The organism is Rothia sp. CCM 9417 (assembly GCF_048513575.1).
Classification (GTDB): Bacteria; Actinomycetota; Actinomycetes; order Actinomycetales; family Micrococcaceae; genus Rothia.
In genome coordinates this window covers 57,672-114,981 of the sequence record NZ_JBLXXT010000006.1, presented here as the reverse complement: position 1 = coordinate 114,981, position 57,310 = coordinate 57,672, and the positions used below count along the sequence as shown (strand labels likewise).

Sequence of the window (57,310 nt, the reverse complement as noted above, 5' to 3'; positions counted from 1 at the left end):
TCTCAGGGCCGGAAGCCCTAAAATTTAACCCCACCGACAGGCTAAGCCTTGGTATTGGCCTGGGCCCTGTCGGTGGGGTTCATTCTTACTTGGGGCTTGGCGCTGGTGCCTCGGTGTTGTCGCTGAAGACATCGGGGATGCCGTCGTGGTTGGCATCCAGGCTTTCTTTCTGCGCAATGAGCTTGTAGTTCTTATTGCGGATGGAAAGAATGATGGCTCCGAGAACAGCAGCAAGAAGCGAACCAATCATAATGCCAATTTTGGCGTCTTCCGTGTGCATGCTCCCCTCTTTAAAGGAGAGCTCGGCTACCAGCATAGAAACTGTAAAACCGATACCGCCGGTGACGGCTAGGCCTACAACATCAATCCATTTGATATCGGGGTCAAGATTGGCGCCGCGGAAGCGGGTAATTAACCAGGCTGTGCCTGTAATGCCTACGGTCTTTCCAAGAACAAGACCTAGCATGATGCCGATAGCTACAGAGTCAGCTAGTGCGGTGGTGAGCCCCTCCCAGCCGCCGATAGCGACACCAGCCGAGAAGAAGGCAAAGAGGGGTACACAGATGCCGGTGGATAGGGGGCGGAGGCGGTGTTCAAGGGTTTCAGCCAGGCTGGAATCTGCATCTACCTGATTGGCCTGAGCTGTCATCCGCACGGGTACGCAGAAACCGAGGATGACACCTGCGATGGTAGCGTGGATGCCTGATTCTAGGAAGAGAGCCCAGGTAATCAGACCCAGGGGGAGCAGAATTACCCAGGCCGCCCACCCTTTTTGGTGGAAAAGTTTCTCGTGCTTGTGGGTCAACCAGAAATATGCGCCAATAGGAATAATTGAGGCAATAAGGTACCAGGGGTGGAAATTGCTGGTGTAGAAGAGGGCGATAATAACGATGGCAATGAGATCATCAACGACAGCTAGGGTGAGCAAGAAGGTGCGCAGGGCGGCAGGAAGAAAAGTGCCTACCCCTGCAAGGACAGCTACCGCAAAAGCGATATCGGTAGCGGCGGGGATAGCCCAGCCACTTACTGCGCTTGGGCTGTTGTGATTGATAGCGAAGTAGATGATAGCCGGAGTCATGGCTCCACCGAAGGCTGCGGCTACGGGGACAATGGCCTTACCCGGATCACGCAGATCACCGACCACAAACTCTCTTTTAAGCTCCAAGCCGGTGAGGAAGAAGAAGACGGTGAGTAGCCCGTCTGCGGCCCAGAGATGGACGTTCATCATCAGGTGGCTAAAGCCCGGTATGGCTAGACCGATTTGGCTATCGCGGATGCTTTCATAGAAGTCGGCTGCTTGGGTATTAGCCAGCACGATAGCTAGAACAGTGGCGGCAAGCAGAATGAACCCGCCCACTGACTCCTTGCGTATGATCTCTGAGATGCGACTTGTTTCGGCGTAGGATCCGCGTGAAAAAAGAGGATCTGTCTGAGGCGTTTGGGACATGCCTCTCCTTCTGTCGGGTGGGTTTCTCGTCGGTTTAGTTTCCATTATGCTCCCTAAGGCTGTTTCCAGCCTGTAGCTAAGGTGCAGAACTGTAAAATAAGCCTACGAATTATCCCAGGGACTGAAAACCGCCCCCTGTGTCTTGTGGAGAGGGGGCGGTCGATGAAGAGGTGGGCCAGGCTTCTTGTTACTGGGAGTCTTGAACCCTGGCGCTGTCATCGCTAAAGACATCGGGGATGCCGTCCTGGTTTTCATCCAGGCTTTCCTTCACTTCAACCTGCTTGTAATGCTTATTACGGAGTGACAGGATGGTTGCCCCACCTAGGGCGGCACCTACGGAAGCGGTCAAGATAGCAACCTTGGCGGCATCGTTGTGGGGGGAGCCCAGGCCGAAGGACAACTCAGCAATAAGCAGGGAGACGGTAAAGCCGATCCCGGCCAGAGTTGCAACGCCTATAACGTCAATCCAGGCGATGTCTGGATCCAGATTGGCATGGCGTAGGCGGGTCACCAGCCAGGTGGAGGCGGTAATGCCGATCATCTTGCCTAAGATCAGGGCGGCAATGATGCCGTAGGCAATGGGTTCGCTGACTGCGTCCATAAAGCCCTGGACACCACCGATAGCTACACCTGCTGAGAAGAAGGCAAAGACGGGGACACAAAAGCCTGCGGAGAAGGGGCGGATACGGTGCTCCATGACCTCGGCTAGGCCGTGGTCGGCATCGGCGGCCTTGGTGCGCTTGTTATGGCGCACGGGAATCATAAAGGCTAGGATAACGCCGGCGATGGTGGCGTGAATACCAGAGTTGAGGAAGAGTACCCAGGTCACGAAACCGATGGGAAGTAGGATTAGCCAGCTTGCGGTAGGGGAGAGATGGAAGAGCTTTTCGCCCTTGCGAGCAATCAGGGCGTAGAGGGCAATCGGAATGATGGACAGTGCCAGGTAGCCGATTTGCAGGTCGCTGGTGTAGAAGATGGCAATAATCGTGATGGCAATGAGGTCATCGACTACGGCCAGTGTGAGCAGGAAAGTACGCAGCGCGCTGGGCAGGTGTGAGCCGATAACGGCGAGGACGGCTACTGCAAAGGCGATATCGGTTGCCGCAGGGATAGCCCAGCCCCCGATTGCCTCATCGCTACCTCGCAGGTTAATAACGGTGTAGATAATAGCGGGTAGAGCGACACCGCCGGCTGCGGCCACAATGGGGACGAGGGCTTTGCCGGGGTTGCGTAAATCGCCTTCGACAAACTCTTTTTTGAGTTCAAGGCCGACTAGGAAGAAGAAGACAGCTAGCAGGCCGTCGGCGGCCCAGTGTCCGATGGAAAGCTTAAGGTGCAGGCCCCAGAAGTCGGCACCCAGGTAGGTATCGCGCAGGCCAAAGTAGTGTTCGGCGGCAGCTGAGTTGGCAAAGATGAGGGCCGCAATAGTTGCGACCAGCAAAATGATGCCGCCGGTAGATTCCTTGGAAAGAATCTCGGAGACACGCTGAGACTCCCTGTAGGAGCCGCGCGATAGGACGGTGTTTTCTGAGGACATAGGGCTAACCTTTGGGGTCGATGACAGATATATCACCGCTGATTTCTACCTACCAAGGGGAGTGAAGCGATAGACAGCTTCGTCTTGTGAGCTCGCCTGGTGTTGAGAGAGTCAGCGAGCCGACCAGTCTTCCCGGCACACCTTTAGTGATTAAGCCTATCAAATGGTGGAGCGGGGTAAAAGCTTGGTGATGGCGGTGGTGCCGGTCATGCTCATGGGGTGAGCAACACATTGAGCACGGGTTGACTAGAGCGGGCCCATCTTTCAATGAAACTATAGACTTGTTGAATAGATGATTCTGCTGATTACCTTGAGGAACCATGAGCACAGAAAACTCCACGCCTGTTGGTGTTGATACCACCCGCTGGTTATCTGAAGAAGAACGTGAAGGCTGGCTGTTTATATCGTCCATGATGTTTAAATTGCCGGGGCAACTGGAAAGTCAGCTTCATAAGGACTCGGGGCTGAGCTTCGTGGAGTACATGGTCTTGGCCATGCTCTCAGAATCCAAGCAACATAAGCTCACTATGACCGAGCTGGCTTGCCAGACAAACACTCTTCTACCGCGCCTTTCTCGCGTGGTGACCCGCTTAGAAAAGTGGGGTTTTGTAGATCGCAGCATCTGGGAAAAGGATCGCCGCGTGTCTATCTGTCACCTTTTGCCTGCCGGTCTGGACAAGGTGCAGGAGGCCGCGCCGGGGCATGTTGAGGCCGTTCGGAGTATCATTTTTGACCGGCTCAATGCCCGCCAGGTCAAGTCACTTGCCAAGATCGGTGAGGCCGTTCTGGGTGATAAGCCCAGTGCCGTCATCAACGTAGCGAATATTTCTTCTCTTGATGAGGATGAATAGTCTCACCTGTCGGACATCATAGAGACTTTTTAAAATATAAAGAACCTGCCCCACCGCACACAGTGGTGGGGCAGGTTCTTTGTGCGTGTGAAGACTTATAGTTTTTATCCACAGGTCTTATCCACAGTGTTAATAAGTTCCAGGGGTGTGATTACAAGCTTGTTATTTTGAGGGATCGGGTTCAGTGCTTTTTGAACCGTGGCCCTCTGGTCCGTGCAGAATCAGGGGCACCTTGTGCTGCCCATGAGGTCACTCATGCGCCAGCCATAAGATCTTGGCCTGCCGCCTACCCCTTTTATCCCCACCTGTGGATAAGTCTGTGAACAATTTCCACTTAAGGTGGGGAAATCGCTAAAAGCCTGGGGGGAAAACCCTCTCTAGAGCCTTAATGACCATGCTTTTCGTGGCCTTTTAACGCTTTGTCCACAGGCTTTCTCCACAAGTGGAACCCCCAGGGACAGTCTAGCTCTTCGAATAACACCCTTGTATTTTCGAAGATTGAGGGCCTAATGCTTACCCCTGTGGGTGGTGTGGTATCGAATATCTTCGAAACTCACGCTCCTGTAATTCGAATATCCCCAGTTTTATCCCCACCTGTGGATAACTTTATATCCTGCCCGGTGGAGAATTGTGGATAACTGCTTCCACGGGGCTCACCTAGCATCAGCCCAGGAGCAATCCCGCAGACAGATAGGAGCCGCCCCGTGACCGCTTGGCCCCGAGTGTGTAGAGTTAAACCCAGAAAGACCCTAAGACAGGGCCTTTAACGAAAGGAACACACCATGGCAGAGAAGTACGCTCTTCCTGAACTCGACTATGACTATGCGGCGCTAGAACCCCACATCTCAGCACGCATCATGGAGCTACACCACTCCAAGCACCACGCCACCTACGTTGCTGGAGCCAATACCGCCATCGAGAAGATGGAAGAAGCCCGCGCAAACGGCGACTTCGCCAACATCGGCAAGCTCTCCAAGGACCTGGCCTTCAACCTGGGCGGCCACACCAACCACTCCATCTTCTGGAAGAACCTCTCACCCGAGGGTGGCGACAAGCCCACCGGCGAACTGGCCGCAGCAATCGACAACGACTTCGGTTCCTTCGACGGCTTCCGTGCCCACTTCGAGAACGTAGCCCTCACCATCCAGGGCTCTGGCTGGGCAATCCTGGCCTGGGACACCGTCGGTAAGCGCCTGGTCATCGAACAACTCTACGATCAGCAGGGCAACATCTCCGTAGCCCTCATCCCCGTCCTGCAGCTGGACATGTGGGAGCACGCCTTCTACCTGGACTACCAGAACGTCAAGGGCGACTATGTCAAGGCATTCTGGAACATCGTCAACTGGGCAGACGTTGCAGCACGCTTGGACCGCGCTGTATCCCAGACCAAGGGCCTCATCATCCCCGAAGCTTAAGCCCAAGAAACTAGGCTCAAGCAGGCACCCGCGCCCCTCCCTGACCGGGGAAGAGCGCGGGTGCCTTCGTCATCAGCGGGCCAGACAAGCCGGTCGCGGCACAAGAAGGACGGAACCGCCCCACCCGCTGGCTGCTATGGTCTTCAACCCTAAGGAGTAAAACCCATGCGCCCACACCGCTACACCACACCCATGACGGCTCTGGCCCTCGGTGCGCTCACTTTTACCGGCTGCGGTCTGCTGGGCGGTGGCCAGGAAGAACCAGCTGAAACCACCCCAACTGCCACCCCCACCGAAGACCTCACCAGCGCTCGCATTATCTCGGTAAAAGATGCAGATACCATTGTGGTGGACCGTGATGGCGCCACTGTAATCGTTGACCTGATGAACCTAGCCACCCCTCAGGCCAGGCACGACAACCCCGATATACACTGCCTGGCAGAAGAATCCACCGACTACCTCACCCGTATGCTGCCGGTGGGCTCACCTGTGGAACTAACCTACGATACCGCCCTAGGAACCGGCACCAGGCCCAGCCCCACCGAGTCAGCAGCTACCGAGCCACCGCCCACTGTCACAGCCGGGGTCACCCTACCTAACGGCAAACTGGTCAACGCTGAGATAGCCAGAGCGGGCTACGGGGTGGCAACCCATGACGGTGCTAGCCTCTACTACGATCAGGTCAGCCAAGCCCAAGACGAAGCTGACCAGAAACAAGCAGGCCTCTACAGCAGGGATATGGCCTGCACCCTGCCAGCTCAGCTCAAGACCGCGACCAATAACCTCACCGGGGCACAGGGGCTAGACCTCAAAGACCCTCTGGAAGAGGCAACCCAGCTCACTGGAACTCTCGCAGGCTACGAGAAAAACCCCGACCTGCCTCTGCTTGCCTCCATCGTTGAAACCCAGTCTGTCAAAACCCAAAGAGCGGCCCTCACCCGTGCCCACGAAAGCAAAAGGGTTGCTTACACTGTTGCCGAAGAGGCTGAACGGGAGCAGAAAGCTAAAGAAGCCAGCGCCTCCCCGCCCCCCTAGCGCTAGGGACCAGGGCAAAAAATCAGCCTCCGGTGAGCCCTCACCCAAAAAGTGAGGCCACCGGAGGCCAAGAAAAGTAGTAAAGCTGTAGGTTTTAGGAGCCGGGACGTGCCGGGGTGCTTTGCGCCCCGGACTTCTTCTGCTGGTTTACACTGGTGCCATTCTGTGGATAGAAATCATCACCGAGGGTCTGCTCCAAATCTGTCAGTTGCTTGGAGACAGAATCCAGAGTGACGATAGAGCCCACCCATTGGGCCGGTGACTTAACCTGATCCTTGAGTTCCCGGTAGAAAGCAGAGGCATCTTTGTAGATTTTTTGACGTTCTGCCTCCTTCTGCTGGTCCTCAGCAGAGGCGTCCTGGCCGGTATTGACCTCCCAGGTTTTGGCGTCGTCAACAGCCTTCTTCTGCTCCTGGATCAGCGCGGGGATAGCGCATTTAAGGTCGCGGGAATAAAGGCCCAGGCCCTCGTTGGCGGCATCCTGTTGGGCTTGAGAAATCTCGGGGTAGAACTTATCGCTGGCAGTGGAGAAAGTTGTGGCTACCATACCGGCTCGTGCCATATCCCGGTTGATGAAAGCGTCACCCGAGTAAACAGCGGCCTCAACATAGCCGGTCTTGCCGCGCTGGTTCTCATCAAATTTGAGCGTCACCTGGCTGTTGGCAGGTAGTTTCTCTGCAAGAAGGGCTTTTGACTCATCGACCAGGCAGTCACTAGAAAGTGCCAGCCCGTTGGGGGAAGGCGCAGCAAGATTAACTAGACGGACCTGCTTTTTAAGACCCTCGATCTCTGCGGTAAAGGTGTTCGCTGATTCAACGGAAACAACGGTAACGGTCATACCGTCCGTGTAACTGATCGTGGGAGAAGACGTCGCCGTGCTGTTGGCTTGATCGTTCTGGCCGCAACCGGTCAGAACAAGCAGTGCACTAGCGACTAGGGGGATAAGACGCTTCATGAAAGGGTGCCTTCCTGGGCTTTATAAGCGGCCTCGCGGTACATGCCCAAGGGGCCTTGATCCGCAAATGCGCGCGAATGGTTATAACGGTAAAGACGCGGCGGGCGGTGGCGGGTTCCCTCAACCCGCTTGCCGGTGTCAATGATTGATTTTGAGGCCGCAATCTGCCGGCGGAAGTTAGCCGGGTCTAGGGGGCGTCCCAGGATAGCTTCGTAGACCTCACGCAACTGGGCAAGAGTGAATTCTTCCCCCAGGAAAGAATGTGCGATACGGGAATACTCCACCTTATTCTGCAAACGGTAGAGGGCGTATTCAACAATCTCATTGTGGTCAAAAGCAAGAATGGGGAGCTCATCGATGGGGAACCACCGAATGTTCTCGTGGACGCGGGTGCGCTTGACCTCGGTCTGGGGGATAGAGGCCCAGTAGATGATAGAAACTACCCGCTCGTGGGCGTCCTCTTCGGCGGGTACGGGGAGTGACCCGCCCTCACGCATAATCTTGTAATCGGGGGTGCGGTGTACGTCGCCAAAGGCGTAGAGCTGTTCAAGATAGCCCGGTACCAGCCCCGTTGCGCGCTTGAGAGTGGACCCTGCGGCTTCTTCGAGCGAGAGCTCCGGGTGTAAGGGCCCACCGGGTAGAGCCCACTGGCCCTTGTAGGGTTCGCGTAGACGGCGTACAAGCGGTAACCAGAGGGAGTGGTGGCTTTGGCCCTCCTTGCGGCGCAAGGCCAAAATCACTGTAGAAACAGCAAGCGAAACCGAGGTGTGATCGGCATCGAGGTGCTCTTCATGGTGGCTCTGGGCAGCCGGCTCAGGCAAGGTCATAGGGTTCCCCACAGTTAGCGATGGTCTTGTCTCCTACATTCTAGTCAAGAAAAAGGGGCAGAGTTCGTGCGGGAACGGAAGAGCAACCTTTCGCGGGGCTTCTTCAAGCGCGGTGGGCCCTGCAAGCTACTGGTCTTGAATCGGTAGCTGGAGACATCATTAATTGGTTTCGGGGAAGAAATGTACTTATGGAAAGGCGCAATCGGAGGGCGAGTTCACTGCCAGCCGGGGAGCTACATCAGGGTTGTGTGAAGCAGATACATATAATTATTATTAATTTATAATCCGCATTGTTTTATCGTGGTGAATTTTCTGGGGAAGGTACTCCACAAAAATAATGGGGACAGGTATCAACAAAGAAGTTGAGAAATGATGAAAAAAATAAAATTATTTTCTTGTCTTTCAGCCATTGCCCTCCTGACTGGGTGTGGCCTGTTCTCACCGACCATGCCCCAGTATTCGCCTCAGGAACAACTGTCCGATGGGGCTTTCGCCGTGTATCTCGCGGGGCGGTATGATTCGCCGCTGTCGCAAAATCCTGGGAGCGGGATCCTCTTTTACCACCCCGAAAAACAGGAGTGGTCGCGGCTGGACCTTAAAGGTCTGGACGGTGGGGCCCTTAGTTTTGATGGTCAAGAGCTTCACTACAAAGATAAGGTGAACGACTACATCTTGAGCGCCGACGGGGTAAAAACCATAGAGCACCCCCAACAAGAAATGCTTACTATCTCTGAACAGATACCCCTACCCGGTGAAGGAACTGGATCTATCGCCCTTGTAAATTCAGGGAACCCCACCCAAATTATCACCGTACAGGGCCAAGAACGCACCCTCCACGAGGTACCTGATTCTCTTTCCATGATGGCGACCTGCCCCGACGGTACGGTGTGGGCTATGGGCCAAAGCGGGGAGATGAAGGCAGACCCCGTTGAGTCAGCGTACCCACCGGATCGGCTTTATAAGCTCTACCCAGAGTTCTCAGCTACCCCCGTCGCCGAATATAAGAGTGAGCAGCCGGCGAACACTACCCAGCATTTTGTCTGCTCTGACAATGTCATCTACTACATTATTGACAGCATCACCCCGCCTGCTGAGGGCCTGGCCTACGCTGGCCCCGAGCACTACACCGGGTCAAAGCTGGTCTCCTATGACACGCAGACCGGCGAGTATCGGGAGCAGGACATAAGCGGGGACCTGGCCACCCGCCTAAATGACCAGATGTGGAGCCCCACCCTCTCACCGCTCTACCTATACGATGGGCACCTGTGGTGGGTATCGGGGTACGGCAAAGTGGTGAAAACCGACCTGGCAACCGCCCAGAACACGGTAGCTTTCGACCTGGGCGACTTCGAGCCGAGTAAGGATATCGGCTACCTGGTGCAAGAAGATAAATACCTCTTCCGCTTTATATTAGACCTTTCGGGGGAGACCACCATCTACCGCTACAACCTAGAGACTGAGCAGCTAGAATCACGCGCTACCGGACCTGGTGTGGGTGATGCGACCCCCAGCGACCAGCACCCTTTTACCGTTGAGGTCCTGGACCTTGAAGCACTGCTTAAGCTGTGACGCCTGCGCTCAGTAATTTTCTGACGGAGCCAGGTCAAAAGGGGCGGCCACATGCGGTGGCCGCCCCTTGCCTGTGTTGGGGTGTGCTGGATTAGTCGATAGTGAGTTCGCCCATGCGGTCCCAATCATTGCCCTCAATGAGGCGGGAGATAATCTTGGGGGTCTCGGCCAGCCAGGGGCGCATACTCTCCATGCCCTTGGCGAAGTGCTCGGACTTAACGTGGGCTTCTGCTGCGTCGTCCTTGAAGGCTTCGACCAGGACTACCTCGTTGGGGTTCTCAACCCGAAAGAACACTATGACACCACAACCAAGCACCAACCTGGTGCGAGAGCTACCGGCCTAACTGGGTCGTAGCCAACCCTGCCAACGGTCACGCACATGCCCTGTGGCTCCTAGCTTCCCCCATTCCTCGCACCGAGTATGCCCACCGCAAGCCAATCGCCTACGCCCATGCCATTACCGAAGGCCTAAGAATCGCAGTAGACGGAGATAAAGGCTATGCCGGGCTTATCACTAAAAACCCGTTACATGTTTCCTGGGAGGCTTACCAGCTCCACACCCACGCCTATGCCTTAGACGAGCTGAAAACGGCTCTAGAAGCTGATAGCTGCCTTCCTAGCCCCTCCTGGCGTAAAACTAAACGACGCTACGCCGCCGGTCTAGGCAGAAACTGCCTTATTTTCGATTCTGCGCGCCTGTGGGCTTATCGAGAGGACGGAACCACTTCGGCAGTCCTGAGAGCTTAGAAAGGGCTGTGACGGCTCATGTGCACGGTCTAAATGCTGATTTCAAAGACCCATTACCTGAGCAAGAAGCTCAGCAAATTGCTAACAGCATTGTGCGGTGGGTTGTGGCTGAGTCTCGGTTGTGGAATGACGGGGAAGCTGTTTATGAAGCAACTTTTACGGCTATCCAGTTCGCACGGGGACGCAAAGGTGGAATAAAAAGCGGGAATGTAGGAGCTACTAAAGCACGCGAAAGGAACTGGCTTCTGTGAACACTGAAGAACTGCCCCCTAGCGTCTATGCTTGCTATTCGCGGGGAATTCAGACGGCTAAACAAGTTGCACAACGTGTAGGTGTTTCTGAACGCACTGCACAACGTTGGACTTCTCGTAGCCGTACTGACTGGCTGACTGAAAAAGCCCAAGAGCGAGAAGAGATCCGCGCCTATCATGACGATTTAGGGGACTCGTGGACTCAGACCACCAAGCACTTTAAGCTTGCAGTTTCGACTGTGAAAGAGGGTGCTTATCGTGCTCGTAAGGAAAGTACCAAAAAATCAAATTATCCAAATAGAAAATAAATATGTTTTTGGGTTCCTATAAGATTAAGCGGTCTTTAGCTTATGCACACGCATATGCAAAACGGCCTTGTGAACCATAAAAAAGTGAATAGCACAGACAGACGTGATGCCTAAAGGAATAATCCAAGAAATAGAGTTAATGGCTTCAGCACTTTTCGTTAGCCAGAGGTAGAAGAGGAAAGCAACGAGGTAAGCACTAATTCCAAAAATTCCCCAGTTAATCATAGGAAAACCGCCTTCTCGCTGAGAACCTCTGGAAAGAATAGAGTTGGCAAAGTAAGCCAAACCATAAATAGCAGCGGGAATAAGACCGTATATATTGAAAAATTGACCGAATTTCTGTGGATTAGATGATACTTCTCCCCATAGTCCAGCATGAGAAAGAACTGGCAACGACGCGAGCACTACGGTGAGAAAAATCATGATAGGTACAGAAATTAACAGAAATATTTTGGTGTTGCTAGAGAGTTTAGTGCTGTGCATCAATGTCACTGGGAATCACTCCTCCAGGTTCGCTTTCATATACAGCATGAACAATATTGTTCGAAAATGCGTTCCACGTGGGCCAAGCAATGAAGCTGTCAGGGAAACCAGGATCATGAGGCCCATGGGCTTCTGCTACAAGAGTTCTACCGTCAGCACTGACGCCTAAAGTAACGATGTTGTCAGGCCCAAGCCTATGACTTTCAAGCGAAAGAATTTTTATGTGACGGTCCCCGACTTCCAGGATCCGAATAGGGTTGTTACCTAGCAGGATAACTTCCTGACCTGGCTGCGGATTATCAACCATTCCAGGTATAGGGAAAACATTACTAAATTGTTTAGTAACAATTTTCCATATTTCGTGGCCAGGCAGAGTATCAGCGTATGTGGGTGTAATAGAGTACTCATGGCGATAGTTATAACCAGAATCATTTGCTACTTCATGCAACGTACTGTTGGTAGCCAAAGTTCTTTCTGCACTTTCTTCATGCACTGGATTATTCGCATGGGCAGGGGCAATTCTAAGCGCTCCTAGAGCTAGCGTACCGGTTACAAATCCTGTTGAACACTTCTTTGCAAGAGACATTGTTCTTCCTTTTGTATAGAGCATCTTTACTCTGGTGACTAGCGACACATCAAACTAACCATATACGCTTTAAATAAGTCAACTTATTACACCACAATTAGATGATATATCCGATAAAATGCCTAACCAGAACCGATTTGAAAATCTCCGTAATATTCACACAACGGATACATAACCAGCCAACAGCAGCTAGACCCACACACTTACCGATCAGCTCTGACCTGATTTCTAGGGACTTTTTTCTTACACACCTGTGGCATTGAAGTGCACTGCACTGTATTTTTACTCCGTGTGGGTGATGCGACCCCCAGCGACCAGCACCCTTTTACCGTTGAGGTCCTGGACCTTGAATCACTGCTTAAGCTGTGACGCCTGCGCTCAGTAATTTTCTGACGGAGCCAGGTCAAAAGGGGCGGCCACATGCGGTGGCCGCCCCTTGCCTGTGTTGGGGTGTGCTGGATTAGTCGATAGTGAGTTCGCCCATGCGGTCCCAATCATTGCCCTCAATGAGGCGGGAGATAATCTTGGGGGTCTCGGCCAGCCAGGGGCGCATACTCTCCATGCCCTTGGCGAAGTGCTCGGACTTAACGTGGGCTTCTGCTGCGTCGTCCTTGAAGGCTTCGACCAGGACTACCTCGTTGGGGTTCTCAACGCTCAGGGACCATTCGTACCACTTGTTGCCCGGCTCTGCGCGGGTGGCCAGGGTGAAGTCGCGGGCGGCTTCTAGGAATTCTTCACGCTTGCCGTCTTTAACCTGGAATTTAACCACAATAAAAATCATGCTCGGCTGTCCTTTGCTTGATGGTGTCTTGCACCTTTAACCCTAGATCTACTGGGTATCTGGCTCAAGCCTTAAGCCGGGGGTGTGGGGAAAGGCTACAGGCGCTGAGGGAGCCCGCCACCTCTCAGTCAAAGATAGTTGTTCTTATGTAAAGAATAGTTTACATTTAAGGGGAGGCCTCAACCCGAAAGAACACTATGACACCACAACCAAGCACCAACCTGGTGCGAAAGTACCGGCGGTGGAAGGAACTATCGCAGGCAGAACTTGCCCAACGGGCAGGGGTGTCCCGCCAGACCATCGCCAATATTGAAAAGGGCAACTATGCTCCCTCGGTCTACCTGGCCCTGATGATCTCAAAGATTCTGGGCAGGTCGGTGGAGGACATCTTTGACCCCCGAGAAGGTGACTAAACATGAGTATCAACCAGAGAATCTTGGACCGCTATGACGCATCCATGGATGATGAATTTGAGCGGCAGGCCCTCTATAGGGCTATCGCAATTTCCTATGCCTGGGTCATCAACTTAATGTTTGGGGCTTGCGCAGTTCTGGCCTGGGTCTTGCCCGGTTGGTATGCCATGTGGGCTGTGCTCCCCCTGGGGGTGCTTATCTTCTCAATGACGATCAGAGACTTCTGGCTACGTCAGCACGCTCCCAGGCCTCGAATTACCCCATACTCAAAAGTTGGGTTGGTGTTCGCCCTTGTGGTTTCCATGCTCATGATGAGCGGAATCTACCGCAACATTCTGGGGCTTGTAGACCCCGATATGTCACGCGGAATGATTGTTGGTGGTGTAGTGGGCGCGACAGCTAGCCTCTTCATACTGCGTGATATTTCTACCAAGCAACGCCAGCGTGACCGCCAACGCCTGGATGCCCAACTAGGAGAGGACGACTAGCTGGAAACATGTGCGCTTAGAGTGTGGGCGTAGATGCATAACGCAATAATGAGTCATACGAACCAGGGGTGACTCTTTTAGCGCGCTAAACTGGGGTAGACCTGTACCTGACGAAAGCTACCGTAGTGCGCAAACCACGCCCCTACCTGGCCGTTCTTACGAGCCTTCTAACCATACTTATTCTTGCGATAACGGTGGTATGGATAGTGGCCAGTCCAGATTCCCGCACCTCTTTGAATGCGCTTGTTCTTATCTTTCCTGCGGTGTTTATTCTCGGTGCTACTTCGTGGTGGCAGTGGAGCATTTACACGCGGAAAGCTCAGCGCTATAGGCGGTGGGTTTGTATTAAGCGTTCTCTTGCGAGGGTTGTCCTAGACATGGACAGCTTTGAAGTAACCTACGAAACTATTCCTGTGGAATTACGTCTCGCAGACCTAGAGGTAGCGTGGGACTCTCTCCAAAACCTTGCCTACAGCATGCTCAAACATCAGGAATATGTTGAAACCTTGCCTATAGCCAGCGACCTATTAGGCAATGAACTCACTGAGTATGAGAGCGGAATAGCACGATTAGAGGATTTAGCGCAGGGGCTTATGGGATCAGGCGCGATATGGATATCAGGCGATACAGCACAATCGGTCTTTGACACTTTACTCCGGCCAATTACCCTGCTTGTTCGTGAACAACTTTTCTACATAGAGGATATTCCGGGCGAGTATATGCAACAGGAATGGGCAACGGAACTCCGTAGGGCTTATGGGGTACTTGTCTCATTAGCTGATGAGGGTCTCACATCAGGCTTTCCGCCCCACCAACAGCCCAACAATATGAACCCAGGTAGCCAGGCTTTACCGCGTACACAGCAAGAGGCTGATTTAGTTACCCTCCGGCATCACCTTGTGAAATGGAAAGAAGCTGAAGGGGCAGTCTATGGGGCCGCGCAGAAGATATATAGGGGGCTTAGTGCTGCCAGAAACCCCGAAGAAGTAGCCTATTACCCTGTTCCCGTACCACCGCAGGGGGCCAGCTTATTGACCCTGAGAAAGGCCCTTGGCCTGCCCGTTGATGTGAAGACCAGTGTCGAATACATGCTCCAACGGTCTACTGCTCTGTCCTACTCATACATCAGAACAGACTGGCGGCCAAAAGCTCTATGGCCAGCACCTAGACAAAAAATAGGTACATTCCGTTTGCTCAAAGCCCAAAGAGACTATGCGCGGCAGCTTCTCACCCAACCGGATACTCTCAAAGCTCATTCAATCCTTAGTCGGCTGGACCAAATTGTCACAGAAGCAACATACACGGATAGTGGTGCTCCCAGGAAGGCGCTAACGGTTGGTATCGCGGGTGGAATAGGCCTGGGTTTAGTTACTCTCTGGTTTTTTGTGAGTTCTATTAACTTTGTCAGTAGTGCGCACACTGCTCTCAACCTACTGCTCATTGTTCCAACATCTTTTATGCTTGGCTTCACGATACTTTTTATACCGTGCGCTATGGTAGCCCTTTATCTTTCGTGGAAAAAAGCCGTGAACCGGGGCGCCTTAGCAACAATCGGACTGCAGAGTAAGCGCGTGAAAGCCCTACGTTCGCAGCTTGAAACGTTCATGATTAATCTGGACGGTACAAGGCTCAATAAACTTATTATCGAACATTCACAGTCTGCCTATTCTTCACTGTCTCAACGACTTTATGAGAGAGCATTAGCCCTGGCGCTTCGGGATGTAGAAGAACTTGAACGGAATACCGGAATGGGTCTTGCCCTGGGCTATGAAGACCGGCTTATTGAAGAGACATCTCAGCTCATTGCTTTCCTTCACGAATACAATCAGGATTTAGAGTCGGCAGATACCTCTCAAAGCATGAGGAATAGCTGAAACCATGAAAAAGATAGGCTTTAGCTCATCCAGCGGAGTACTGGCAGCTATCGTAGTTGTTTTTGTGGCGCTATCTACCGCACTAATCTATGTTCTGCTTGGGGTTATGAACAGAGAATCGGCTACAGATAATTCTGTTCAATCAGGCCAGGCATACACTTCCCGGAGTATGGACTCAAATGTCTCTGCAGAATCCCCCGCTATCTCGGAGGCAACGACACCGTCCGTCCCCCAACCTTTGGGCCCTCAACCTATCTCGGTAGCTGACCTGGAGGACGGCGGAGCAGAGTATTCTGGCACCGGCAACAATGACTTCCGTATTAAAGATCCCAGCGGTGACCAAAGCACTATATGGGTAGAGGTTGAATACGAGCCTGCCCATGCCCAAGATACGGTACGCATATTTTTAGAGAGCCGGCTGGTATCGGACGATTTACTGTGGGGGTACGGAACAATAGATATCCCTAAAGCTGGCACGTATTCTCTACTCGTAAATCCCTACCTTCCGCCGTTAAAAGACATCGATAGGGGTATAAACGCCCTCAGAATCGAGACTCAAGGACGCTGGCAGGTGAGGGTTCATCCGGCATCTCAGATACCCATTCATGGCCTTAACGAACCGATACAGGGGTTAGGGCACCAAGCCTTCCGGATTCCGCCTGGTGCAACCGCAGTAGATATTAGCTACTCCACTGATAAGCCGTCCGAAGATCGCCTAGGCCTTGCGCTTTATACAGCAGGGCCTTTTGGCTCTACCGAACGCTCGATAATCCCCCCATCATCTGCGGACCGGACAGAATCCATCGAGCTTTCCGATGCAGAATATGTATCTGTCCAAGCCGAGTCAGAGTGGACTCTAACCTTTAGATAGGCTTGCGGAAAATCTTATTGAGGCACATACACAGACCAGCTACTGGCTAGGGGAGTCCGAACATCAATATAGAGTGGTTCCGCGGGGAGATCCACAGATATTTTGGTACTTGAGAGATCTGAGGCGAAGACCGTTTGTGACCGATAGTGCCCTGTTCCATCCGGACGGTAGAAAGTTATCGAGGCCTCCTCAAATCCCCAGCTCACCTGCACTTCTCGGTAAAACTCAAGTTTTGCCTCGGTTCCTCCAGACCAGAAGAAGACCCCTGCACCGTCTCCTCTTCTGCCGTAAAATGCATCTCCCGGTTTAATCTCAGGCGCTGCATCAAGAGGGTAGGCTTTGACCTGCCAGCTTTCCTGGTTTTGGGTCAAGACCTCCAGGCGGTTTACGGGATCTGAGGTCATATTGACAAGGTCATATACGGTTCCGTCGTGACCGAACTCTTTAGCGCGAATTGCCCCAGGCTCATCAAGGTCCTTATCGGGGTTGGTTACCGCAAATTTTTGAGCTTCGGAGAAATCAATAGCTTCCGGCCCGTATTTCGGGTATCGGTTTCTTCTTTTCGTATCTTCTGTGGGTGCGGTCGTATACGTCAGAATCATAGGATTCGTATTTTCAAGTGTAAAAATCTGCGATCTGTCTGACGCTGCGATTTCCTGGCCCCCATCGTGGAGGAACTTATACGGCTGAGCATTGAGTGCCCCGATTGGAGAAATAGCCTCATGGTTAAAGCCTATCCACCACTCGTAGCCTTGGCCGTCTACCGTAACAAACCACGGGGAAGACGGTATTTTAAAATCGGTGTCTTGGGCTGGTAAGGCGGAGGTAAAAACCTGCGTCGGCTGTATATCTTCTCTGCCGAGCTGATCGGGGACAGTAACACTAAAAGGGCTCAAAGATTGTGCAGATACTTCTGACTGTGGCGCGTATACAAGGTGCGCTCCTTGAATCTGCTGCAAAATAAAGGCCTGCTGCCCTGTTCCGGCTAGCTGACTGATGGAATCATACAAGGGGGCATCAGAAACCGGATGCACTGTAATCTTCCATTCCCCACGAGTGCTTACCTGAACCTTCTGACTGCTTTTGCTGACATTAGCATCTAGCCAGATTGATCCCTTCACCGGTTCCTCCTGCTTATTAGCTGAAGCGGTGACATTAATATACTGCTCCTGGCTCCCACCCAGAAAAGTTACCTCAGGGTCCTTGGTATCAGAGGGGATAATTTCATACTCAACCCAGGCAGGTTCAACTGGTCCATCGGGGCGGGAAAGATCGAGGAGAGCCTCACCGGTTCCTGATAACTCTTGAGTTGAGGTTATGGTGGGTGAGTTGCTACCTACCTCACTATAGTTTTGGTAGAGAGTGTGGGCTGGCCAAGTGGCCGTATTAGAGAAATCAACTGTCTTATTGTGACCGTTCCAGAAGCTGAGGGTGTCGAGGGCTTGAACGTACTCAGGAGAAAGGATCTCGTCAACACCATTACCCAAAGTTGCAAAAGCGACTACAGCTGTACTCAAGGTTATGGAGCCAGCCGTAATGATAGAGGAGTAGGCTCCGAAGCGCCTAGATTTTTGTTGCTTCCGGGGTGTGGAACCGTAGTCTGGTAGGTTTTTGTTACGCTCGCTTGAGCGAGACTGGTCAACGCTTGGAACCCACAGCTGCCAGCCGGGAGGAACGGTACCCCATGAAGGGTGAGGCTCCCAGCCCTCCGGTGGCACCCAGCCTTCGGGGAATCGTGGCCAGTTGGGTGGAGGGTTAAACCGTGACAACGTAAATACCGGGCCTTTCGATAAGACTAATTCCCTCATTCTCCCATGAACTTGCGCGGTTTAAATTTTATTGTATCGCCATCTTATATAGCTATTTATAGTGCGCCCTACCTTGTGAATGGGCGTCAATCTTCCCTTGAGTGTTCTTTGGGTGAAGACCTCCTTAACGGAGCCGTGTTTTTTGAAGGCCCCGAAACCTTACCCGTATGATGGTGATTGGGAGCACATTCCTACCCCCCCATAAATATTCAAAGGAGAACCCATGAAAGCCCTCGTCTACCACGGCCCCGGCAAGCGCAGCTGGGAAGAAGTACCCGACCCCACCATCATTGAACCTACTGACGTCATCGCACGAGTAGATACCACCACCATCTGCGGAACCGACCTGCACATTCTCAAAGGCGACGTACCCGCCGTCGAGCCCGGTCGAATCCTAGGCCACGAAGCTGTAGGAACCATCACCGAGGTCGGCTCTGCCGTCACAGAGCTCAAAGTCGGGGACCGCGTTATCATCCCCGCCGTCACCAACTGCGGCAAGTGCTCCTACTGCAAGAAGGGCCAGTACTCCCACTGCCAGACCGTGGGCGGTATCGGCTGGATCTTTGGGCACCTGATCGATGGCACTCAGGCTGAGTATGTCCGCGTACCCTACGCAGAGACCTCCCTCTACCGGGTTCCCGAAGGCCTGGCGGATGACCAAGTACTCTTCCTGACCGATGCCCTGCCCACCGGTTTTGAAATTGGAATCCTCAACGGCAACACCAAGCCCGGTGACACCGTGGCTGTTGTTGGTGCTGGTCCCGTTGGTCTGGGCGCGATCATGACCGCTAACCTGGCCGGTGCCGGTACCGTTATTACCGTGGACATGGATGAAAACCGTATGGACACCGCCCTAGAACTGGGGGCAACCCATAAGGTTAATGCTTCAGAGCCCGATGCTGTCGAAAAAATCAAGGCTCTATCCCCAGATGGCCTAGGCGTGGACGTTGCTGTTGAAGCCGTGGGTGTACCCGCAACCTTTAAAACCTGCACCGAAATCGTACGGCCCTACGGCACAATCGCTAACGCCGGCGTCCACGGTAAGGCTGTGGAACTACCCATCCAGGACATGTGGATCTCCAACGTCTGCATCAACATGGGCCTGGTTAACTGCAATACCGTGGAAAACCTGCTTAACATGGTGCGCTCAGGTCGCCTGAACGCTAAGGCTATGGCCACCCATTACTTCACCTTTGACCAGTTCGAAGAAGCCTACGACCTCTTTGCTCATGCCGCAGAGAACAAGGCCGTCAAGGTTGTCATCTCCCGTGAAGCCTTGAAATAACAGTTCACCGGGTGTCTGTAGCTCATGGCTACCCCGCGGAGAAAGCGGGGTAGCCATCTCCATACCGGTCACAGGCTAAGGGTCAGCCCGTCATGAGCGCTGGCCCTTTTAGTTTTCCTCTCAAGGCGCTGACAGCAGAGCTCACCAAAAACCCTGCAATCATGGTCAGTACAATCACGCCTCCGGTTGGCAGGTTAAAAGCCCAAGAGAAGTAAAGCCCGGTAGCTGATGTCAGCACGCCAAAGAGCGGCGCAAAAACCATCATGCGCCCCAGCGTTCGGCAGACCAGTCGAGCGCTGGCCGCAGGGATTACTAGCAGAGCTAGAACCAAGACATTGCCCAGGATCTGCAAGGAAATAACTACAGATACCGTTACCACCACATAGAGCAAGACATCGAGGGCCAGGACAGGCAGGCCTGCTGCCCGCGCGCTCTCCTTATCGAGAGATACCGTCACAATCTCCTGATGAAAAACACCTAGGACCAGTATGAGCGTAGCTGCAATACCGGCTGTTTGAGCAACATCTGACCCTGAAATACCTACGATTGAACCAAAGAGAAAATCCTGAACCGATCCTGAATACCCCGGTGCCAGCGAAATAAGCGTGATACCTAAAGCAAATGAACCGGCAAAGAAGATACCGATGACCGAGTCCTCTTTGAGCTTTTGATTCTGGCTAAAAAGCGCGACCATTATTGCTGTAATGACCCCAGCTAGCAGGCCTCCCAGAGCTAAAGAGCCTCCCATCACAAAGGCAATAGCTAGGCCGGGAAAGACAGAGTGCGCCACTGCATCACCAATAAAAACCATGCCGCGCATGACCACATGGCAACCAACAATTCCGGTTACCACCGAGGCGATAACCACTGCGGCCAAGGCGCGAGCTAAAAAGGCTAAGTTTGGATTAAAAAGATCTTGGACAAACTCAAAGGGGCTAATCATGCTGGGCTCACTCTGTCGTGATGGAGGAAGGTATAGAGTTCTTCTACACTGTGCTGGGAAGCGGGAGCATCAAGAACGAGACACCGCTGAAGCCCAATAATGCGTGAGCAGTAGGCGCGGGCTGCCACCATGTCATGAGTGGACATGAGAATAGCCAACCCGCTGGCGGCTAGTTCTTGATAGAGACGGTTGAGACAGGTCTGGGTGGGGGCATCAATCCCTGTAAAAGGTTCATCCAGTAAAAGTAATTGCGGATCGGATGCTAACGCTCGTGCTAGCAGAACACGTTGCTTTTGCCCGCCTGAGAGTTCACCTATAACCCGGTTCCTCAAAGGAGTCAGTTCAGTCCGATCTAATGCCGAGTAGACAGCCCGCCAGTCAGATGTGCCTGCCCTACGGAACCAACCTATAGCTTTGGTGCGACCGCTGAGTACAGCTTGCTCAACGGTGATGGGGAAGTCCCACTGGAAGAGATGCTTTTGGGGCACATAACCAATCTGGGTGCGGGCTGTGATGGGGGGTTTCCCGAGTACCTGGATACTGCCACAGTGGATTGGTACCAAACCTAAAATTGAGCGCAGGAGGGTGGTCTTGCCCGCACCGTTAGCGCCGATAAGACCCACAAATTCACCGGCTTCCAGATCCAGGTTAAGACCTTCTAAGACCGGTTGCTGAGGGTAGCCTGCGGTGAGGTTGCGGATGGATAGAGGGAGAGTCATGATCGCTCCCCAGAGTTCTCACTGAGGGCCCTTGAACGGGCACTTACAGAGCGCCGGAGTAGGTAGAGTGAGCCAGCAAGCAGGAAGAGCACCAGCAGCCCTATGCCGGTAAGGAGCGCTGGGGAAAGAGCCTGCTGTGGGCTGACAGAGCTATCTTCTCTAGGGGTCTTACTAGCCTGAGCCGGTACAGCTGAGGGTGCTGCTAGGTCGGTGCCCGAATCTTTATGCTGGTCTTTTGTGCTGAGGACTCTCGCCCCAGAGAATACCTGTTCTGTCTCTACCTCGGAGCCAATTGCAAAGAGTAGCTGGGCGGTATCGCTAACCTGCCTTCCATCTGATAGTTCAGCGTGCGCCCGCACCGTAAGGTAGTAGGCACCGGGGCGGGTAAAAACCCAATTGGCGTGAACATGAGTATTCGGTTCCACAAAAATATCTTGAGGTCCTGCACTGTTTGAGTCCCAGAGGACCTCGGGAGCGGCAAAATTACCGTTCTCAAGGTAGAGGAAAAAATCTCCAGGGCCCTCAACTTTTTCCAGGGTGAGGGTGACCCCGCGCCCAAGCTCTTGCACAACCTGCGGGTTCTGAGTATTCCAGCCGGGCCACACTACCCCAGCCGCTTCGGTTTGGGGGATGACGTAGACCTGCTCACCCGGTGGAGCATGGACAAAAGAATAGCGGGGATCATCGGGTACAGCCATGAGAGAAGTGTCATTGCCACGAAGCACCACCTCTGCCGGATCACGCCAGACAGGTGAGAGACCGGAATCATCGCGAAACATGAGTTCCCAAGAACCGTCAAATAAAGTAGGGCCTAAGTCGATATGACCTTCCGAAATTTCGTGTTGGCCTGTCACGGTGGGTTCATCGGACGAAAGGGTCTGTTCTAGTGCGCGCTCCTGTGCGCTCCTGTTATCTTCTGTGGCAAAGGAGGCTGATCCTAGAGGTGTGCCTGGCAGGAGGAGAAAAGTAGTAAGAGTGAGCGCTGTAGCGAGACGAGATATACGGTTCATAACTGTCCTCGGTAGGGGTGCAGGTGGGCTGGTGGTGCAAGGCTCAGGATCTAGCGGAGCACTGAGCAATTGTGTGTGCGTTTTTTAACATCATGTGGCTGTAGGTCGGGGCGGCAGAGTCTATGGTGTCGGAGTAGAGTTCACATACTTTTACCCCTAGCTCTTCACTGACCTGTTGGAGTACCGGCGTCCTTGTAAGGTTTTTGTGTTCTGTATAAAGGGCCGGTACTCCTAAGTCGGTGATAGTGCGGCGGAGACGTTCTCGTTGCTGGATACTGGGTTCTACCCCCGGGCCGGCAGAGACATACCCGGCTACGGTGAGGCCGTAGGTTGAGGCAAGATAACGGTAGCCGTCGTGGGTGGTCACCAAGTTAGTTTGGCTACTGTTAAGCCCTCCGTAGATTGCTGTGAGTTCCTGGTGGGTGGAGGAGAGCTCTTCGAGAAGAGCATGGGCATTAGCTCGGTAGGTGGAGGCACCGCTTGGATCTGCTGTGCTGAGGGTGTCTCGCATCAATTCAACAGCTGCCATGGCGTTAGGTACTGAATGCCAGATATGGGGGTCTATCTCACCGTGAACATGCTTGCCGAGTACAGCCTGGGCCAGCAGGTACACCTTGGTCCCCGGCTTGCCAAGAAAACGGTACTGGCTGCCAGCGGGTACTTCTTGCAAAGTGCGTGAAGGTACCGCGATAACAGTGGTTGCCGGATCATGGTTCTCTATCTGGCCATCTGAATCTGTGCGTATTGTTAGGGTTCCGGTGGCCAGATCAGCATTCAGGTCGGCATGGCCATTATTGAGTACGGTCACGGGGCTACCTGTCTGTTCTTGAAGTTGCTGAGCTAACTCCTGGGGATCAACCCCCACCGCAAAATGAATAGTGGTGGCAGGGACTTCTTTGAGGCCGGTGAGGCTTTCCCCCTGGGCTGTGTGGGCGCTGGCTTCAAGATCAAGCTCGTATATACCAGGTTCTGCATATGACCATGACAGGTGGGTGTGGGCCTGCAAGGGGAGGGTGGTCTCCAACTGCCGGTTCTCGTCGGATGCCTCCATATGGGTTGAGTCTGCCACCATTTCTACCGACCCAAAGGTGCCGGTAATAAAAGCAGCTAACTGCCCGGGACCCTGAGCGCGACTTGCCCGGAAGGCGACAGACGCATCTCTTGCCAGGTCTAGATCCTTAGGTGATCCTGATGTGCGTAGCCCCAGCCAGATGGAATCCAGCGAAGCATCTTCTACCAGAGGCAGCAGGGTCCCACCGTAGCTTTCAATTTTTTCCGCTATAGCTACCGAAGTGGCTCCTGCAGGCAGGTTGGCATCTATAGTACGGACGAGTTTCTGCTGCTCAAGAAGCAGGCCATTGGTAAAAGCTACATCTGCGTAGGCTATATCGCGCACGTTCCTCAAGGAGGGCTCATAGGTATGGGGGTCAGCCCCCGCCGGAATCAGTGAAGTAACCTGGGCCCTATCGCCGGCCACGGCTCTAGCCAAGTCAGCCATAATGGGCGTTGAAGTTATTATATGGAACCCTTTTTGCTGCCCAGCATCCCCAGCGCTGCATCCTGCCACTAAGGGCAGGATGAGAGCTAGGATGCTAGCTACCACAGGGTAGGACCTATTCATGGGTGCTGACCCGGCGGGCTGAACGGCGTTTGATCAGCAGTAGCAAGGTGCCCAAGGTTACGGTTGTAAGCCCACCCGCCAGCAAGCTCTTGGCTGTGGAGCCGGTGTAGGCTAACTCCCCGCGGGCAGATTTTCGCTGTGCGCTCGCTAGCTGTTCGGCGCTTAGATCACAGTTTTCGCCCTGAGCGGTCTTGCCTACAATGCGTACCTTGGTTCCATCGGGGCGGGTGACGATATCTGCCTCATTCTTGATGGCCTCTGAGCTCTTATTCTGCTCTGTCTTCTGATCGGCTTGCTGCTCTGGTTTCTGATCTGCACTCTGTGAGGTATCACCTACTTCAAAGCGTAAGGTGCCGGAGGCTGTTGCCCTCTGCCCATTTTTGAGTGGTACTGACCAGGTGAGGGTGGCGGTATACACACCCTCTTCTGTAAAGATCCAGTTACCGTGCTGGTGGGTGTTGAGCGGCACCGAATATGTGTCCCCCACCTTGTTGAAGACGGTGGTTCCCGCGGCCCCGAAGTTGCCCGAGAGGAAGACTGATAGTTGTCCAGGTCCTTGGAGCTCACTGAGCTTTAGCTCCACGGGGCCGGCGGCCTGGGCGACGAGCTCAGGGTCTTGGGTGTTCCAACCTAGCCAGGGAACATGGGGTTCTTGGGTGGCACCGATTAGGTAAATTTCACTGCCTGCTGGGGCGATATGTTCCATTCCCGCAGGTAAGGAGGTCTTGGCATCTTGACCAAGGATAAAGGTCAGAGCGGCGGGTTCTTTCCAGCGGGCAGGGGAGGTGCGGTCATCTTTGACGCGGGCGGAGAGGCTACCTGACTTCAAGACCGGCCCAAAATCGAAATGCCCGCTTGAAACGCGGTCGGCCTTAGTGTTCACAGCTCGCATCACACTAAGAGCTGGCTTCTGGGGTGAGGTAGAAGAGGCCCTAGCTTGTGCAGAGGTTGGCCTACCCTTGGATGCTACTGCTGTATGAACCTGCTCCTCAGTGGCATAGCACTGGGGCGCGATCGTGTCCTGTTGCCTGTCAGCTCTAGTTCCTTGCTCCTGAGCGCTTGGCTGGGAATGGGATGTTTGTGCAGGGGAGGGCTGGGCGGCCGGGTTGGCCTGCTGGGAGACTGTAGCTTCTTCGTCAACGCGCTCTTGGGTTTGGGGTGCCGGGTGGGGTGCCGGGGGATCGGCAAGATCCTTCTCCATGCTTTGTGGGCTGGCTGCCGGGAGCCTGCTAGCTTCTTTCTGGCCAGCGGTGGTGCTTGCTTGCTCACCAGCTTCAGGCTGAGGTGGAGCGGCGGCAGCTACAGGGGGTTCAACTGCAGCGGGTTCAGCTACCTGCTTGGTGGGCTCTGGGGTTGCTGGCTGTGAGGGGTCAGGTTTTCTTGGAGTGCTGTGGTCCTTGGCATCTTCCCCTTCGGGATTTGCTGAAAGTTCTCCTACGACAAAGGTGTATGTCTGTTCTGCAGAAACAGGGCTACCGTCTGGGTAGGAGCCACTGGCCCGGAAGGTTAGTTGGTAGGTTCCGGGGGCGGTAAAGGCCCAATTGGCATGAACATGGGAGCCGACAGCTTGCTGGTGGGCAGCTAGCCTCTGCTGGGAGCTAAATATTCGGGTGGTTCCAGTGAGTGATGACTGGAAGACCTCTACAGCACCATTTTCAGGGGTCCGCGCCTGGATAAGTTCAAGGTTGAGCTTATCCCCTGAGAGCTGCCCGGGGCGGATATCTTCAGTGTTCCACCCGGGCCAGAGGACACCTTTGACCTGGGTTTGGGGGGCTAGCCAGATAGTTTCGCCCGGTTTTCCAAGAAAGTCGAACCCCTCAGGGATGGGTAAGCGCGTCTCTTCTCTATCTTCAAGGTTAAAAACTGTCCTTGCAGGGTCGAGCCTACTTCTGGGGGCCTGGGGGAGGTCTGCGTAGGTAAACATATCAAGGCCGTCCTGGCCTAGAGCTAGGGCCAGGGCATCCGTATGTTCAGTGTGCAGGACGGTCTTCGATGCTTGGTTTATGTCTTGTCCCTGGATGGAAGATGAGCTGTTGATTTCTAGGGGGGAAGGCTGATCCTGGGCAAGTGCTGGGGCGAGAGGGCTCAGGCTGAGGGCAAGAGCCAGGGCGGTTACAGAGAGGGGGCTTTGAGGGCGGTACATGGGTGTGCTTTCTATTTGCCTAAGTATGGGACGGATGGGTTCTGAGGGGAAATCATTTGATTTTTATCAGAAGTCAGTTTATCTTTAATGATAATCATTCTCAAATAAGGGTGGGTTGTTGATGCACCCTCCCGGCAAGCGACACAGAAAATACACCGTGATAGTCAAGAAACATACACCTCGCAAGAGCCTTTCTAAGGCCCGTCTTCTGACCCTGTCCTCACTCGTGCTGGCCTCTCTTGTGGCAGGCTCGCTCCCGGCTACAGCCGGGCCTGATGACGGAAAAATTATTACAAGTCGGGCACACATTGATGCCCCCAAGACAGCCTGGATCGATAACCATTTTGTGCTCCGTAATGAAGCCCCTGCTCAAGGGGATAAAGAGGGCCCCTATAGCGCTGATGAAAGCATCATCTGGTTAGGCAAAGGCTGGTCAGAAATGACAGGTAGGAGCCAGTACACCTTTACCGTCGATGAATCGGCAGAGCAGAGCTTTTTGGGTAAGCCAGGCGATACTCTCTACATGGCACCGGGCCTGCCGGAGGGGAACCATGATCCTGCTTGGGTTGGTTTTGGTGCAGAGACTGATATCCCCGTAGAGGACTTTAGAGATGGAACTTTCGCCCTGGATATCATGGATGTTAACGGCCCGGGCGAAATGGAACTCTTCCGCTACCACCATCAGTGGGATCCATCTGCTCTCAGGCGTATGATGAGCTCCAAAACTCCCGGCCTTAATTCGTCCTTGCTTCGCCCCGGTAGCCATACCCACAACGCAACCACCTTTACGACCGCTGGTCGCTATGAGGTGACTTACCGGACCGTTGCCCGTGGCCTTGAGGGCCAGCTAATTCAATCAGAACCCACCAAAATTATTTGGCAGGTCGGAGGCCGATCCCCCCAGCCGGGAGATGGTATCCCCCAGGGTCTCAGCACCCTCGAACGCTACCAGCAGGCTCCAGAAGGCAAGCTGGCAGATATGGACTACAGGCTCAGCATTCGCCCCTATAGGGAAGGCCAACGTTCCGGCGATCAGAACCTCACCCATATTGCTTTTGAGGCTGATAACAGCTCTCTTGAAGGGACTTTAACGCTTTTTAACAACGGATACTTTTTGACGGATTTGCCGGTTTCGCAGGGTAGGGCCAGCTGGGATGAGCTTCTGGGGAGCACACCTGGGCAGCTACAGGCTGTCTTTACCCCAAGTAGTGAGCATGATCAGGCGGCGCGCTGGATCTCTCAGCCTCTTGACTATGCCCCCGGTGTAGAAGCCTCCAGAGATTCCTCGGAAGGAGAAGGGAGCTGGCCGCAAGAGCACAGGGACCCAGATAACTTCACGATGACCGGTGAACTTTACCGACCCAGTAGCGGGGACTTTACCCTTACCCTTGAGCCTACAGAGCGGGAGGGGTACAGCAAGCTGATAGTGCAAGCGAAAGACCCCAACTTCCGAGGCTTCCTAGCTGGTGGTTTTAAGGAGGCTGACAGCCAATACTATGACTCCACTTTTGAGGGGCATTTTGTCAACGGTATTGCTGAATACGTTTACCAAGATAGCTGGTTCTATGATGGGGAAAGTGTTATTGCTCAGATTATCCCCCACCCCGATATGCAGGCTCAGGCAGCAAGTATTCAGGTAACAGACTCCTATGCCCAGGGGAAGAGCTATCAGGCTCAAGGAAGTATTACCCTGCTTGATGAGCCAGACCCGGTAGAACCTCAAGACCCGGCACCCCCGGCTGACCCTGCCCCGGCTGATCCTGCCCCGGCTGACCCTGCCCCCGAGACCCCAGCTTCAGCCCCACAATGTTCCATAGAACCCTACAAGGGAAGGTACATCCTGACAGAGGGCCATGTAGATATTAAGGCTCAGCTCGGAGAGCAGGGACTCAAGACATTCTTAAAAGATGAAACCCGACAGATCTCCCGTCAGGCAACTGAGCGATCACTTGATGAGGTCGTCTTTGCCGTAGGTAACCAGGCAAGAAATCTACGTCAAGGACCGCTCACAGCCCCGGAGCTAGATTTTCTGGGTAAAGCTGGAGACTCCTTCTATGGCCTACCCCAAAATCAAGAGCCGGGCATCATCTGGCCAGGGTGGAATACACAAGATATTGACTACTCACGTCTTGAAGGCCCGGTTGAGCTACACCTGAACCCGGTTCACAAACCGGACGGTAGCAACTTCGCTATCTATCAAGAGTCCCCCTTTACCGGGGTGAACCTACTTGCGGATTCCCGTAAAGGTGATTATCTCATCCCGGTAGACTTCCCCACCCACGTACACGCTCACTGGGTGTTCACGGCCCCCGGCATCTATGAATTTGAGGCCTACTACAGTGCCAGAACCCTTGACGGTGAGCAGAAAGCATCCCAACCCCAAAAGCTTGTATTCCTTGTAGGGGATCAGGCTATTGAGGACTGCCAGCAGGATGGAAAGCCGGGCGAAACTGGCACGGACCCGGCTCCTTCTGAGGGAGCTACCGCACCAGCCCCGTCTCCAGATCCCTCAGCTCCGTCTCCTGACCCCTCAGCCCAAACCCCAGAGCAGGGAAGCGAAACCAAAACCCTGCAAGGCCCCGCGGACAAGGGGGAAGGCCCCAGCGGTAAAACCCAAGGAGCTAGCGGACCCGAAAGTCCCAGCCCCAAGGAGGAAAGTCACCATAAATTCCACCAGCTAGAGACCAGTGGCACTATGGATCAGCAACCAACCAGCACGTCCCCCGCAGCCCCAAGCGAACCCGGGAAGACACAGTTGCTGGCCCCTCATAAGGAGCAGGAACCGGCTCAGCAAGCTCAAGAAGGGGGAGCTCAGCTTCCACCATCCTTAGCATCCACAGGCGTATCAGCAGTGGGGCTCCTGGTGGGTCTTGCCGCCCTGGCCCTGCTCACAGGAGCAGTATGCCGAAGCTACCGCAAGGCTAAACCCTCAAGATAAAACCAGAGCATGTAGCCACCCCTGAGCAGGGGTGGCTACACGCTAAGAAACAGACCGCCCGGCAGCTCCGGGTCCACGCTTTCGCAGCTTTCTCCCACGCCAATAAGCAGTCATTCTGTAATCTATGTCTATAAACCGAGCACTCATGCCCTCCCTTACCGGGGCATGACAACCTCCAAGGAGAGACATGGCAGATGCACAAGCCCTGATCACTGACCAAGAGCAAGCCGCCAAGGGCCGCCGCACCGCCCTACTCGGCTCACTCTTTCTCATGGCCACCAGCGCCATCGGCCCCGGCTTCATCACCCAAACCGGGCAATTCACCTACACAATGGGCGCGGCTTTTGCCTTTGCCATCCTGATCTCAGTTCTGATCGATGTCGCCGTTCAGCTCAACGTCTGGCGCGTCATCGGTGTCTCCGGACGCAAAGCCCAAGAACTGGCTAACTCCCTGATCCCCGGCCTGGGCATCTTCCTAGCTATCCTGGTAGCCCTGGGTGGCTTCGTCTTTAACGTGGGCAACGTAGCAGGTGGCGGCCTGGGCATGAACTCCATGCTCGGCATGGACGCCACCACAGGCGGCATCCTCACCGCCGTCCTCGCTATCGGTGTCTTCCTCTCCAAACGGGCAGGTATGGCCCTGGACCGTATCGTGGTTATTCTGGGTGCCATCATGATCCTGGCAACCCTCTACGTTGCCGCTGTCTCCAACCCGCCCGTAGAGGACGCCCTCAAAAACACCGTACTGCCCGAACAGGTTGACTTCACCGTCATCACCACCCTGGTCGGCGGCACCGTAGGCGGCTACATCACCTACGCCGGTGCCCACCGTATGTTGGAGGCCGGAATCCACGGTGCAGAACACGTCAAAGACATCTCCCGCTCATCGGTCACCGGCATCATCATCACCGGTGTGATGCGCTTCCTGCTCTTCCTCGCCATCCTGGGTGTTGTCGCCACCGGCGTTGCCATGGACACCGAAAAATCTATTGCCGCCCAAGCCTTCGGCATCGCGGCAGGCGAAATAGGCATCCGCATCTTCGGCCTAATTCTCTGGGGAGCCGCTATCTCATCGGTCATCGGTGCGGCCTTCACCTCCGTGTCCTTCGTGACCAGCTCTAAGACCTCCGTCACCGTCAAGAACGCGCTGACCATCGGTTTTATCGTTATTTCAACCGTCGTCTTTATCATTGCCGGTAAAGCACCCTCCACCCTGCTGATTGTGGCCGGTGCCGTCAACGGTCTGATTCTGCCCCTTGGTTTTGGTGTGATCCTCTTTGTGGCAACCTTCCGTGCCAAGACCCTGCTAGACGGCTACAAGTACCCCATCTGGCTGATTGTGATTGGCTGGGCCTCCTGGCTCCTGACCATCTACCTGGGCTTCAACTCACTCAGCGGTATCGCCAAGCTCTGGGCCGGCTAAAACCAACCCGCTCAAAAAGCACCGTGCCTGTCAGCGCTCAACTAGCCGACAGGCACGGTGCTTTTGTGTTAAAAAGGCTGATTGAGTTAAATCCTGTAGCACTGCTTTGGCACAAGCCCTTAGAGTACAGGCTCCTGCAAAAAACGGTCACGCGAAAGATCCAAATAGGCCCGCAAAGCCCGATGCGCTGCCTCCCGTTGCCCACCCTCAACCAGGGCAAGCAACTCGGCGTTCTTCTCGATAAAAGGCGCATGAAAACCCATATCGTGTGACAACTCAAAGAAAATTAGCCGCATCTCCGCCAAAATACGGGACATAGCCCGATTCAGCCGCTGCGACCGAGCCGAAGCCACCAGAGCACGGTGGAAATCCTGGTTAGCGCTCGCCATTTGGGGCACCTGCTCCCGGGCCTGGGCGGTACGGGCCCGGTCAATAGCTGCACGGGCATCACTGTTCTCCCCAAGCGGGGCGAGGCCAATCGCGGCGGACTCAACAGCCCACCGCTCAATAAAGAGCTCCCGCACCTGCTCAGCATCCGGCTGAATCACGAAGACTCCCCGGTAGGGGATCCTCTGCACCAGGTTCTCAGCTTCAAGCTCAGTAAAAGCCTGGCGCAGGGTGTTGCGGGAAACATCGAGCAGGGCGGCTAGCTGTTCTTCGACCAACTGGGTGCCGGGGGTCAGCGCAGCGGCATCCATAGCGGAACGCAAAGCAGAAGCCGCCCACTGGGGAGCCTGCATATCGGCGGGCCGATGGGTCGCTAGGGTGCTCAGCTCCGGGGTAAAGGCGGCATCAAGGGATTGGGAAGTCACAGCACTATCCTACGGGTGCCCCTAGTCAAAACGGATGAGAGCAGAACCCGCGCTGACGCGTTCACCAGGCTCAGTCAGTAGCTCAGCCACGGTTCCCGCAGACTCCGCCAGCACCGGAACCTCGGTTTTCATGGCCTCCAGCAGAGCTACCTGGGTGCCTGCCCCCACACGGTCTCCTAGCTGCACGGTAAAGCGCAAAAGCGACCCGCTCATAGGTGCAAGAACCTGACCGGGCCCTTCTATCTCGGCTGTACCTGCCGGTGCCCCTGCGCTCCCCAGGGACGCAAAAACAGAATCGGGTAGGCCCACCCGGTGCGGAGTACCGTCGATCTCCAGGGTAAAACGGGTGACCCCGCTCCCCGGGAAGGTCCTAGCACCCACCGGCAGCAGGGGCTGGCGGTAGGCTACATCTGGCTCACCGCTACCCTCTGCCAGGAAGACGTCCTCAATCCAGGTGGTGTAGACCCCGAATTCGCCGCCCTCGGCGGTAAAAGCCGGCGCTTCTAAGACCTGCCGATCAAAGGGGAGCACGGTAGCCACCCCAGAAATCTCAAGCTGACGCAGGGCAAACCGCGCCCGCCGTAGCGCCTGCTCGCGGGTAGCACCAGAAACAATGAGCTTAGCCAGCATAGAATCAAAATCCCCGCTGACTACAGAACCCGGGCGCACACCGGCGTCCCAGCGGATACCGGGGCCAGAGGGCAAGCTGATGGACTCGATTCTGCCAGCGGCAGGTAGAAACCCCCGGGCCGGGTCCTCCGCGTTGATACGGAATTCAAAAGCATGCCCGTGTGCTACAGGGGTTTGGGTCATGGGCAGAGGCTCCCCGGCGGCCACCGACAGTTGGAGAGCCACCAGGTCTAGGCCGGTGACCTCCTCGGTCACGGGGTGCTCCACTTGAATACGGGTATTGACCTCAAGGAAGGAAATAGTGCCGTCCTGGGCCACCATAAACTCAGCTGTACCCACACCCACATAGCCCGCCGCCCGGAAGATATCGGCAGAAGCCCGCTCAATAGCGGCCCGCTGGTCATCGGTCAGGAAGGGGGCCGGGGCCTCCTCAATAAGTTTCTGGTTGCGCCGCTGTAGGGAACAATCGCGGGTGCCCACTACCAGGACGTTGCCCTGGAAGTCAGCAACCACCTGCGCCTCAAGGTGGCGGGGCCTCTCCAAAAAGCGCTCAATAAAGCACTCCCCATTGCCAAAAGCGGCCTGGGCTTCGCGTGTTGCAGAGGTGAAAGCCTCTTCAACCTCATCCAGGTGCCGCACGATACGCATACCGCGCCCGCCGCCACCGTGCGCCGCCTTAATGATGGAAGGCAGGCCGTTCTCCTGCGCAAAGGCACGGGCTTCTGCCGCGCTGGCTACTGGCCCGTCTGACCCCGGAGCCAAAGGCGCACCCACCGACAGCGCCAGCTCACGGGCCTTGACCTTATCGCCCAGAGCTTCAATAGTCTCGGGGGCCGGGCCAATCCAGGTGAGGCCAGCGTCAATGACCGCACGGGCAAAATCAGCGTTCTCAGCCAAGAAACCGTAGCCGGGGTGAACATCGGTGGCCCCAGAAATACGGGCAATCTGTAGAACCTTATGCATATCCAGATAGGTTTCAGCCGGTGTCGACCCCTCTAGGGCGTAGGCCTCATCAGCCAAAGCCGTGTGCAGAGCTTCGGCATCGGAATCTGCGTAGATAGCCACAGAAGCGATCCCCTGCTGCGCGCAGGTGCCAATGATACGGACGGCAATCTCGCCGCGGTTAGCAATCAAAACTTTACGCATTGTAGAACTCACTTCTGTGGGGTCAGATGGTCAAAGGGAACAAGGCAGAATTGGAGTTTAGTGCCGGGAGGGGCCTGGGCTATCAGGCGCAGGTCATCGGGATGAACCGTTGCAATCACCGGGTAGCCGCCAGTAACCGGGTGATCGGCCAGGAAGATAACAGGCTCCCCGCTGGGGGGAACCTGCATAGCTCCCGCCACCATGCCCTCACTCGGTAACTCCTTGTCGCTGAGACGGGCCAGGACCTCGGTGGGTTCTGGCCTTTCACCGCCACCCTCAGACTCGGATAGCACCAGGCGGGCACCGATACGGTCGCTGGATTGCGAAATCTCCCAGATTGCCTCTGTGAAACGGGTCAGCGATTCCGGGGTGAACCAGTCCTGGCGGGGCCCCGGCACCGCACGAATCGTTAATATCTGCTCGCCGGGTAGAGGGAGCGGGGGAACGGGGTTGCCCACTAGCGCTGAACTTTCTGCTGCTAGGGCCAGTAGGTCACCGGGGGCTAGGGGCTCCGGGCCCAGGCCAGCTAGGGTATCCCGGGAAGAACTGGTTGCCTGCTGGGGCGCCGCAAAACCCCCACGCACAGCCAGGTAGGTGCGCAGGCCGCGTTCGGTAGCCCCTAGAGTCAGAGTTTGCCCCGGTTTGAGGGCAAAGGGGCGGTAGGAGGTGACAGCTAGCGGTTCCTCCTGGGCAGGGCTTTCTGCATCTACCGGGTTATCTTCGCTGATCCGCGCAGGAACCTGCGCTCCGGTAAGGGCAAGAACCACATCGCGGTGGGCCGTAAGGGCCAGCCCACCGGCAAGATTCTCCAGGACGGTTGCCTGCAACTGGTTACCTACCAGCCGGTTAGCTTCTGCAGCGGCGGCGCGGTCCACCGGCCCTGATGGGGAAACACCCCAGTGGCTCAGGCCGGTGCGGCCGGCATCCTGAAAAAGGGTAAGCATACCGGGGGAGCGCACCTTCAAGCCCGCAGCCAGCTCGCTAAGTGCAGGCTTACCCGGGTGCTCTTCTGCTGGGGACCTACCGGCTACCGTAATCAGTTCCCGGACCGCCTCAAACTGGACCTGCATACCCGGCTCCAAAAGCGCCGGAGGGTTCTGCGCTAAGTCCCATAGGGGCGCATTAGTGTGCCCGATTAACTGCCAGCCACCCGGCGAAGAGCGCGGGTAGATACCCGAAAAATCACCGGCCAACCCCACCGAACCCGCCGGGACGCAGGTGCGCGGTCTGGCACGGCGGGGAACATCCAGCACCTTATCGTTCCGGTGTAAGTAGAAGAAGCCGGGAGCAAAACCCGCGAAGGCCACCGACCAGCGGCCCGTGGTGTGGGCGTAGATAAGAGCCTGCTCGCTCATACCCAGGTGGGCGGCAAGATCGGCCAGGTCCTGGCCGTCATAAATCACGGGAATGGTGACCGTGCGACCGTGGGCGCGTACATGACCGATTACCGGCGGCAGGTCGGGAGCGGCCAGAAAGGCGGCGGTGTACTCGTAAGTGCTAAAGCGAACTAGGACGGTGCGGGCCGCCGGAATCAGCTCAGTTTGGCCTACGGCGGGGTACCTGCTGAGGTGCAGGTGCAGGTACAGCGCATTTTCGAGGGTGCAGCAGTCCACCAGGGCTGCGAGGGCACCAAAGGGCTTGACCGTGTAGATGTCTGCGCCGTCGTGCGGGCGGTGAATCATGGGCACCCCTTTGCGTCCGTTCATCAAAACCGTAGATTGTTCAACAATTCTGGCAGGTGTGGCGCTGCCCACGCAAGGCCAGCTACCCATGCGGTACCTAATACGGAGTGAACGCGGCGCAAACCTTCCAAATGCCGTTCAAAGAACACGCAGATGAAGGTTTGCGCCGCACAAGCTACTGCACCAGGTCAGACTTATCCACAGTTTCCTCCAGACCCCTTGTCAAGGCACATCTTCTGAACAATTTTGGGTCCTATGGAAGACCTCTTTACCACCATCAAAACATCGGCTGAGCTACGGCATCAAGGCGTAAGCTCCGCCGCAATTACACGAAAAAGTAAAAACGGCGAGCTCATCAAAATATGCTTCAACGCCTATGTTGAAGCCAACCAATGGAAAACATGGGATGCCACTCGCCGTTGCTTGGCCCGTCATGTGGGTTTTCTCAAAACTCATCGAGGATATGTGCTGAGCCATGTTTCAGCGGCACTTTGGTGGCGGGCACCTACCCTAGATCTGCCCCTAAAAGTTTGGGTAAGCCACCCTCACCCGTCAGCCAAGGTTGCAGGGAATGTGCATTTGAGCCGTAACCGTTTGCAGGTATGTGAGCAAGCTGTTTTCCGGTCAGGTGCTTTTGTCACAACCCCTCTGCAAACAGCTCTGGACTGTGCGCGGGTGCTCCCGTGCCCCGATGCTCTGTGCATCATTGATGATCTGCTTCACCGCGATCTTGTGCAGGAAGGGGAACTATCTCAAGCTCTGAAAACTTTGGAGGGGAGGGGTGCTCTGAGAGCTCGAGAGATCGCTAAATATATGAGCGCGAAAGCCGAATCACCTGCGGAGTCCTTAGCCCGTTACTGGATTCTGCTCTGGGGTTTTACTGCCCCTGTAGAGCAGGCTCAGCTCTGGGTTAAGGGGAATGTATATAGACCGGATTTTCTGTGGGAGGATACCAGGGTGATTCTGGAGGTAGATGGAATGGTCAAATACTCAGGAACCTATGGGAGCCCCGTTGAGGTCATTCAGAAAGAGCGCCGTCGTCAGCATCATTTGGAGCTGCTGGGGTATACGGTTATCCGAGTCCAGTGGGAGGATGTTGCCCGTAACCCCGAGAATCTGCGGGCAAAGCTAGTGCGGGCCGGTGTGCGCTGATGGCTCGTGAACGCGGCGTAAACCTTCCAAATGCCGTTCAAAGAACACGCAGATGAAGGTTTGCGCCGCACTTGAGGTTTAGACGAAGGCCTCGATACGGACCCCGGCCCCTTCCAGGGCGGCCCGTACCTGCTGGGCAATAGCCACAGCCCCAGGGGTGTCCCCGTGGACGCAGATGCTGGCGGCATCCAGGGTCACGCGTGAGCCGTCCACAGCGATCACCTCACCGTCAACGGCCATACGGACCACACGCTCAGCAACCACCTCGGGGTCATGGATGACCGCACCCGGTTCCCTCCGGGACACCAAGCTGCCTTCGGGTGTGTAGCCCCGGTCGGCAAAAGCCTCATAGAAGACAGGTAGGCCCAAGGCGCGGGCGGCGCTCGCTACCGCAGAACCCGGCAGGCAGAGGATAGGCAGGTCTCCCAGCTCGTGCAGGGCAGTGGCAACCGCCTGCGCTTGTGCTGTGTGGTGAACGATGGCGTTATAGAGGCCCCCGTGCGGCTTGCAGTAGCTCACCTGTGCGCCCTCCACCTGCGCGATAGCTTGGAGCGCCCCCACCTGGTAGATGACGGCATCGGTGAGTTCGGTGGCGGTCATATCCATAAACCGGCGGCCAAAGCCAGCCAGGTCGGGGTAGGAAACGTGAGCCCCAATGGTTACCCCCTTCTGGTGGGCGGCTCGGACGGTGGAGCGGGCTACGCTGGGGTCGCCCGCGTGGAAACCGCAGGCGATATTGGCAGAGGAGACGGTCTGCATCATTGCAGTGTCATCGCCCATGACCCAGGAGCCAAAAGACTCCCCGCAGTCAGAATTGAGGTCAATGGAAAGAGCAGTCATACTCCTAGCCTACCTGGCACACAAGCTACCTCTTTTATCACCGGGGCGTAGGGGCTAGAATTGCTCTGGTCTCTACCAAGGAGTGCACGTGAAACAGACTGCCGACCCCCGCCGGGTCACCCTTTACACCTGGATCATCTCGGTCGGTGGTTTCCTCTTCGGATATGACACCGGCATTATCAACGGTGCCCTGCCCTTCCTCCAGCAGGATTTCACGCTGTCCCCGGCGGCTGAAGGGTTGGCTACCTCCGCCTTGACGCTGGGCGCGGCGTTTGGTGCGCTGACTGCGGGCCAGCTGATTGACCGGTTCGGCCGCCGCCGTATTTTGCTGGTGCTGGCGGTTGTTTTTGCGGCTGGTTCCTTGGGGCTGACATCTGCCCCCAACCTGGCGGTGTTCATCGCTTTCCGTGTATTGGTGGGCTTGGCTGTCGGTGCGGCCTCAGCGGTGGTTCCTATCTACCTGGCAGAGATTTCCCCCGTTAACCGGCGCGGGGCTATCGTTACCCGTAACCAGTTCATGATTGTTTTCGGCCAGCTTGCTGCCTACGTTATGAACGCCGTACTGGGTAATCTCTTTGCCCAGAACGTCATGATTTGGCGGGTCATGTTCGCTATCTCCGTGGTCCCTGCCCTAGTGCTTTTCCTGGGTATGCTCCTAGTTCCCGAGTCGCCCGGCTATAGGAAGTCTACGGCTACCGCCCGGGGGGTACTTGGCCAGCTCTGGCAAGAACCGGCCCTGCGTACCACCCTGCTTCTGGCCTGCGCTATCGGTATCGTCCAGCAGGCAACCGGCGTGAACGCCCTGATGTACTACGGCACCCAGGTACTCCGCGAAGCCGGGTTCTCTACCGATGCCGCCCTGACCGCCAACATCTCTAACGGTGTTCTTTCTGTCATTGGTGCGGCGGTGGGGCTCTGGTTCGTGGGCCGCTTCCCCCGCCGCCTCGTCCTCACCCTGGGTCTGGCAGGCACCACGGTGTCTCTGATGCTGCTGGCCTTGACCTCTCAGTTCCTTGATGCCTCTGCCCGCCCCTGGGCTACCCTGCTGATCTCGATTATTTTCCTTGTTTTTCAGCAGGGGGCGGTGTCCCCTGTAACCTGGGTGCTCATGAGCGAACTCTTCCCGGGCCGAGTGCGCGGTGCCGGTATGGGTGTTGCCACCTTTGTTTCCTGGATGGCGAACTTCTGCGTCTCCCTCTTCTTCCCCCAGATGGTTGCTGCCCTGGGGCTGGGGGCAACTTTTGCGGTCTTTGCGGTCATCGGTGTGGGGCTGATTGCCTTTACCCGCCGCGCTGTGCCCGAAACCGCCGGAAGAACTATGGACTAGCGACCGCTCCAAAACCCACATCCTACCTACAGGCATGGCAGGGTTAGGGCATAGACTGCTGGGCCGTACTGGTACTAAGAGTAGTTGTCGGGCGGAGATAAGCGAAGAACTCCAGATGTGTGTACCTATTGCCTGAGGAAAATGTGTTTCATTCTGCAAAGGGCGCTAGCCGTGAGGGGGCAAGGAGTGCGTGTTGAGGGCGGGCCGGAAAGAGCCCGCCCTTTTCTATGCCCTCAGCCGGAGCTCGGTGGGCGTCTCACGTCATAAATCATTCTGCGGGATGATTTATGGGTTTCTGAGTATCCACTCGGTGTTTTCTGGGTAGGTGGAATCTACACTAAAAGATAGATACACCACATTTACCCCCGCTCAGAAGGGTCAGACGATGGACACTCCTACCCTGCCAATGGATCAGCCTCCCGCCCCTCCGGTTCCCGCCCACCGGCCACGCAAGAAAAAGAAGATGTCTACTCTCACCAAGGTCCTCATCGCTATCGCAGCCGGTGTCGTGGCCCTCATCCTGGTTGGGGTTCTCGTCTTCAGCAGTCTTTTCGGTGCTAGCTCGACAGCCTCCGGCGGAGCCATCCCCGCCACCGACTACATGATTCTGAGCAAAGAAGGGGTCAGCAACAAAGTTCGTGTGGAGGGCACAATCCAGCCCGGTGAAATCCGTAGCGTCACCACCCACCTGACCTCACCCATCAGCGCCGTCAACGTGGCTGTGGGCGACCGGGTTGAGATGGGCCAGACCCTAGCCACCATTGATACCTCGACTCTGCAAGGGGAACTAGACACCCAGCGCGTTCAGCTTGAAGGAGCGGTCACCACCGCCCAGACGGCGCTTAAGGCAGCACAAACCGCCTACGACCAGCACAACCAGGGCATCAACAACGGTACCAACCCCGAAATCCTTGCTGCACTCGCCGCCCAGCGCACTGCGGCTGAGCAGCTCACCCAGGCTAATAACAGCCTGGCGACTGCTCGGGCACTACGCGACCAAGCAGCTGCCGAAGGTGCTGACCTGACCGCTCTAAACGCCGATCTCGCAGCCGCCGAGTCAGCCCAGCGCTTGGCCGCTGGCGCAAAGTCCGATGCGGATTCCGGTGTTAGCACTGCCCGTAACGCCGCCTCAACCCAGCTTGCAACCCTCGAAGCGGAACTGGGTAACGCCCGGACCTCCCTAACCAGCGCCGAAAGGGCCCGCGACCAGGCACTTACCTCCTTGCAAGAGGACATTGATGGCGCAACCATCACCTCGCCCATTAACGGTGTAGTCATGACCGTTGCTAAGCCCGGTGCCCCCGCAACCGGCCCCGTAGTCACTATCGGTGACGATTCAAAACTGACCATTACCTCAAGTGTGCGCGAATCTGACCTCCCCAAGGTCAAAGAAGGCAACAAGGTCACTTTCACTGCAGGCTCAAGTGGCACCAAAGAATACACCGGAACTGTTACCTCGGTAGCCTCTATTGCGGACTCAGCCCAGCAGGCCGGTAGCGAAGCCGCAGGCACTGCTGTAAGCGGTGTGGGTACCGGCAGTAGCCCCACCTTCACCGTCACTATCGAGGTCACCGGCGACCGCGAGGGCCTCTACCTGGGCTCCAGCGTCAAGGCCAACATCATTACCGCCGAGGAAACTGATTCTCTAGCTGTACCCGTAGACGCCGTGTACACCAATGACCTGGGGGCCAAGAGTGTCGTGGTAGCTGTACCCCAGGACGGCGGGAACTACGTCCTTGAAGAACGCACTGTAGAAACCGGCCTTGCCAACGACATCGATATTGCTATCACCGGCGGTGAGCTGGCCGAAGGGGATATGGTTCTGACCTATGGTGAGAACTACCGCTACCGTGTGGGCGAGACAGTGACTTTGGACGCCGGCGTGAGCTACGGCTGGTAAAACCATGAGCCAGCAACTAGTACAGCCCCCAGAAACCCTGCTGGATATGCGGGGCATCGTCAAAACCTTTAACCAGGGCACCCCCAGCGAAATCACCGTTCTACCTGGCATTGACTTTCACGTCAATCGTGGGGAGTTCGTATCGGTTGTAGGGCAGTCCGGTTCCGGTAAAACCACCCTCATGAACATCATTGGTCTGCTGGACCGGGCCACCTACGGCTACTACACCTTTGATGGCGAGAACATCCCCAACCTGAGCGATGATGAACTGGCTTTCTACAGGAGCCAGAATATCGGGTTCATCTTCCAGAGCTTCAACCTGATTGGGCGCATCTCGGCGCTCAAGAACGTTGAGATGCCTATGATGTACGCGGGCATGAATGCTCGTGACCGCAGGGAACGAGCCGCCTACCTGCTGGAGCAGATGGGCATAGCTGACCGGATGGAGAACAGCCCAGCGGCCCTCTCCGGCGGCCAGAAACAGCGTGTAGCAATTGCCCGTGCCCTGGCCAATGACCCGCCCCTGCTCCTGGCCGATGAGCCGACCGGTGCTCTCGATAGCCAGACCGGGCGCATGGTCATGGACCTCTTTCATCAGCTCAACAAAGAGCAGGGTAAGACCATCGTTTTTATTACCCACAACCCCGAGCTGGCCGCAGAAACTGACCGCATTGTCACCATGGTTGATGGACGTATCGTCACCGGTAAAGAGGCCGCCGCCCCTTATATGAGCGCCAATGGACTTACAGACCCTACCGGCCTTCTATCGGCTCCGGTGGCTAGCGCAGCGGTAGTTCCGCCCGCACCGGGCGGCACTGAGCCCACCCCCGAGGAGGTCCAGCCGTGAACATCAAAGAGTCAATCAGCCTAGCGCTGGGTAGCCTGCGCAACAATAAAATGCGCTCTTTCTTGACCCTTTTGGGCATCATCATGGGTATCGCCTCAGTGATTGCGATTCTGACCCTGGGTCACTCCCTGCAAACCCAGGCTAACCAAGCTGTTGTGAGTTCGGGAGCCAATGACCTCAATATCCAGGTGAAAGAACGGCCCCGTGAGGACGAAGGCCAAACTTCTGCAAACATATCTAGCCCCTATGGAATGATGGGTAGCTCAGGCCAAATGCCCACCGGGGACTCCCTCATCAGCATTGATGATATTAACACCCTCAAAGAGGTTATGGGTGATAATATCGCCGGTATTCCCCTGGGGAACTCAGCCTCCTATGGTGCTGAGCTTACCTATGAGGGCCAGACCAACTCGGAGAGTCTCATAAATTTCGTCAATATGGACTACTTGGAGCTTAACCCCAAGAACCTGGTGGCCGGCCGGGCTATCACCCAAACCGATATTGATAACAAGCGACCGGTCATCATGATTTCTACCGACCAGCTGTCACTTCTGGGAGGCGACCCTGTTCAGGCGGTGGGGCAAGAAGTAGAGGTTAGCTCGGGTGGCTCCAGCACCATCTATGCTGTTGTTGTAGGTGTTTACCAACCTGATAATACTGGCGGTCTTTTGGGCATGTCGGGGCCAGGCGCGGTCTTGATGCCTTACACCTTTGAGGGTCAGTTCAGCAGCATGAATGCAGATGGCTGGTCCTACCTGAGTGTACGCCCGGCGGAGGGTAAAGACCTGGCCCAGGTCAAGGCTCTGCTTCAGGCGCACCTCACCAATATGTATCGTTCCGATGAGCAGTTCATGGCTGAAATTATGGATTACTCAGCGGCCACACAGTCCTTCAACGATGTGCTGGCCGGTATTAGTGCAGCTATCTCGGCTATTGCCGGTATCTCACTGCTGGTCGGTGGTATCGGTGTCATGAACATTATGCTGGTGACCGTGACCGAACGTACCCGCGAAATTGGCATCCGTAAGGCCCTGGGCGCTACCCGGGGAGCTATCCGTCTGCAGTTCGTGGTGGAAGCCATGATTGTCTGCCTGGTCGGTGGCATCTTGGGCGTACTGGTCGGCGGAGGGCTCGGTATGCTGGGCTCAAATATGCTGGGGACCTTTGTGTTCCCGCCGCTGAGCGCTGTCACCCTGTCCCTGGGGTTCTCGCTAGCTATCGGCCTCTTCTTTGGCTACTACCCGGCCAATAAGGCGGCTAAGCTGGACCCCATTGACGCCTTGAGATACGAATAGGTGGCTCGTAGTTTTTGAGTCAGTATGGTGCTGGGGTGCTTTCCGTGTGCTTGTTTTAAGCAGGAATACGGGAAGTGCCCCACTCGTTATGGGATGACTTTTCCGTTTTTAAAGCCAGTGGCAAACCCCCGGTCAATAGCGTTTAATAAGGTTGCGGTACTGACTGTGCCTCCTCTCCTGAAGTGTTTTTCAAGCTCTAGTTCACCAACGGGTGAGTTACTGAGCTGAAAGTAGATGAGGGGGAGCTCGGAGTTATCGCGTAGTTTTTGAATCTCTTCCCACGGTGCTTTGTAGGTCTGAGTGTCGTCTTTTTGCCGAATGAGGGTCTCTCCTCTGACTCCTTGTTGGGTTTCTGCCCAGAGCACTTCAAATACTTGAATGCGGGAGTGACGGTCAAGGCTGAGTGCAAGGTAGCTGGGGCGACGAGAGCTAATCCAGCCGGACGTATCTGGTGTGCCCTGAACTACGGGGCAGATATAAGCGTTGAAGAGTTTGAATTCCTGAGCGCCAATCCCTTTTGCCGGCGCATATGCTGATTGCTCAGGTTGCAAATGTTTAAACCATGTATCGAGGAGTACATCTTCCCAGAATGGAATAATACCGCTATAGCCTGTGGGTTGGGGGAGGGTTCCCTCATTTACCATGCGGTCTATACCATTTGACCGAACCTTCATCTGCTGTGCGAGCTGTGGTCTTGTAGTGATCATACGAAAAACTATTTTCTCCAAATGTTATCCTGTTCCTAACAGGATAATACCATTTTTGGTATTATCCTGTTCATATCAGCAGATAAATTTGTATCCTGTTGTCTGCGAGCTTGGAAGGGGGACTATGGTGAGACGTATTGGTATGGGGGACCAGAGCTATCGAGAAATTCTGCGTGAGGTTGCACTAGATAACTACGGGTACGTCACCATTGAAGATGCCGTTGAGGTAGGCGTTCCTGCCATAGAGCTAGCAAAGTTAGCTCAACGTAAAAAGGGCCGATTTGAAAATATAGCCTATGGTCTATACCGCGATAACAGCATCCCAGAATCCCCATTGGGGTACCTGGCAGAGGCGGTTTTACGCTCCGGTAAGGGAGCCTACCTGCACGGGGAAAGCGTGCTTGCAATGCATGACCTAGCACTGGTGAATCCCCGGCATATTAGCGTAGCTTCTCTGCGCCCTGCCCGTAAAACATTACCTGCTTCTATTCGGCTGACTAAGGCAAAGGAGGGGGTAAGGGTTACTGAGTATGAGGGAATCCCTTCACAGCCGGTAGCAGATGCGATTCTTGAGTGCCGTAAGACGATTGAGCCCGAGCGGTTAGCGCAGGCGGCACGTGATGCTCGTAGTCAGGGGCTTATTACTTCAAAGGAGTGGGAGACCGTTAAGAAGGGGCTGGGCCTATGAAAAATGTGCCTCCAAATTTGCGGTCTTTGCAGGATAGAATTCGGAATATTGCTCACGATACGGGGGAGGAGGAAACACGTCTTCGCACTACTGTGGCTCTTGTTGTGGTGGGGCAGATGCTTCCTGAGGGCGTAATTAAGGGCGGTAGCGCGATGGCGCTTCGGTGTGGGCGAAATACACGGTTTACGAAAGATTTTGATGCGGCCCGTATGAGCCCTCTTGAGGATTTCCGTGCTGAGTTTGAAGAGTCTCTTGAAATAGGTTGGGAAGGCTTTACCGGGCGTCTTATCGAGAAAGCTCCACCAACACCGGCAGGGGTTCCTTCTGGATATGTGATGCAACCATTTGAAGTGAAGCTAAGCTATGGAGGAAAATCTTGGTGTACGGTTGATTTCGAGCTCGGGCATAACGAAATTGATGATGCTTCTGACCCCGAGAAAAGAATATCTGATGAACTAGTTAGACTCTTCACTGAGCTTGGGTTTTCGGCACCTGCTCCTGTACCGGTTATGCGTATTGACCACCAGATTGCACAAAAAATTCATGCTGTATCTGCCGCTGGCAGTGATCGGGCTCGTGACCTAGTGGATTTGCAGATTCTGGTTAAGCAAGAAAAAGTTGATTACCGAATAGTTTCTGGGACCTGCCGCCGTCTTTTTGAATATAGGAAGGCTCACGAGTGGCCACCGGCTGTGACGGTTGGTGACAACTGGGTTTCTCTGTATGACAAGGAACGTGAGGGGCTTGATGTTCTGGGTTCGGTCGAGGACGCTGTGGCCTGGTTAAATGATTTGATTCAGAAAATTGAGCGGAACTCAACGACTTCCGCCTTATATACTCAGAGCGGTCGCCCCTCACCTTCCTTGTAGCAAGGGAGCAAGGCACGACCGCCCCTATGGGTGCTTGTTTAGCGCAGGGTTTCACCAATCTTGAGGTGAACCACCGAGGGGCCGCGGGTTTCCAGGGCCTTCTGAACAGTCTCCGTAAGGGTGTCCATGGTGGCGGTGAAACCTGTGGCACCGAAGCCCTCAGCCAGCTTGACCCAATCAGGCTGAACCAGGTCTACCGCAACCGGCGCGATGCCACGGTCGCGTTCGTTCTGGCGAATCTCACCGTAGCCACCGTTCTCTACACAAATGATGGGCAGATCCAGCTGCTGCTCAACAGCGGTCATGAGCTCCTGGATAGCGAACATGAGCGCACCGTCACCGAGCAGACAGACCACCGGACGCTCGGGCGCTGCCACCTTAGCGCCAATGGCAGCAGGCAGGCCGTAGCCCAGGGTGGCGTAGGTTGCCATGTAGAGCAGGGAATTAGGCCGGGGTGCCCGGTAGAAGGTGGTGGTGCCCATGTAGGTTACCTGTGAGGAGTCACCGGCAATGATGGTGTCCTGGGGCAGAATCTCCATGATGCGCTCGTTAAGCTCTGCCAGCTCGGGGGCGATAGCCCGCCCCTCGTTATCCAGGGCATCGAAGATGCCCTGGAGATTGCGCTCTTGGCGGGAACCGGGGGTGACACCCTGCTCCGCCAGAGCTTCGAGGAGCTGGGGGATAACAGCCCGAGAGTTCCCGGGTAGCTCAAGGTCCGGGGTGATGTTGGTGAGCATCTGGTCGCGGGTAATATCAATGCGGATGACCGGGCCTGCGGGGCGGATATCGCCGTCCCAGAGCTCAGCTTCACCGATCTTAGAGCCAATAATAAGCATGGCATCGGCTTCCCGGCAGAAAGCGTGAGCGGCGCTCAGGCGCAGGTCAGCGCCCAAGGAAAGACGGTGCTTCTCGGGGATAGCGCCCTTACCATTGACGGAAGTAATAACCGGTGCTTCGAGAAGTTCAGCCAGGGTAAGCAGGTCATCAGCGGCAGAGATAGAACCGCCACCGGCCACAATCAGCGGCGCTTTAGCTTCTGCCAGAATACGGGCGGCTTCGCGCACATCATCGACCGGTGCAGGCTGAGGCTTGCCCAGGGGGCGGGCCTGCAGAATTGCGGGGTCAAGCTCAACTTCGCTCTCGAGGACATCCAGGGGCACCTCAATGTGAATGGGGCGCGGGCGGTTGTGGGTGAAGGAGCGGAAAGCGTTGTGGATAATATCTACCGCTTCTTCTGCTGAGTTCACGCGGCGGGAGAACTCCACAATGGAGTTGACGGCACCGGTGGGGTTTTTAGTCTCGTGCAGGGCGCCGATATCGCGGAACTCCTGGCCTACCGGGCGGCCGGGGGAGAGGATAATCATGGGGCGGGACTCTGCGTAGGCGGTTGCGGCTCCCGAGAGGGAGTTCAAGAGACCGGGGCCGGAGGTTGTAATGACAACGCCGGGCAGGTTGCGGGTCTGTGACCAGCCATCGGCACCGTAGGAGGCACCCTGCTCGTGGCGGGTGGTGACCGGGTGGATGCCGAGTTCTTCGAGATGGCGGTAGAACTCTAAGTTGTGGGTGCCGGGAATACCAAAGACGGTATCGACGCCGTAGTTACGCAGGGTTGCCAGGATGGCGTAGCCAGCGTTGCGGCGCGGCTCGGTTACTTCGGTGCTACGGTCAGGCAGGGAGGGGTGGGTCATGGGTACCTTTCAGCTTGAAATATTCTTTTAACGTCCGCTCTAGCATACGGGTTTTTAAGGTCTCGGGGCGGGAGGCTGACCTGTGAAATGTTATGCACAGCACAGTATTCTTATGAGGTTCTGTGGGGTGAGTCAGGCAGGTGGGCGGCAGAGAGGGATAAAATATTAAGTAGACTTATGAAAATGGTCAAACAGGTCCCCCTCCCCCAAGATAGCCAGGATGCCATGCCCCTCTCCACCCCACGTCGTCTCAGGATACTCACCCTTACCACCTGCACGCTCTTAGCCGCGGCCGCCTGCGGTGGTCCTGGGCAAGGAACAGAAGATCCCTCAACCCCTCAGGGCCCGGCGCCTTCCACCCAGAAAGCCCAGCAAACATCACCAAGACCGCAGGCCCAACCCCAGGAAGTCATAGGCGGTGGCCAAGAAATCTTTGCTCACCGCTATGTTGCCCTTTACGGCAACCCCAGCGGCCCCTCTCTGGGGGCATTGGGGGAGCAAAGCCCAGAAGAGTCGGTTACAAGAGTCAAAGATTTAGCTAGCCAATACCAGGGGTACAGCCAGGAGAAAGTTATCCCGGCCTTTGAGATCATTGCTACCGTCGCCAGCTCGGCACCGGGTGTGGACGGCGATTATTCAGACGAAGCCAGCCTGGAGAGCCTGCGCCCCCTCGTAGACCTGGCCGCCAAGGAGGGGATCTACGTCATTCTTGATTTCCAGCCCGGGTATAGCAGTTTTACAGAGCAGGTCAAAGACTATGAAGAACTGCTCAAAGAACCTCACGTGGGCATTGGTATAGATGCTGAATGGAGAATCTACCCCGGCCAGGTGCACCTGCAACAGATCGGGAGCGTAGATGCCAGCGAAATCAATGAGACCCTGGACTATCTAGCTGAGCTGACCCAGCAAAATCACCTGCCCCAAAAAATGGTGGTTCTGCACCAGTTCACCCTGTCCATGATCGCTCATAGATCCCAGCTTGAGAGCAAGCACCCTGAGCTGGCCCTGACCCTCCACGCCGATGGGCACGGTAGCCCCGAACTTAAAGAGGCAACCTATCAGCAGCTACTAGCCGGTCTGAACCCCGAGATTAAGCCCTCCTGGAAAAACTTCTATGACGAAGATACCCCCATGCTAAGCCCGGCAGAAACCTACGCCCTGGAACCTAAACCCTTTGTGGTGACCTACCAGTAAGAAAGCAAGAGCCCGGCCTATGCCTTCCCCATGCCTAAGATGGCCATGTGAGAAGGTAAGCCGGGCTAGCTAGGGTGCGGGGCAGTTCGCCCAGGACCTTAGGATTTCAGCCGCTCCTGCCAGGTCTTGATGACAGCAGGATCGGTGGGCTTGGTGGCCAGCGAGGCCACCACATAGACCACCAGGGATACCGCGATACCGTAGTAGATAGGTTCGTTAGCCAGTACCCCAAAGATCGGCATGCAACCTAGGGTCACCAGGGAGCCAACCGCCATGGACAGGGCTGCAGCTACCCCCGTACCCCGCTTCCAGAGCAGGCCACCCAGGATAGCTACCATGAGCCCTCCAACCAAGATGTCGTAGGCAATGGTCAGGGAGGTGACCGTATCGGTCAGGGCAATAGCAAGAGCGGTGGTGATGACACCCAGGATGAGCAGGTAGATACGGTCAGCCTTGAGGGCTGTATCGCTTTCGGGGTCCTCTTCCTGCATGGCAGGCTTACCGGTGAGGAAGGGGATGACATCGACCCGAGCTACGGTAGCTGCTGCAATCAGAGCGCCGGATGCGGTGGACATCATGGCAGCAACACCTGCCGCCAGGACAATACCGCCGATACCTGCGGGCAGGAAGTTCTGGGCAACGGTGGCAAAAGCGTCGTCCTTGCTCTCAAGCCCAGGAGCCAGGGCGGCGGCAGCCATACCGATGACAGCGCCAGCAATACCGTAGAGGGCAATGTAGATACCGGCACCGGCCCCACCCCAGCGGGCTACCTGCGGTGAGCGAGCGGAAAAAACTCGCTGCCAGATGTCCTGGCCCACCAGGATGCCCAAAGTGTAAATCACGAACATAGTGATAATGGTGTCCATACCCATGGCCCCGGGGGCAAAGAAGCTGGAGTCCAGGCGTTCCGTCAGGCCCTGCCAGCCACCGGCCTTGTTCAGGGAGAAGGGGAGCATGAGCAAGAAAATACCCACGGTCATGATGGCGAACTGCATCATGTCGGTCAGGGTAATGGACCACATACCGCCTAAGAGGGAGTAGCCGATGACGACCAGGGAGCCCAATAAGATAGCGCTGGTACGGTCCATATCTAAGAGGACCCTGAAGACGGTGGCGTAGGCTGCAGTGGAGGTCACGGCAATCATGACGGTGTAGGCCAGCATGACGATGGAGGAAACCTGGGTAGCCCGCACACCGTAGCGCAGGGAGAGCATCTGGGAGACGGTGTAGATTTTCAGGCGGGCAATGATGGGTGCAAAGATGAGGGATAGTAAGAGTACACCGACCGCGATAGCCACAACCAGCCACATGCCTGAAATGCCGAACTTGTAGCCCAGGCCCACGCCGCCCACAGTGGATGCGCCGCCCAGGACAACGGCGCACATGGTGCCGGTGTAGAGTGCGGGGCCCAGCCTGCGGCCTGCTACTCGGAAGTCTTCGGCGTTCTTGGCTTTTCGTTTGCCGATGTAGCCAAAGAGGATCAGTGCTGCCAAATACAGCAGAATAATGGCCAGGTTCATGCGTGTTCCTTTGTGTTGAGGCCGTGTGTGCTTGACCAGTGGGTTCGTTGATGTGGCTAAGCCCTCACGGTGGTGAGTTGCAGGCCACAGTTTATTGTAGCCGTCTCTTGAAAAAACATGCACATTGACCCCGGCCCGTACTTTGGGGAGGGGCGGTATGGGATACCTTTTACCTACTTTGAATAGGTCTGGGGCGAAAGGGCTATTGGTAAGAGCGGGCGGACTCTTTTGCCCGCTGCAAGAGCCACAAAAATCAAGGGAAGAGTTGCTGCGTTAGACCCGATGTAGATGCCCCAGCGGGTGCGGGCAGGAAGCCCCGCCCCTGCCTTGGTGATCAAGCGACCCGCTATGCCCGCCATGAGGGGTGCGGTCATCAGCCCACCGTTATAGCGGCGCTGGATAAGGCCCCGGCAGATATGGCTCATCGCGTTACCCACCAGAGCAGATGGGGGGGCCTAGCACGAGAACCTGCTGAAGTTTACCGTGGGGCAGACAGGCCCCTGCTACCAGTGCAAGAGCAGATGCTCCGGTGAGAAGGCCCGTAGCTAGGGCAAAATCCTGCTGGCTTGACCAGGGACCGCACTCTCTAATGCGGTGGGGGAGAGCTTCGATATCTCGGTAGAAGTGCGCTACTTCCTCGCAATTATGGGCGGCAAAGACCCCAAGCAGTGAAGCTGTAAGCGCTGTCTTGCGTGGTTGCATGGTCATAACCTCTCGGGGGATCTGCTTGCGCTGAACTGCTTCCTGCGTAAGCGTCTTACCTAGCTTTCATTTTTGCAGACCCTCGGTGCAAAAAGATACGGCCCCCCTTGTGCCAGGGAGCAGTGCTTCAAAGCCGTCGTGTATTAGGTTTGCCCCCACCTGTATATGTATGAGCGCCGGTATAAATAATCAGGGCAAACAGCTCAAAAGGCCCCCGCAAACGGGTTATAGTTGAGTGAAATCTCGTGTCAGCGCTCACAGGAGCCTGCTTGACCCCCTCTTCCGTTGCCCCAAGGAGCCCTCACCATGGCAGAAGCCTTTTTCTCGTCCAAACCCAACCGCGTCATCGCCACCGGCGCTGACGGCGTAGAACGCCTTGGCCCCGTCAACGCCGCAGAAGTACCCCGCTGGGCCGGAACTGCCACCTTCGCCCGCCTACCCCGCCTGGACGAGGTAGAAAAAGCAGATATCGTAGTCGCCGGTATGCCCTGGGACTCCGGTGTCTCCTACCGGCCCGGCGCACGCTTTGGCTCCAACCACGTGCGCGAATCCTCCCGCCTGCTCCGCCCCTTCAACCCCGCCGCCAACATCTCCCCCTTCAAAGAAGCCCAGGTAGCAGATGCCGGGGACATCATCGGCAACCCTTTCAACATTGAAGAAGCCCTCGAAATGTTCGAGGCCGGTGCCCACGAACTCACCAAGGACGGCGCGCAGCTCGTGACCATCGGCGGTGACCACACCATCGCCCTGGCCAACCTGCGCAACCTGCACAAGAAACACGGCAAAATCGCCCTGCTCCACTTTGACGCCCACCTGGACACCTGGGACACCTACTTCGGGGCCGAATACACCCACGGCACCCCCTTCCGCCGCGCCTTTGAAGAAGAACTACTGGACACCGACGCTCTCTGCCACGTAGGTACTCGCGGCCCCCTCTACGGCACCGAAGACCTAGAAGACGACGCCCGCTTCGGCTTTGGCATCGTCACCAGCGCCGACGTCTACTACCTGGGCGTTGAGAGAGTCGTCCAACTGCTCCGTGAGCGCATTGGCGACCGACCCCTCTACGTCTCCATCGACATTGACGTGCTCGACCCCGCCCACGCCCCCGGCACCGGCACCCCCGAAGCGGGCGGCATCACCTCCCGCGAACTCCTGGAAATCCTGCGCGGTCTGCGCGGGCTCAACCTGGTCGGGTCTGAGGTTGTTGAAGTAGCCCCTCCCTACGACCACGCCGAACTGACCGGTATCGCCGCCGCCCACGTGGTCTACGAACTCATCAGCCTGCACGCAATCGGTGCCACCGACCAGCCCGCCTCACCGGCCGCTGGTGTAGCTGACATTACCTACAACGGTTAGAAAGGCAGACCCGTGAGTAAAATAGCTAACCTGCTGGCAGAAGCGACCCCCGCTGAAGCCCGCATCATGCACCACTTTGCCGACCGTGCCGCCGGTTTCCGCCCCTCGGCAGTGCGCGATGTTTTTGAGGTCGCCATGCGCCCCGGCATCATCTCCCTGGCCGGTGGAAACCCCGACCTGGACCTGCTGCCGCTGGAACAGCTCGGTGCTATGAGCGCCCGCATCATTCAAGAAGAGGGCCTAGAAGTTCTGCAGTACGGCTCCGGCGCGGGCCTGGAAGAACTGGCTGAGCTGGTCTGCCAGTTCATGGAATCTGAAGGTTCCCGCCCATCCGTGGACGATATTCAGATGACCGCAGGCTCCCAGATGGGCCTGGACCTGGCCACCAAACTTTTCGTCAACCCCGGGGATGTCATTCTGGCAGAAGGCCCCACCTACACCGGTGCCCTGGGTGTTTTTGAGGGCTACCAGGCTGATGTGCGCCAGGTCGCACTCGACCAGGACGGCCTGGACCCCGCCGCTGTCGCCCAAGCCATTGCTGACATCCGCGCTGAGGGTAAAGAGGTCAAGTTCCTCTACACCATCCCCAACTTCCAGAACCCCACCGGCATCACCCTCTCGGATGAGCGCCGTCAAGAGCTGGTGCGTGTTTGCCGCGAAGCTGACGTACTGATTGTGGAAGATAACCCCTACGGCCAGCTCTCCTTTGACGGGGTGCGCCGCCGCTCCCTCTACTCCCTGGACCCCGAGAACGTGCTCTACCTGGGCTCCTTCTCTAAGGTCTTCTCGCCCGGTGTGCGCGTGGGCTGGATGGTCGCGCCCTTCCGCGTCCGCAAGTTCTTGCAGATTGCCGGTGAAGCCGTCACCATCTGCCCATCGGTGCTCTCTCAGCGCCTGGTGCTGGGCTTTATGAGCGAGGGCCTGTGGGAGTCCCATACCCGCCGCACCGCCGCCCTCTACCAGGCCCGTTGCCAGGCTGTGTTGGATGCCTGCCAGAAGTACATGCCCGCAGGCACCACCTGGACAGTGCCTGAGGGAGGCTTCTTCACCTGGCTAACCCTGCCCCAAGGGTGCAAGTACGCCGATGCCACCGACGCCCTAGCCCCGGCCATTGAAGCCGGTGTGGTCTTTATCCCCGGCTCAGCCTTCTACGAGCCGGTAGAAAACGAGGGGAAACTGGTCAATCCCGGCGCTAACCAGCTCCGCATCGCCTTCTCCGCTATCGAGCCAGAGGCTCTGACCGAAGGCGTCAAGAGGCTGGCTGAGGTGCTTGCCGGGTAATCCCCGCCGAGGGTAATAGGTGCGGGCGCAGGGTGAGGCTTGCGCCCCGCACCTTTATATTATTCGCAGCAGATCGCAGGAGAAGAGGTGAAGCCTATGTTAGAGAAAGCCAGCAAAGCCGCTACCGAAATCTTCTCGCCCTTTGTGCTCTCCGGGCTGTTGCTGGCCATCATTGCGATCGCCACAGACCCCACCTGGGTCGTACCCGTGGCGCTCTCACTCCTCTTCATCGTGGCTATCCCCCTGGCCCTTTCCCTCTGGATGCACCGCACCGGCAGGGTAGGGGACCGCTTCATCCAAGACCGGGCACAGCGCACCCCCTTCTACGCGGGCACCCTGCTTTCTTTCGCCGCCGGGGCGCTGGCCCTGAACTTCGTGGATACCAGTAGCCAGGTGCCCCTGGCCCTCAACCTGTCGGTGGCTATGTTGCTGGTCGTTGCCCTGGTCAACCTCAAAATTAAGGCCAGTATGCACGCACTGGTGGCCGCCCTCTTCGCCCTGGTCTTCCCGCTCTACACGCCCCTGCCCGCCCTGGGTTACGCGGTGGGTGCAGGAGTGTGGGCTAGCACCGTCTACTCCCGCTACTACCTGCGCAAACACACCGTCCCTGAGCTGGCCCTGGGCACGCTCTTTGGGGTCGTGCTCGCGGCTGTCTTCCTGGGGCTGAGGTAGGACTTTATAGGGTTTCTACACGCTCGTGTGGCCGCTGTCTTTTCTGACCTGCTCCAGGGTCTGCACGAGGTCTAGGGCCTGCGCTTGATCCTTCATGACAACCTCATAGGCGCTACCGTCCTTCACGGTGAGACTCACGCGGAACTTTCCACCCATATTGACCCGGTATCCCTGCGCGGTCTTGACAACAGGCCAGTTAATAGCCCCGGAATTGAGCCCAGAATCTTCTTCCGCCTGCACCGCCACGATATCCGAGTAGGCTATGTCCCTGCGCCACAGGGGTGCCCTGATTTCCAGGGCGGAGCCGAGGTGCACCTGCACCTTAAAGAGGGAAAGGTAGGCCGCATCCAGGAGTACTAGCACAAAGATAGAGGACAGCAAGGCGGGCAAAATGTTCCCCGTCCTGTCCGTCAGGGATCTGGGTACCGCTAGAGATACCGCAAGGATGATAGAAACAAACGCTAAGGAGGCTATAACCATGGTGCCTGGACGGGCAAGGTACTTTTTACCCATGTCACTCAACTTTCGGTAGTCCCGGGGGTGCTAGTGTCCTCATCAAGGTAGCGGTGAGCGATTGGTAGCCACAGGAGCGCCATGAGCGCCAGCACAAGCGCAAGCGCGGCAACAGTACCGCCCGGGCTGGCTCCGGCACCCCACCCAATCAGCGGGTTCACAGCTATACCCACCAGGCTACCAAGAGTGCTAGCAACATTGAGTACCGTGGCTCGACGGTGCGCCGGGATAACCTTATTAGCCACAGCCCGTGTGATGGGGCCTCGCGCGTGCATACCAAGAACCACCAGCACAAACCCCGCAATCACAGCAGCAGGGTGCGGGACAACCATCAAACCGAACCCTGCAACCCCGTAGCCCATAGCCAAGAGCAGACTGTTCCTGCGGCCCAAACGATCAACCACCGAACTGGCATAGTGGTTATAGAGAGCGGCCAGCAACTGTGCCGAACCGCCGATGATTCCCCAGGTGGCGACCGGTACCTGCGCAGCCTGGAACAGTGGCTGGTTGAGTGTAAAAACAGCGTTAAAAATGACGAAGGCCGCGCTGGAGGCAACCGCCGTATAGAGCAGAACAGGGTTGGTCAAAAGTAAGCCGGTACCACCTCTAAGGCTTGCCCAAGTGTTCTCAGGCTCCGGGCCATTAGCCTTTGTAGGTTGCTGGCCGGGCAGGAAAGCAACAGCCACAGCGGCACCAAGCGCAAAGACAGCACTGACGGTAGCCGGTAGCCAAAGGCTATGCGCCGCCATCAAACCGCCGGCAACAGACCCAACCACCCCGGCCCCCAGTTCTAAGGAACTCAAATGACCCCATACACCTACCGAAATATCGTCGGCGGTCTCACCCAGCGAGTCATAAATATAGGCGTCCTGCACACCGGTGAGCATGGCAATGCCCAGCCCACTGAATACGAAGGATAAGGCAAAAGCGCCTAGGGAGTGCCCAGCGGCAAAAAGTATCTCGGCCACCGCGTTGAACACAAAACCGGTCAGGATGACCCAACGCCGATCTACCCGGTCTGCCACCAGGCCAGAAGGCACCTCGGCTACGAGAATACTGGCCAGTAGGATGCTTTCCAGCAGGAAAATATCCTCTAGGGACAGCCCCCTGGACGTCAGGAACAGGGCGCTGACCGGGACGTAGAAGGAAAATCCCGCTGCGACAGTTGCTAGGGCAATAGGTAGCAGGGAACGGTCTTTCCACACGCGGGAGGCAGCGGTGGGAGCACCCATGAGGACCTCCATATCCGTGGGCAACGCAAACTTCAAAGAGCGGGGGAGCCCAGGGCTCCCGTAGCTTACCTGCTAGGTGTCCTGCCGGTTCCGGTAAGCAATGAAAGCTAGAGCAACAAGAGAGGCAAGGCAGGCAACATACAGGACAACAGACCTGTAGCTTTGGTCAACAAAAGCAACAACGACAAAGATTATTGCCAGGAGGGCAACAAGAACCCAGGCAACAATACTATTGCTGATCTTGGCCCGATTCTTTTCATTCATACCTAGCATGTTATCGGGTAGCGCTATTGGGGGAGTAAAAAATTACCTCCGGATTGTTGAAACAGAAACGCCGGAGGTCACCCCAAAAGAGCCTCACGGGGAAGGTAACGGCCCGATTTACTCCGGTATGGCAGTCGGTGCAGTTCTGGGTCTGATGGCCTATGTGAAGGGCTGGCTCTAGGTAGCGGCAGGTAGGGGTAGCTGTCAGTCACCCCTATCGTTTTATGGGCTCTGATTTTGATTTGCTCGATCATCTCACCTGATACTCTTATGCGGCGCAAACCTTCATGTGCGTGTGCTTTGAACACGCTGGTGAAGGTTTTCACCGCATTCAGTTTGTGGTGGGTGGGGGGAAGGCTAAGCCTGCAAGGAGACGTAGATGAGCTATGTGGGCATGGGTAGGCCAGCGCAGGCGGCTCCGGCACTGAGCTGCCACCCACCGTTCGCTCGCGCTTTGCCCTCACGTGAGCGTCCCCACCGCCGCCCTGCCCCATAATGGTGCTATGCGTATCTTTGCCCACCGGGGAGCCTCCGGAACCCGCCCCGAAAACACCCTCACCGCTTTCACCGCCGCCGCTGACGCCGGTGCCACCTGGGTTGAAACCGACGTAGACCTAGCCGCCTGCGGCACCCCCGTCCTCCTGCACGACACCGACCTAGACCGCACCAGCAACCTGACCGGCTCCCTCTACACCTACACCGCCGCCCAGCTTGCCACCGCAGACGCCGGCTCCTGGTTCTGCCCCGATTACGCCGGTGAGCCTGTACCCACCCTGGACCAGCTCGTCACCCTGGCTAACGAGCGCGGGCTGAGCCTCAACATCGAACTTAAATCCAACGAACAGGGGGCAGAACGCTCCCACCTGCTCATTGACCGGGTCATTGCTGAGCTAGCTCAGCTCAGCCCAGAGCGGCAGGTTATCGTGTCCTCCTTCAATCACCTGCTCTTAGCTGAGTTCAAACGCCGCGCCCCGCAGTACGCCGTGGGGGCACTCTTAACTGCCGAGACCTTCCAACCTGACTGGCTATCGGTCCTAGAGCTAATTGATGCTCAAGCCGCCCACCTGGAAGACCGGGGTCTGACCCGCGCAAGCGTGAGAGCCCTGCGCCAGGCCGGCTACGGGGTCAATGTGTGGACGGTCAATAGCGCCGCCCGCGCCAATGAGCTCAAAAACTGGGGTGCCACGGGCGTTTTCACCGACTACCCGGAGAGGCTTCTGCACCTGGAAAGCTAGGCCGGAACAGGCATGAGGTTAGCTTAGTCCCGATCCCCCACGGGGTTAGAGTGCCTACTCTCACCGCGCCGTCCCTGCCCTGGGCGGTGCGGGCTTGCTAGGCTTGAATTCCATGGTGAACAAAATTGGTTTTGACCGTGAAAAATACATTGAGATGCAGTCCCGGCATATCCAGGAGCGCCGCGAGCACATCGGCGGCAAGCTCTACCTAGAAATGGGCGGCAAACTCTTTGACGATATGCACGCCTCCCGCGTCCTGCCGGGCTTCACCCCGGACAACAAAATTGCCATGCTGGAGCAGCTACGCGACGAGGTAGAAATCCTGATCTGCCTCAACGCCAAGGACCTGCAGCGCAACAAGATTCGCGCCGACCTGGGCATTACCTACGAGGACGATGTTCTGCGCCTGGTCGATGTCTTCCGCGACCGTGGTTTTCTGGTTGAGCACGTTGTGCTGACCCAGATGGAGGACGATAACTCCCAGGCTCTTGCCTTCAAGCAGCGCCTAGAGCGACTGGGGTTGAGGGTGTCGCGCCACCGCGTCATTCCCGGTTACCCCACCAACACCGACCTGATTGTGTCCGAAGAGGGGCTGGGCCGTAACGAGTTCGCGGAAACCACCCGTGATCTGGTGGTTGTCACCGCACCCGGCCCTGGTTCTGGCAAGCTGGCTACCGCGCTCTCGCAGGTCTACCACGAGAACAGGCGTGGGGTGAAGGCGGGCTACGCCAAGTTTGAAACCTTCCCTATCTGGAACCTGCCCCTAGAACATCCGGTCAACCTGGCCTATGAGGCCGCCACTGTGGACCTTGATGACGCTAACGTCATTGACCACTTCCACCTGACCGCCTACGGCCAGTCCACGGTTAACTACAACCGTGACGTTGAGGCCTTCCCCCTGCTGAAGGTGCTCCTGGAAAAAATGACCGGCACCAGCCCCTACCAGTCACCCACCGACATGGGCGTGAATATGGCCGGTAACTGCATCACTGACGATGCCGCCTGCCGCTACGCTTCGGAGCAGGAGATTATCCGCCGCTACTTTAAGGCCCTGGTCGATGAGGCTCGCGGTGGCCTGGACTCCACCCAGTCGGATCGTGCCGCTGTGGTTATGGCTAAGGCCGGACTTAAGCCCACCGACCGCCCGGTGGTAGAGCCTGCCCGTGCCCGCCAGGAGTCCACCGGCGCACCCGCCGCCGCCCTGGAACTGTCCGATGGCACCATCATCACCGGTAAGACCACCGATCTGCTGGGCTGTTCGGCTGTTGCCCTGCTGAACGCTCTTAAGCACCTGGCCGGGCTGGACGATAACAAGCACCTGCTGTCCAACGAGGCTTTAGAACCCATCCAGCGTCTCAAGACCCTGCACCTGGGTAGCCAGAACCCGCGCCTGCATACCGATGAGGTGCTGATTGCTCTCTCAACGT

General features: G+C 56.3%; 51 protein-coding genes and 1 pseudogene (1 of these 52 running past the window's edge). 26 read left to right on the top strand and 26 right to left on the bottom strand.

Annotation, left to right across the window (positions count from 1 at the left end):
* Positions 1-85 precede the first annotated feature (85 nt).
* Both nhaA (ACN082_RS08035) and nhaA (ACN082_RS08030) read right to left on the bottom strand, forming a co-directional pair.
* Positions 86-1,447, bottom strand: a complete 1,362-nt coding sequence (nhaA, locus tag ACN082_RS08035) for a Na+/H+ antiporter NhaA (protein WP_419100343.1) — start codon at positions 1,445-1,447, stop codon at positions 86-88.
* A gap of 187 nt (positions 1,448-1,634) precedes the next feature.
* Entirely contained in the window at positions 1,635-2,984 is a 1,350-nt protein-coding gene (gene nhaA, locus ACN082_RS08030) for a Na+/H+ antiporter NhaA (RefSeq protein ID WP_419100342.1), read from the bottom strand.
* A 320-nt stretch (positions 2,985-3,304) separates the two neighbouring features.
* Between nhaA (ACN082_RS08030) and ACN082_RS08025 the strand changes: the two genes are divergently transcribed.
* The 3 genes from ACN082_RS08025 to ACN082_RS08015 all read left to right on the top strand — a co-directional run bounded on the left by ACN082_RS08025 (position 3,305) and on the right by ACN082_RS08015 (position 6,285).
* Positions 3,305-3,835, top strand: coding sequence for a MarR family winged helix-turn-helix transcriptional regulator (locus ACN082_RS08025; RefSeq protein ID WP_419100341.1), 531 nt, complete (start codon positions 3,305-3,307; stop codon positions 3,833-3,835).
* Between the two features lie 782 nt (positions 3,836-4,617).
* Entirely contained in the window at positions 4,618-5,250 is a 633-nt protein-coding gene (locus ACN082_RS08020; protein WP_419100340.1) for a superoxide dismutase, read from the top strand.
* Between the two features lie 165 nt (positions 5,251-5,415).
* Complete coding sequence (locus ACN082_RS08015; protein ID WP_419100339.1) at positions 5,416-6,285, top strand: thermonuclease family protein; 870 nt, start codon at positions 5,416-5,418, stop codon at positions 6,283-6,285.
* A gap of 94 nt (positions 6,286-6,379) precedes the next feature.
* Here the strand turns inward: ACN082_RS08015 and ACN082_RS08010 are convergent, their stop codons facing one another.
* Both ACN082_RS08010 and ACN082_RS08005 read right to left on the bottom strand, forming a co-directional pair.
* Positions 6,380-7,240, bottom strand: a complete 861-nt coding sequence (locus tag ACN082_RS08010; protein ID WP_419100338.1) for a thermonuclease family protein — start codon at positions 7,238-7,240, stop codon at positions 6,380-6,382.
* Complete coding sequence (locus ACN082_RS08005; protein WP_419100337.1) at positions 7,237-8,067, bottom strand: NUDIX hydrolase; 831 nt, start codon at positions 8,065-8,067, stop codon at positions 7,237-7,239. Before ACN082_RS08005 ends, ACN082_RS08010 begins: the two co-directional genes overlap by 4 nt.
* Before the next feature lie 369 nt (positions 8,068-8,436).
* On the opposite strand from ACN082_RS08005, the gene ACN082_RS08000 reads away from it, so the two are divergent.
* Complete coding sequence (locus ACN082_RS08000) at positions 8,437-9,636, top strand: hypothetical protein (protein WP_419100336.1); 1,200 nt, start codon at positions 8,437-8,439, stop codon at positions 9,634-9,636.
* Positions 9,637-9,727: 91 nt separating this feature from the next.
* Here ACN082_RS08000 and ACN082_RS07995 read toward each other — a convergent pair whose 3' ends face one another.
* Positions 9,728-9,952: a putative quinol monooxygenase gene (locus tag ACN082_RS07995; protein ID WP_419100335.1), complete on the bottom strand. Its 225-nt coding sequence runs from the start codon at positions 9,950-9,952 to the stop codon at positions 9,728-9,730.
* Between the two features lie 29 nt (positions 9,953-9,981).
* Between ACN082_RS07995 and ACN082_RS07990 the strand changes: the two are divergent.
* Both ACN082_RS07990 and ACN082_RS07985 read left to right on the top strand, forming a co-directional pair.
* Positions 9,982-10,383: pseudogene (locus ACN082_RS07990) on the top strand (replication initiation protein); the annotation flags it as partial.
* 247 nt (positions 10,384-10,630) lie between these two features.
* On the top strand, positions 10,631-10,942 hold the full coding sequence (locus tag ACN082_RS07985; RefSeq protein WP_419100334.1) for a hypothetical protein: 312 nt from the start codon (positions 10,631-10,633) through the stop codon (positions 10,940-10,942).
* Between the two features lie 24 nt (positions 10,943-10,966).
* Here ACN082_RS07985 and ACN082_RS07980 read toward each other — a convergent pair whose 3' ends face one another.
* The 3 genes from ACN082_RS07980 to ACN082_RS07970 form a co-directional block, all read right to left on the bottom strand.
* Positions 10,967-11,434, bottom strand: a complete 468-nt coding sequence (locus ACN082_RS07980; protein ID WP_419100333.1) for a hypothetical protein — start codon at positions 11,432-11,434, stop codon at positions 10,967-10,969.
* A complete protein-coding gene (locus tag ACN082_RS07975) occupies positions 11,412-12,011 on the bottom strand; it encodes a hypothetical protein (protein WP_419100332.1) in 600 nt (199 codons plus the stop codon). Before ACN082_RS07975 ends, ACN082_RS07980 begins: the two co-directional genes overlap by 23 nt.
* 460 nt (positions 12,012-12,471) lie before the next feature.
* The gene (locus ACN082_RS07970; protein ID WP_419100331.1) at positions 12,472-12,792 is read right to left on the bottom strand and encodes a putative quinol monooxygenase; all 321 of its coding nucleotides are present in this window, start codon (positions 12,790-12,792) and stop codon (positions 12,472-12,474) included.
* A gap of 197 nt (positions 12,793-12,989) precedes the next feature.
* Here ACN082_RS07970 and ACN082_RS07965 point away from each other — a divergent pair, with 197 nt between their 5' ends.
* The 4 genes from ACN082_RS07965 to ACN082_RS07950 all read left to right on the top strand — a co-directional run bounded on the left by ACN082_RS07965 (position 12,990) and on the right by ACN082_RS07950 (position 16,438).
* A complete protein-coding gene (locus ACN082_RS07965) occupies positions 12,990-13,205 on the top strand; it encodes a helix-turn-helix transcriptional regulator (protein WP_419100330.1) in 216 nt (71 codons plus the stop codon).
* Between the two features lie 2 nt (positions 13,206-13,207).
* Positions 13,208-13,693 carry a hypothetical protein gene (locus ACN082_RS07960; RefSeq protein WP_419100329.1) on the top strand — a complete coding sequence of 162 codons (486 nt, stop codon included), beginning with the start codon at positions 13,208-13,210 and terminating at the stop codon, positions 13,691-13,693.
* A gap of 377 nt (positions 13,694-14,070) precedes the next feature.
* Entirely contained in the window at positions 14,071-15,567 is a 1,497-nt protein-coding gene (locus tag ACN082_RS07955; protein WP_419100328.1) for a hypothetical protein, read from the top strand.
* 4 nt (positions 15,568-15,571) lie between these two features.
* Complete coding sequence (locus ACN082_RS07950) at positions 15,572-16,438, top strand: hypothetical protein (protein ID WP_419100327.1); 867 nt, start codon at positions 15,572-15,574, stop codon at positions 16,436-16,438.
* Between the two features lie 14 nt (positions 16,439-16,452).
* On the opposite strand, the gene ACN082_RS07945 is transcribed toward ACN082_RS07950, so the two are convergent.
* Complete coding sequence (locus ACN082_RS07945) at positions 16,453-17,955, bottom strand: hypothetical protein (RefSeq protein WP_419100326.1); 1,503 nt, start codon at positions 17,953-17,955, stop codon at positions 16,453-16,455.
* Between the two features lie 514 nt (positions 17,956-18,469).
* Between ACN082_RS07945 and ACN082_RS07940 the strand changes: the two genes are divergently transcribed.
* Positions 18,470-19,531 (top strand): zinc-dependent alcohol dehydrogenase family protein, encoded by a 1,062-nt coding sequence (locus ACN082_RS07940; protein WP_419100325.1) that lies wholly within the window; start codon positions 18,470-18,472, stop codon positions 19,529-19,531.
* 82 nt (positions 19,532-19,613) lie between these two features.
* On the opposite strand, the gene ACN082_RS07935 is transcribed toward ACN082_RS07940, so the two are convergent.
* From ACN082_RS07935 to ACN082_RS07915, 5 genes are read right to left on the bottom strand one after another with little or no spacing between them, the layout of a single operon-like run.
* Positions 19,614-20,474, bottom strand: a complete 861-nt coding sequence (locus tag ACN082_RS07935; protein ID WP_419100324.1) for an anchored repeat-type ABC transporter permease subunit — start codon at positions 20,472-20,474, stop codon at positions 19,614-19,616.
* Positions 20,471-21,193 (bottom strand): anchored repeat-type ABC transporter ATP-binding subunit, encoded by a 723-nt coding sequence (locus ACN082_RS07930; RefSeq protein ID WP_419100323.1) that lies wholly within the window; start codon positions 21,191-21,193, stop codon positions 20,471-20,473. Before ACN082_RS07930 ends, ACN082_RS07935 begins: the two co-directional genes overlap by 4 nt.
* Positions 21,190-22,203 carry a choice-of-anchor M domain-containing protein gene (locus tag ACN082_RS07925; protein WP_419100322.1) on the bottom strand — a complete coding sequence of 338 codons (1,014 nt, stop codon included), beginning with the start codon at positions 22,201-22,203 and terminating at the stop codon, positions 21,190-21,192. Before ACN082_RS07925 ends, ACN082_RS07930 begins: the two co-directional genes overlap by 4 nt.
* Positions 22,204-22,246: 43 nt before the next feature.
* Complete coding sequence (locus ACN082_RS07920; protein WP_419100321.1) at positions 22,247-23,824, bottom strand: anchored repeat ABC transporter, substrate-binding protein; 1,578 nt, start codon at positions 23,822-23,824, stop codon at positions 22,247-22,249.
* Entirely contained in the window at positions 23,817-25,967 is a 2,151-nt protein-coding gene (locus ACN082_RS07915) for a TIGR03773 family transporter-associated surface protein (protein ID WP_419100320.1), read from the bottom strand. Before ACN082_RS07915 ends, ACN082_RS07920 begins: the two co-directional genes overlap by 8 nt.
* Before the next feature lie 157 nt (positions 25,968-26,124).
* Between ACN082_RS07915 and ACN082_RS07910 the strand changes: the two genes are divergently transcribed.
* Positions 26,125-28,905 carry a choice-of-anchor M domain-containing protein gene (locus ACN082_RS07910; RefSeq protein WP_419100319.1) on the top strand — a complete coding sequence of 927 codons (2,781 nt, stop codon included), beginning with the start codon at positions 26,125-26,127 and terminating at the stop codon, positions 28,903-28,905.
* Positions 28,906-29,092: 187 nt separating this feature from the next.
* A complete protein-coding gene (locus tag ACN082_RS07905) occupies positions 29,093-30,328 on the top strand; it encodes an NRAMP family divalent metal transporter (RefSeq protein WP_419100318.1) in 1,236 nt (411 codons plus the stop codon).
* Between the two features lie 119 nt (positions 30,329-30,447).
* Here the strand turns inward: ACN082_RS07905 and ACN082_RS07900 are convergent, their stop codons facing one another.
* Genes ACN082_RS07900 through ACN082_RS07890 form a run of 3 tightly spaced genes read right to left on the bottom strand, consistent with a single transcriptional unit; the run spans position 30,448 to position 34,688 of the window.
* Positions 30,448-31,140, bottom strand: coding sequence for a GntR family transcriptional regulator (locus tag ACN082_RS07900; RefSeq protein WP_419100317.1), 693 nt, complete (start codon positions 31,138-31,140; stop codon positions 30,448-30,450).
* Between the two features lie 21 nt (positions 31,141-31,161).
* On the bottom strand, positions 31,162-32,916 hold the full coding sequence (locus ACN082_RS07895) for an acetyl/propionyl/methylcrotonyl-CoA carboxylase subunit alpha (RefSeq protein ID WP_419100316.1): 1,755 nt from the start codon (positions 32,914-32,916) through the stop codon (positions 31,162-31,164).
* A gap of 8 nt (positions 32,917-32,924) precedes the next feature.
* Complete coding sequence (locus ACN082_RS07890) at positions 32,925-34,688, bottom strand: carboxyltransferase domain-containing protein (RefSeq protein WP_419100315.1); 1,764 nt, start codon at positions 34,686-34,688, stop codon at positions 32,925-32,927.
* A 165-nt stretch (positions 34,689-34,853) separates the two neighbouring features.
* Here ACN082_RS07890 and ACN082_RS07885 point away from each other — a divergent pair, with 165 nt between their 5' ends.
* Positions 34,854-35,750 (top strand): DUF559 domain-containing protein, encoded by an 897-nt coding sequence (locus ACN082_RS07885; protein WP_419100314.1) that lies wholly within the window; start codon positions 34,854-34,856, stop codon positions 35,748-35,750.
* Between the two features lie 78 nt (positions 35,751-35,828).
* On the opposite strand, the gene ACN082_RS07880 is transcribed toward ACN082_RS07885, so the two are convergent.
* Positions 35,829-36,590 (bottom strand): LamB/YcsF family protein, encoded by a 762-nt coding sequence (locus tag ACN082_RS07880; protein WP_419100313.1) that lies wholly within the window; start codon positions 36,588-36,590, stop codon positions 35,829-35,831.
* Positions 36,591-36,678: 88 nt separating this feature from the next.
* On the opposite strand from ACN082_RS07880, the gene ACN082_RS07875 reads away from it, so the two are divergent.
* From ACN082_RS07875 to ACN082_RS07860, 4 genes are all read left to right on the top strand, one after another.
* The gene (locus ACN082_RS07875) at positions 36,679-37,917 is read left to right on the top strand and encodes an MFS transporter (protein ID WP_419100312.1); all 1,239 of its coding nucleotides are present in this window, start codon (positions 36,679-36,681) and stop codon (positions 37,915-37,917) included.
* Between the two features lie 463 nt (positions 37,918-38,380).
* Positions 38,381-39,817: an efflux RND transporter periplasmic adaptor subunit gene (locus ACN082_RS07870; RefSeq protein WP_419100311.1), complete on the top strand. Its 1,437-nt coding sequence runs from the start codon at positions 38,381-38,383 to the stop codon at positions 39,815-39,817.
* Positions 39,818-39,821: 4 nt separating this feature from the next.
* Positions 39,822-40,664, top strand: coding sequence for an ABC transporter ATP-binding protein (locus tag ACN082_RS07865; RefSeq protein ID WP_419100310.1), 843 nt, complete (start codon positions 39,822-39,824; stop codon positions 40,662-40,664).
* Complete coding sequence (locus tag ACN082_RS07860; RefSeq protein WP_419100309.1) at positions 40,661-41,959, top strand: ABC transporter permease; 1,299 nt, start codon at positions 40,661-40,663, stop codon at positions 41,957-41,959. Before ACN082_RS07865 ends, ACN082_RS07860 begins: the two co-directional genes overlap by 4 nt.
* An 86-nt stretch (positions 41,960-42,045) precedes the next feature.
* Here the strand turns inward: ACN082_RS07860 and ACN082_RS07855 are convergent, their stop codons facing one another.
* Positions 42,046-42,687, bottom strand: a complete 642-nt coding sequence (locus tag ACN082_RS07855) for a hypothetical protein (protein ID WP_419100308.1) — start codon at positions 42,685-42,687, stop codon at positions 42,046-42,048.
* A gap of 103 nt (positions 42,688-42,790) precedes the next feature.
* On the opposite strand from ACN082_RS07855, the gene ACN082_RS07850 reads away from it, so the two are divergent.
* Together ACN082_RS07850 and ACN082_RS07845 are read left to right on the top strand one after the other, a co-directional pair.
* On the top strand, positions 42,791-43,354 hold the full coding sequence (locus ACN082_RS07850) for a hypothetical protein (RefSeq protein WP_419100307.1): 564 nt from the start codon (positions 42,791-42,793) through the stop codon (positions 43,352-43,354).
* A complete protein-coding gene (locus ACN082_RS07845; protein WP_419100306.1) occupies positions 43,351-44,223 on the top strand; it encodes a nucleotidyl transferase AbiEii/AbiGii toxin family protein in 873 nt (290 codons plus the stop codon). Before ACN082_RS07850 ends, ACN082_RS07845 begins: the two co-directional genes overlap by 4 nt.
* Positions 44,224-44,261: 38 nt before the next feature.
* Here the strand turns inward: ACN082_RS07845 and ACN082_RS07840 are convergent, their stop codons facing one another.
* Positions 44,262-45,911: a thiamine pyrophosphate-binding protein gene (locus ACN082_RS07840; RefSeq protein WP_419100305.1), complete on the bottom strand. Its 1,650-nt coding sequence runs from the start codon at positions 45,909-45,911 to the stop codon at positions 44,262-44,264.
* A gap of 177 nt (positions 45,912-46,088) precedes the next feature.
* On the opposite strand from ACN082_RS07840, the gene ACN082_RS07835 reads away from it, so the two are divergent.
* Positions 46,089-47,105 (top strand): hypothetical protein, encoded by a 1,017-nt coding sequence (locus ACN082_RS07835; RefSeq protein ID WP_419100304.1) that lies wholly within the window; start codon positions 46,089-46,091, stop codon positions 47,103-47,105.
* Positions 47,106-47,203: 98 nt separating this feature from the next.
* Here ACN082_RS07835 and ACN082_RS07830 read toward each other — a convergent pair whose 3' ends face one another.
* The 3 genes from ACN082_RS07830 to ACN082_RS07820 all read right to left on the bottom strand — a co-directional run bounded on the left by ACN082_RS07830 (position 47,204) and on the right by ACN082_RS07820 (position 49,333).
* The gene (locus ACN082_RS07830) at positions 47,204-48,625 is read right to left on the bottom strand and encodes a sodium:solute symporter (protein ID WP_419100303.1); all 1,422 of its coding nucleotides are present in this window, start codon (positions 48,623-48,625) and stop codon (positions 47,204-47,206) included.
* Positions 48,626-48,798: 173 nt separating this feature from the next.
* A complete protein-coding gene (locus tag ACN082_RS07825; protein WP_419100302.1) occupies positions 48,799-49,050 on the bottom strand; it encodes a hypothetical protein in 252 nt (83 codons plus the stop codon).
* Between the two features lie 4 nt (positions 49,051-49,054).
* Positions 49,055-49,333 (bottom strand): hypothetical protein, encoded by a 279-nt coding sequence (locus tag ACN082_RS07820; RefSeq protein ID WP_419100301.1) that lies wholly within the window; start codon positions 49,331-49,333, stop codon positions 49,055-49,057.
* A gap of 300 nt (positions 49,334-49,633) precedes the next feature.
* Here ACN082_RS07820 and speB point away from each other — a divergent pair, with 300 nt between their 5' ends.
* The 3 genes from speB (at position 49,634) to ACN082_RS07805 (ending at position 52,639) form a co-directional block, all read left to right on the top strand.
* Complete coding sequence (speB, locus tag ACN082_RS07815; protein WP_419100300.1) at positions 49,634-50,686, top strand: agmatinase; 1,053 nt, start codon at positions 49,634-49,636, stop codon at positions 50,684-50,686.
* 12 nt (positions 50,687-50,698) lie between these two features.
* Positions 50,699-51,967, top strand: coding sequence for a PLP-dependent aminotransferase family protein (locus ACN082_RS07810; protein ID WP_419100299.1), 1,269 nt, complete (start codon positions 50,699-50,701; stop codon positions 51,965-51,967).
* Positions 51,968-52,063: 96 nt separating this feature from the next.
* Positions 52,064-52,639: a hypothetical protein gene (locus tag ACN082_RS07805; protein WP_419100298.1), complete on the top strand. Its 576-nt coding sequence runs from the start codon at positions 52,064-52,066 to the stop codon at positions 52,637-52,639.
* A gap of 15 nt (positions 52,640-52,654) precedes the next feature.
* On the opposite strand, the gene ACN082_RS07800 is transcribed toward ACN082_RS07805, so the two are convergent.
* The 3 genes from ACN082_RS07800 to ACN082_RS07790 all read right to left on the bottom strand — a co-directional run bounded on the left by ACN082_RS07800 (position 52,655) and on the right by ACN082_RS07790 (position 54,648).
* Positions 52,655-53,152, bottom strand: a complete 498-nt coding sequence (locus tag ACN082_RS07800) for a hypothetical protein (protein ID WP_419100297.1) — start codon at positions 53,150-53,152, stop codon at positions 52,655-52,657.
* Positions 53,153-53,157: 5 nt separating this feature from the next.
* Positions 53,158-54,384, bottom strand: coding sequence for an MFS transporter (locus tag ACN082_RS07795; RefSeq protein WP_419100296.1), 1,227 nt, complete (start codon positions 54,382-54,384; stop codon positions 53,158-53,160).
* Positions 54,385-54,456: 72 nt separating this feature from the next.
* A complete protein-coding gene (locus ACN082_RS07790) occupies positions 54,457-54,648 on the bottom strand; it encodes a hypothetical protein (RefSeq protein WP_419100295.1) in 192 nt (63 codons plus the stop codon).
* A 464-nt stretch (positions 54,649-55,112) separates the two neighbouring features.
* Between ACN082_RS07790 and ACN082_RS07785 the strand changes: the two genes are divergently transcribed.
* Positions 55,113-55,883, top strand: a complete 771-nt coding sequence (locus ACN082_RS07785; RefSeq protein ID WP_419100294.1) for a glycerophosphodiester phosphodiesterase family protein — start codon at positions 55,113-55,115, stop codon at positions 55,881-55,883.
* A gap of 112 nt (positions 55,884-55,995) precedes the next feature.
* A protein-coding gene (locus ACN082_RS07780; protein WP_419100293.1) for a DUF1846 domain-containing protein crosses the window boundary here: on the top strand, positions 55,996-57,310 show its 5' portion. Its footprint extends 179 nt past the window's final position; the window shows 1,315 of its 1,494 coding nt (coding positions 1-1,315); the start codon lies at positions 55,996-55,998; its stop codon lies beyond the right edge, outside the window.

What these genes read in the sequence shown, in the direction of transcription:
- nhaA (WP_419100343.1), bottom strand. Translation starts at nt 1,447, where the DNA reads ATGTCCCAAACGCCTCAGACAGATCCTCTTTTTTCACGCGGATCCTAC.
- nhaA (WP_419100342.1), bottom strand. Translation starts at nt 2,984, where the DNA reads ATGTCCTCAGAAAACACCGTCCTATCGCGCGGCTCCTACAGGGAGTCT.
- ACN082_RS08025 (WP_419100341.1), top strand. Translation starts at nt 3,305, where the DNA reads ATGAGCACAGAAAACTCCACGCCTGTTGGTGTTGATACCACCCGCTGG.
- ACN082_RS08020 (WP_419100340.1), top strand. Translation starts at nt 4,618, where the DNA reads ATGGCAGAGAAGTACGCTCTTCCTGAACTCGACTATGACTATGCGGCG.
- ACN082_RS08015 (WP_419100339.1), top strand. Translation starts at nt 5,416, where the DNA reads ATGCGCCCACACCGCTACACCACACCCATGACGGCTCTGGCCCTCGGT.
- ACN082_RS08010 (WP_419100338.1), bottom strand. Translation starts at nt 7,240, where the DNA reads ATGAAGCGTCTTATCCCCCTAGTCGCTAGTGCACTGCTTGTTCTGACC.
- ACN082_RS08005 (WP_419100337.1), bottom strand. Translation starts at nt 8,067, where the DNA reads ATGACCTTGCCTGAGCCGGCTGCCCAGAGCCACCATGAAGAGCACCTC.
- ACN082_RS08000 (WP_419100336.1), top strand. Translation starts at nt 8,437, where the DNA reads ATGATGAAAAAAATAAAATTATTTTCTTGTCTTTCAGCCATTGCCCTC.
- ACN082_RS07975 (WP_419100332.1), bottom strand. Translation starts at nt 12,011, where the DNA reads ATGTCTCTTGCAAAGAAGTGTTCAACAGGATTTGTAACCGGTACGCTA.
- ACN082_RS07970 (WP_419100331.1), bottom strand. Translation starts at nt 12,792, where the DNA reads ATGATTTTTATTGTGGTTAAATTCCAGGTTAAAGACGGCAAGCGTGAA.
- ACN082_RS07965 (WP_419100330.1), top strand. Translation starts at nt 12,990, where the DNA reads ATGACACCACAACCAAGCACCAACCTGGTGCGAAAGTACCGGCGGTGG.
- ACN082_RS07960 (WP_419100329.1), top strand. Translation starts at nt 13,208, where the DNA reads ATGAGTATCAACCAGAGAATCTTGGACCGCTATGACGCATCCATGGAT.
- ACN082_RS07955 (WP_419100328.1), top strand. Translation starts at nt 14,071, where the DNA reads ATGGACAGCTTTGAAGTAACCTACGAAACTATTCCTGTGGAATTACGT.
- ACN082_RS07950 (WP_419100327.1), top strand. Translation starts at nt 15,572, where the DNA reads ATGAAAAAGATAGGCTTTAGCTCATCCAGCGGAGTACTGGCAGCTATC.
- ACN082_RS07940 (WP_419100325.1), top strand. Translation starts at nt 18,470, where the DNA reads ATGAAAGCCCTCGTCTACCACGGCCCCGGCAAGCGCAGCTGGGAAGAA.
- ACN082_RS07935 (WP_419100324.1), bottom strand. Translation starts at nt 20,474, where the DNA reads ATGATTAGCCCCTTTGAGTTTGTCCAAGATCTTTTTAATCCAAACTTA.
- ACN082_RS07930 (WP_419100323.1), bottom strand. Translation starts at nt 21,193, where the DNA reads ATGACTCTCCCTCTATCCATCCGCAACCTCACCGCAGGCTACCCTCAG.
- ACN082_RS07925 (WP_419100322.1), bottom strand. Translation starts at nt 22,203, where the DNA reads ATGAACCGTATATCTCGTCTCGCTACAGCGCTCACTCTTACTACTTTT.
- ACN082_RS07920 (WP_419100321.1), bottom strand. Translation starts at nt 23,824, where the DNA reads ATGAATAGGTCCTACCCTGTGGTAGCTAGCATCCTAGCTCTCATCCTG.
- ACN082_RS07915 (WP_419100320.1), bottom strand. Translation starts at nt 25,967, where the DNA reads ATGTACCGCCCTCAAAGCCCCCTCTCTGTAACCGCCCTGGCTCTTGCC.
- ACN082_RS07905 (WP_419100318.1), top strand. Translation starts at nt 29,093, where the DNA reads ATGGCAGATGCACAAGCCCTGATCACTGACCAAGAGCAAGCCGCCAAG.
- ACN082_RS07895 (WP_419100316.1), bottom strand. Translation starts at nt 32,916, where the DNA reads ATGCGTAAAGTTTTGATTGCTAACCGCGGCGAGATTGCCGTCCGTATC.
- ACN082_RS07890 (WP_419100315.1), bottom strand. Translation starts at nt 34,688, where the DNA reads ATGGGTAGCTGGCCTTGCGTGGGCAGCGCCACACCTGCCAGAATTGTT.
- ACN082_RS07885 (WP_419100314.1), top strand. Translation starts at nt 34,854, where the DNA reads ATGGAAGACCTCTTTACCACCATCAAAACATCGGCTGAGCTACGGCAT.
- ACN082_RS07880 (WP_419100313.1), bottom strand. Translation starts at nt 36,590, where the DNA reads ATGACTGCTCTTTCCATTGACCTCAATTCTGACTGCGGGGAGTCTTTT.
- ACN082_RS07870 (WP_419100311.1), top strand. Translation starts at nt 38,381, where the DNA reads ATGTCTACTCTCACCAAGGTCCTCATCGCTATCGCAGCCGGTGTCGTG.
- ACN082_RS07865 (WP_419100310.1), top strand. Translation starts at nt 39,822, where the DNA reads ATGAGCCAGCAACTAGTACAGCCCCCAGAAACCCTGCTGGATATGCGG.
- ACN082_RS07850 (WP_419100307.1), top strand. Translation starts at nt 42,791, where the DNA reads ATGGTGAGACGTATTGGTATGGGGGACCAGAGCTATCGAGAAATTCTG.
- ACN082_RS07845 (WP_419100306.1), top strand. Translation starts at nt 43,351, where the DNA reads ATGAAAAATGTGCCTCCAAATTTGCGGTCTTTGCAGGATAGAATTCGG.
- ACN082_RS07840 (WP_419100305.1), bottom strand. Translation starts at nt 45,911, where the DNA reads ATGACCCACCCCTCCCTGCCTGACCGTAGCACCGAAGTAACCGAGCCG.
- ACN082_RS07835 (WP_419100304.1), top strand. Translation starts at nt 46,089, where the DNA reads ATGAAAATGGTCAAACAGGTCCCCCTCCCCCAAGATAGCCAGGATGCC.
- ACN082_RS07830 (WP_419100303.1), bottom strand. Translation starts at nt 48,625, where the DNA reads ATGAACCTGGCCATTATTCTGCTGTATTTGGCAGCACTGATCCTCTTT.
- ACN082_RS07825 (WP_419100302.1), bottom strand. Translation starts at nt 49,050, where the DNA reads ATGAGCCATATCTGCCGGGGCCTTATCCAGCGCCGCTATAACGGTGGG.
- ACN082_RS07820 (WP_419100301.1), bottom strand. Translation starts at nt 49,333, where the DNA reads ATGACCATGCAACCACGCAAGACAGCGCTTACAGCTTCACTGCTTGGG.
- speB (WP_419100300.1), top strand. Translation starts at nt 49,634, where the DNA reads ATGGCAGAAGCCTTTTTCTCGTCCAAACCCAACCGCGTCATCGCCACC.
- ACN082_RS07805 (WP_419100298.1), top strand. Translation starts at nt 52,064, where the DNA reads ATGTTAGAGAAAGCCAGCAAAGCCGCTACCGAAATCTTCTCGCCCTTT.
- ACN082_RS07800 (WP_419100297.1), bottom strand. Translation starts at nt 53,152, where the DNA reads ATGGGTAAAAAGTACCTTGCCCGTCCAGGCACCATGGTTATAGCCTCC.
- ACN082_RS07795 (WP_419100296.1), bottom strand. Translation starts at nt 54,384, where the DNA reads ATGGGTGCTCCCACCGCTGCCTCCCGCGTGTGGAAAGACCGTTCCCTG.
- ACN082_RS07790 (WP_419100295.1), bottom strand. Translation starts at nt 54,648, where the DNA reads ATGAATGAAAAGAATCGGGCCAAGATCAGCAATAGTATTGTTGCCTGG.